The sequence below is a fragment of the Kerstersia similis genome (genome assembly GCF_965139615.1).
In the GTDB taxonomy this organism is placed as follows: domain Bacteria; phylum Pseudomonadota; class Gammaproteobacteria; order Burkholderiales; family Burkholderiaceae_B; genus Kerstersia; species Kerstersia similis.
Genome location: NZ_CBCSIQ010000019.1, coordinates 1 through 57,329, shown reverse-complemented (window position 1 = coordinate 57,329; position 57,329 = coordinate 1). Strand labels below are relative to the sequence as shown.

At 64.3% G+C, this 57,329-nt stretch carries 50 protein-coding genes and 1 other RNA gene (1 of these 51 running past the window's edge); 20 read left to right on the top strand and 31 right to left on the bottom strand.

The features are described from left to right. The 4 genes from ACNA1V_RS12385 to ACNA1V_RS12370 all read left to right on the top strand — a co-directional run. Positions 1–372: the final stretch of an ABC transporter ATP-binding protein gene (locus ACNA1V_RS12385; RefSeq protein ID WP_415833915.1), read on the top strand. The gene continues 387 nt to the left of window position 1, outside the view; only the last 372 of its 759 coding nucleotides appear in the window; its start codon lies beyond the left edge, outside the window; the stop codon is at positions 370–372. Then, entirely contained in the window at positions 369–1,094 is a 726-nt protein-coding gene (locus tag ACNA1V_RS12380; RefSeq protein ID WP_415833914.1) for a type 1 glutamine amidotransferase, read from the top strand. The genes ACNA1V_RS12385 and ACNA1V_RS12380 overlap by 4 nt, the downstream gene beginning before the upstream one ends. A gap of 175 nt (positions 1,095–1,269) precedes the next feature. Next, the gene (locus tag ACNA1V_RS12375) at positions 1,270–1,830 is read left to right on the top strand and encodes a DUF924 family protein (protein ID WP_415833913.1); all 561 of its coding nucleotides are present in this window, start codon (positions 1,270–1,272) and stop codon (positions 1,828–1,830) included. Between the two features lie 224 nt (positions 1,831–2,054). Beyond that, entirely contained in the window at positions 2,055–4,811 is a 2,757-nt protein-coding gene (locus tag ACNA1V_RS12370; RefSeq protein WP_415833912.1) for a DUF3141 domain-containing protein, read from the top strand. A 133-nt stretch (positions 4,812–4,944) separates the two neighbouring features. Here ACNA1V_RS12370 and ACNA1V_RS12365 read toward each other — a convergent pair whose 3' ends face one another. Beyond that, on the bottom strand, positions 4,945–5,604 hold the full coding sequence (locus ACNA1V_RS12365) for a GntR family transcriptional regulator (RefSeq protein ID WP_415833911.1): 660 nt from the start codon (positions 5,602–5,604) through the stop codon (positions 4,945–4,947). A 315-nt stretch (positions 5,605–5,919) separates the two neighbouring features. Between ACNA1V_RS12365 and ACNA1V_RS12360 the strand changes: the two genes are divergently transcribed. Further along, positions 5,920–6,405 (top strand): cupin domain-containing protein, encoded by a 486-nt coding sequence (locus ACNA1V_RS12360; protein WP_415833910.1) that lies wholly within the window; start codon positions 5,920–5,922, stop codon positions 6,403–6,405. A 57-nt stretch (positions 6,406–6,462) separates the two neighbouring features. Continuing rightward, positions 6,463–7,806, top strand: coding sequence for an MFS transporter (locus ACNA1V_RS12355; RefSeq protein WP_415833909.1), 1,344 nt, complete (start codon positions 6,463–6,465; stop codon positions 7,804–7,806). A gap of 77 nt (positions 7,807–7,883) precedes the next feature. Here ACNA1V_RS12355 and ACNA1V_RS12350 read toward each other — a convergent pair whose 3' ends face one another. The 3 genes from ACNA1V_RS12350 to tkt all read right to left on the bottom strand — a co-directional run bounded on the left by ACNA1V_RS12350 (position 7,884) and on the right by tkt (position 12,299). Then, positions 7,884–9,098: a phosphoglycerate kinase gene (locus ACNA1V_RS12350; protein ID WP_415833908.1), complete on the bottom strand. Its 1,215-nt coding sequence runs from the start codon at positions 9,096–9,098 to the stop codon at positions 7,884–7,886. Between the two features lie 126 nt (positions 9,099–9,224). Next, positions 9,225–10,235, bottom strand: coding sequence for a type I glyceraldehyde-3-phosphate dehydrogenase (gene gap / locus ACNA1V_RS12345; protein WP_415833907.1), 1,011 nt, complete (start codon positions 10,233–10,235; stop codon positions 9,225–9,227). Between the two features lie 18 nt (positions 10,236–10,253). Next, entirely contained in the window at positions 10,254–12,299 is a 2,046-nt protein-coding gene (gene tkt / locus ACNA1V_RS12340) for a transketolase (RefSeq protein WP_415833906.1), read from the bottom strand. Positions 12,300–12,569: 270 nt separating this feature from the next. Between tkt and ACNA1V_RS12335 the strand changes: the two genes are divergently transcribed. Then, positions 12,570–13,313, top strand: a complete 744-nt coding sequence (locus ACNA1V_RS12335; RefSeq protein ID WP_415833905.1) for a 16S rRNA (uracil(1498)-N(3))-methyltransferase — start codon at positions 12,570–12,572, stop codon at positions 13,311–13,313. Between the two features lie 190 nt (positions 13,314–13,503). Continuing rightward, positions 13,504–14,244: a metalloprotease LoiP gene (gene loiP / locus ACNA1V_RS12330; RefSeq protein ID WP_462937407.1), complete on the top strand. Its 741-nt coding sequence runs from the start codon at positions 13,504–13,506 to the stop codon at positions 14,242–14,244. Positions 14,245–14,432: 188 nt separating this feature from the next. Here the strand turns inward: loiP and ACNA1V_RS12325 are convergent, their stop codons facing one another. From ACNA1V_RS12325 to ACNA1V_RS12315, 3 genes are all read right to left on the bottom strand, one after another. Continuing rightward, positions 14,433–15,182 carry a hypothetical protein gene (locus tag ACNA1V_RS12325; protein WP_415833904.1) on the bottom strand — a complete coding sequence of 250 codons (750 nt, stop codon included), beginning with the start codon at positions 15,180–15,182 and terminating at the stop codon, positions 14,433–14,435. 165 nt (positions 15,183–15,347) lie between these two features. Beyond that, a complete protein-coding gene (locus tag ACNA1V_RS12320; RefSeq protein ID WP_415833939.1) occupies positions 15,348–16,550 on the bottom strand; it encodes an MFS transporter in 1,203 nt (400 codons plus the stop codon). After that, a complete protein-coding gene (locus ACNA1V_RS12315; RefSeq protein WP_415833903.1) occupies positions 16,550–17,740 on the bottom strand; it encodes a serine hydrolase domain-containing protein in 1,191 nt (396 codons plus the stop codon). The genes ACNA1V_RS12320 and ACNA1V_RS12315 overlap by 1 nt, the downstream gene beginning before the upstream one ends. 118 nt (positions 17,741–17,858) lie before the next feature. Here ACNA1V_RS12315 and ACNA1V_RS12310 point away from each other — a divergent pair, with 118 nt between their 5' ends. Then, positions 17,859–18,791, top strand: coding sequence for a LysR family transcriptional regulator (locus ACNA1V_RS12310; RefSeq protein WP_415833902.1), 933 nt, complete (start codon positions 17,859–17,861; stop codon positions 18,789–18,791). A gap of 34 nt (positions 18,792–18,825) precedes the next feature. Here the strand turns inward: ACNA1V_RS12310 and ACNA1V_RS12305 are convergent, their stop codons facing one another. The 5 genes from ACNA1V_RS12305 to ACNA1V_RS12285 all read right to left on the bottom strand — a co-directional run bounded on the left by ACNA1V_RS12305 (position 18,826) and on the right by ACNA1V_RS12285 (position 24,281). Further along, on the bottom strand, positions 18,826–19,656 hold the full coding sequence (locus tag ACNA1V_RS12305; protein WP_415833901.1) for a sugar phosphate isomerase/epimerase family protein: 831 nt from the start codon (positions 19,654–19,656) through the stop codon (positions 18,826–18,828). 145 nt (positions 19,657–19,801) lie between these two features. Next, the gene (locus ACNA1V_RS12300; RefSeq protein WP_415833900.1) at positions 19,802–20,419 is read right to left on the bottom strand and encodes an NIPSNAP family protein; all 618 of its coding nucleotides are present in this window, start codon (positions 20,417–20,419) and stop codon (positions 19,802–19,804) included. A gap of 86 nt (positions 20,420–20,505) precedes the next feature. Continuing rightward, the gene (locus tag ACNA1V_RS12295; protein ID WP_415833899.1) at positions 20,506–22,230 is read right to left on the bottom strand and encodes an FAD-dependent oxidoreductase; all 1,725 of its coding nucleotides are present in this window, start codon (positions 22,228–22,230) and stop codon (positions 20,506–20,508) included. A 6-nt stretch (positions 22,231–22,236) separates the two neighbouring features. Further along, positions 22,237–23,271 (bottom strand): Gfo/Idh/MocA family protein, encoded by a 1,035-nt coding sequence (locus tag ACNA1V_RS12290; protein ID WP_415833898.1) that lies wholly within the window; start codon positions 23,269–23,271, stop codon positions 22,237–22,239. A 194-nt stretch (positions 23,272–23,465) separates the two neighbouring features. Then, entirely contained in the window at positions 23,466–24,281 is an 816-nt protein-coding gene (locus ACNA1V_RS12285) for a shikimate dehydrogenase family protein (protein WP_415833897.1), read from the bottom strand. 442 nt (positions 24,282–24,723) lie between these two features. Here ACNA1V_RS12285 and ACNA1V_RS12280 point away from each other — a divergent pair, with 442 nt between their 5' ends. Beyond that, the gene (locus ACNA1V_RS12280; protein WP_415833896.1) at positions 24,724–25,533 is read left to right on the top strand and encodes an IclR family transcriptional regulator; all 810 of its coding nucleotides are present in this window, start codon (positions 24,724–24,726) and stop codon (positions 25,531–25,533) included. Between the two features lie 57 nt (positions 25,534–25,590). Here ACNA1V_RS12280 and ACNA1V_RS12275 read toward each other — a convergent pair whose 3' ends face one another. After that, positions 25,591–26,520 carry a helix-turn-helix domain-containing protein gene (locus tag ACNA1V_RS12275; RefSeq protein ID WP_415833895.1) on the bottom strand — a complete coding sequence of 310 codons (930 nt, stop codon included), beginning with the start codon at positions 26,518–26,520 and terminating at the stop codon, positions 25,591–25,593. 257 nt (positions 26,521–26,777) lie between these two features. Here ACNA1V_RS12275 and ACNA1V_RS12270 point away from each other — a divergent pair, with 257 nt between their 5' ends. The 8 genes from ACNA1V_RS12270 to ACNA1V_RS12235 all read left to right on the top strand — a co-directional run bounded on the left by ACNA1V_RS12270 (position 26,778) and on the right by ACNA1V_RS12235 (position 34,312). Next, entirely contained in the window at positions 26,778–27,623 is an 846-nt protein-coding gene (locus tag ACNA1V_RS12270; protein WP_415833894.1) for an SDR family NAD(P)-dependent oxidoreductase, read from the top strand. Positions 27,624–27,689: 66 nt separating this feature from the next. Next, on the top strand, positions 27,690–29,438 hold the full coding sequence (locus ACNA1V_RS12265; protein WP_415833893.1) for an FAD-dependent oxidoreductase: 1,749 nt from the start codon (positions 27,690–27,692) through the stop codon (positions 29,436–29,438). Beyond that, positions 29,420–29,764 (top strand): NIPSNAP family protein, encoded by a 345-nt coding sequence (locus ACNA1V_RS12260; RefSeq protein WP_415833892.1) that lies wholly within the window; start codon positions 29,420–29,422, stop codon positions 29,762–29,764. The genes ACNA1V_RS12265 and ACNA1V_RS12260 overlap by 19 nt, the downstream gene beginning before the upstream one ends. Before the next feature lie 55 nt (positions 29,765–29,819). Then, positions 29,820–30,671 carry a branched-chain amino acid ABC transporter permease gene (locus ACNA1V_RS12255; protein ID WP_415833891.1) on the top strand — a complete coding sequence of 284 codons (852 nt, stop codon included), beginning with the start codon at positions 29,820–29,822 and terminating at the stop codon, positions 30,669–30,671. Continuing rightward, the gene (locus ACNA1V_RS12250) at positions 30,668–31,669 is read left to right on the top strand and encodes a branched-chain amino acid ABC transporter permease (RefSeq protein WP_415833890.1); all 1,002 of its coding nucleotides are present in this window, start codon (positions 30,668–30,670) and stop codon (positions 31,667–31,669) included. Before ACNA1V_RS12255 ends, ACNA1V_RS12250 begins: the two co-directional genes overlap by 4 nt. A 9-nt stretch (positions 31,670–31,678) precedes the next feature. Beyond that, the gene (locus ACNA1V_RS12245; RefSeq protein ID WP_415833889.1) at positions 31,679–32,398 is read left to right on the top strand and encodes an ABC transporter ATP-binding protein; all 720 of its coding nucleotides are present in this window, start codon (positions 31,679–31,681) and stop codon (positions 32,396–32,398) included. Continuing rightward, a complete protein-coding gene (locus ACNA1V_RS12240) occupies positions 32,395–33,093 on the top strand; it encodes an ABC transporter ATP-binding protein (RefSeq protein ID WP_415833888.1) in 699 nt (232 codons plus the stop codon). Before ACNA1V_RS12245 ends, ACNA1V_RS12240 begins: the two co-directional genes overlap by 4 nt. 31 nt (positions 33,094–33,124) lie before the next feature. After that, entirely contained in the window at positions 33,125–34,312 is a 1,188-nt protein-coding gene (locus ACNA1V_RS12235) for an ABC transporter substrate-binding protein (RefSeq protein ID WP_415833887.1), read from the top strand. A 42-nt stretch (positions 34,313–34,354) separates the two neighbouring features. Here ACNA1V_RS12235 and ACNA1V_RS12230 read toward each other — a convergent pair whose 3' ends face one another. Then, positions 34,355–34,699 (bottom strand): zinc ribbon domain-containing protein YjdM, encoded by a 345-nt coding sequence (locus tag ACNA1V_RS12230; protein WP_415833886.1) that lies wholly within the window; start codon positions 34,697–34,699, stop codon positions 34,355–34,357. Between the two features lie 79 nt (positions 34,700–34,778). Then, positions 34,779–35,597, bottom strand: coding sequence for a BUD32 family EKC/KEOPS complex subunit (locus ACNA1V_RS12225; protein ID WP_415833885.1), 819 nt, complete (start codon positions 35,595–35,597; stop codon positions 34,779–34,781). Between the two features lie 195 nt (positions 35,598–35,792). Between ACNA1V_RS12225 and ACNA1V_RS12220 the strand changes: the two genes are divergently transcribed. Next, positions 35,793–36,464, top strand: a complete 672-nt coding sequence (locus tag ACNA1V_RS12220; RefSeq protein ID WP_415833938.1) for a response regulator transcription factor — start codon at positions 35,793–35,795, stop codon at positions 36,462–36,464. Next, complete coding sequence (locus tag ACNA1V_RS12215; protein WP_415833884.1) at positions 36,461–37,759, top strand: sensor histidine kinase; 1,299 nt, start codon at positions 36,461–36,463, stop codon at positions 37,757–37,759. The genes ACNA1V_RS12220 and ACNA1V_RS12215 overlap by 4 nt, the downstream gene beginning before the upstream one ends. 240 nt (positions 37,760–37,999) lie before the next feature. Here ACNA1V_RS12215 and ftsZ read toward each other — a convergent pair whose 3' ends face one another. The 16 genes from ftsZ to ACNA1V_RS12135 all read right to left on the bottom strand — a co-directional run bounded on the left by ftsZ (position 38,000) and on the right by ACNA1V_RS12135 (position 56,763). Beyond that, positions 38,000–39,187: a cell division protein FtsZ gene (ftsZ, locus tag ACNA1V_RS12210; RefSeq protein ID WP_415833883.1), complete on the bottom strand. Its 1,188-nt coding sequence runs from the start codon at positions 39,185–39,187 to the stop codon at positions 38,000–38,002. 126 nt (positions 39,188–39,313) lie between these two features. Continuing rightward, the gene (ftsA, locus tag ACNA1V_RS12205) at positions 39,314–40,540 is read right to left on the bottom strand and encodes a cell division protein FtsA (protein ID WP_415833882.1); all 1,227 of its coding nucleotides are present in this window, start codon (positions 40,538–40,540) and stop codon (positions 39,314–39,316) included. Between the two features lie 4 nt (positions 40,541–40,544). Next, positions 40,545–41,348 (bottom strand): cell division protein FtsQ/DivIB, encoded by an 804-nt coding sequence (locus tag ACNA1V_RS12200; RefSeq protein WP_415833881.1) that lies wholly within the window; start codon positions 41,346–41,348, stop codon positions 40,545–40,547. Positions 41,349–41,371: 23 nt separating this feature from the next. Continuing rightward, positions 41,372–42,319, bottom strand: a complete 948-nt coding sequence (locus ACNA1V_RS12195; protein WP_415833880.1) for a D-alanine--D-alanine ligase — start codon at positions 42,317–42,319, stop codon at positions 41,372–41,374. Beyond that, the gene (gene murC / locus ACNA1V_RS12190; protein ID WP_415833879.1) at positions 42,316–43,725 is read right to left on the bottom strand and encodes a UDP-N-acetylmuramate--L-alanine ligase; all 1,410 of its coding nucleotides are present in this window, start codon (positions 43,723–43,725) and stop codon (positions 42,316–42,318) included. The genes ACNA1V_RS12195 and murC overlap by 4 nt, the downstream gene beginning before the upstream one ends. After that, positions 43,722–44,801, bottom strand: coding sequence for an undecaprenyldiphospho-muramoylpentapeptide beta-N-acetylglucosaminyltransferase (gene murG / locus ACNA1V_RS12185; protein WP_415833878.1), 1,080 nt, complete (start codon positions 44,799–44,801; stop codon positions 43,722–43,724). The genes murC and murG overlap by 4 nt, the downstream gene beginning before the upstream one ends. Continuing rightward, positions 44,798–45,991, bottom strand: a complete 1,194-nt coding sequence (gene ftsW / locus ACNA1V_RS12180) for a putative lipid II flippase FtsW (protein WP_415833877.1) — start codon at positions 45,989–45,991, stop codon at positions 44,798–44,800. Before ftsW ends, murG begins: the two co-directional genes overlap by 4 nt. After that, on the bottom strand, positions 45,988–47,520 hold the full coding sequence (gene murD, locus ACNA1V_RS12175; RefSeq protein ID WP_415833876.1) for a UDP-N-acetylmuramoyl-L-alanine--D-glutamate ligase: 1,533 nt from the start codon (positions 47,518–47,520) through the stop codon (positions 45,988–45,990). The genes ftsW and murD overlap by 4 nt, the downstream gene beginning before the upstream one ends. Beyond that, positions 47,517–48,689: a phospho-N-acetylmuramoyl-pentapeptide-transferase gene (gene mraY / locus ACNA1V_RS12170; protein ID WP_415833875.1), complete on the bottom strand. Its 1,173-nt coding sequence runs from the start codon at positions 48,687–48,689 to the stop codon at positions 47,517–47,519. The genes murD and mraY overlap by 4 nt, the downstream gene beginning before the upstream one ends. After that, positions 48,679–51,543 (bottom strand): bifunctional UDP-N-acetylmuramoyl-L-alanyl-D-glutamate--2,6-diaminopimelate ligase MurE/UDP-N-acetylmuramoyl-tripeptide--D-alanyl-D-alanine ligase MurF, encoded by a 2,865-nt coding sequence (gene murF / locus ACNA1V_RS12165; RefSeq protein WP_415833874.1) that lies wholly within the window; start codon positions 51,541–51,543, stop codon positions 48,679–48,681. The genes mraY and murF overlap by 11 nt, the downstream gene beginning before the upstream one ends. Then, on the bottom strand, positions 51,540–53,264 hold the full coding sequence (locus tag ACNA1V_RS12160; protein ID WP_415833937.1) for a peptidoglycan D,D-transpeptidase FtsI family protein: 1,725 nt from the start codon (positions 53,262–53,264) through the stop codon (positions 51,540–51,542). The genes murF and ACNA1V_RS12160 overlap by 4 nt, the downstream gene beginning before the upstream one ends. Continuing rightward, positions 53,264–53,551 carry a cell division protein FtsL gene (ftsL, locus tag ACNA1V_RS12155; RefSeq protein WP_415833873.1) on the bottom strand — a complete coding sequence of 96 codons (288 nt, stop codon included), beginning with the start codon at positions 53,549–53,551 and terminating at the stop codon, positions 53,264–53,266. Before ftsL ends, ACNA1V_RS12160 begins: the two co-directional genes overlap by 1 nt. Continuing rightward, positions 53,548–54,582 carry a 16S rRNA (cytosine(1402)-N(4))-methyltransferase RsmH gene (gene rsmH, locus ACNA1V_RS12150; RefSeq protein ID WP_415833872.1) on the bottom strand — a complete coding sequence of 345 codons (1,035 nt, stop codon included), beginning with the start codon at positions 54,580–54,582 and terminating at the stop codon, positions 53,548–53,550. Before rsmH ends, ftsL begins: the two co-directional genes overlap by 4 nt. Positions 54,583–54,591: 9 nt before the next feature. Continuing rightward, a complete protein-coding gene (mraZ, locus tag ACNA1V_RS12145) occupies positions 54,592–55,020 on the bottom strand; it encodes a division/cell wall cluster transcriptional repressor MraZ (RefSeq protein WP_415833871.1) in 429 nt (142 codons plus the stop codon). Between the two features lie 421 nt (positions 55,021–55,441). Further along, positions 55,442–55,829: RNase P RNA component class A (rnpB, locus tag ACNA1V_RS12140), an RNA gene on the bottom strand. Between the two features lie 55 nt (positions 55,830–55,884). Then, positions 55,885–56,763, bottom strand: coding sequence for a prohibitin family protein (locus ACNA1V_RS12135; protein ID WP_415833870.1), 879 nt, complete (start codon positions 56,761–56,763; stop codon positions 55,885–55,887). Between the last annotated feature and the right edge of the window lie 566 nt (positions 56,764–57,329).

Here is a 57,329-nt window from a genome sequence, read left to right as displayed (position 1 = left end):
GGCAACCAGCTATCCGGCGGCGAACAGCAAATGCTGGCCATCGGCCGGGCGCTGATGACCAACCCGCGCATGCTGCTGCTGGACGAACCCATGGAAGGCCTGGCGCCCATCATCGTGGAAGAACTGGCGCGCGCCATCATGCAGCTATGCGAAGAGGACGGCCTGCCCTCCATCATCGTAGAGCAACACCCGGTGCTGGCCTTGTCCATGACGCACCAGGCGATCGTGCTGGAACGCGGCGCCGTCTGCCACGCCGGCGCCAGCCGCGAACTGGCCGCTGATACCGCCTTGCTGCAGCGCCTGCTGGGCGTCGGCATGTCCGGCACGGCGCCGCCCGCCTCCCAGCCATCCCCTACCGGAAACCCGGCATGAAACCCGTCGCGATTTTTCAACATACCGAAGTCGGTGCGCCAGGCAGCGTGCCCGCCATCCTGAACGCCCTGGGCATTCCCTACCGCCTGATCCCGATCGTCGATGGCGCCCCGGTGCCTGCCCGTGCCGATGCCTTTTCCGGCCTGATCTTCATGGGCGGCTATATGAGCGTGCATGATCCGCTGCCCTGGCTGGCACAGGAAATGTCCTTGATCCGCCAGGCGGCCGACAGTCGGATTCCGCTCTCGGGCCACTGCCTGGGCAGCCAGATCATGGCCGTCGCACTCGGCGGGGAAGTCAGCCGCAATCCACGGCCGGAAATCGGCTGGCAGCCCATTACCGTAACCGGCGCGCCGGCCGCAGCAGACTGGCTGTCCCGTCCTGCCGGACACGAACTGCTGACCTTCCAATGGCACGGCGATACCTTCCATCGCCTGCCTGAAGGTGCCGAATTGATTGCCACCAGCGCCCATTGCCTGCATCAGGGCTTTGTCCTCGACGGCATCCATATCGCCATGCAATCCCACCTGGAAATGACGCCGGCGCTGGTGCGCCTTTCCGTGGCGCGCAACGGCCAGCAACTGGATCGGGAACTGGCTGCCGGAAACCCCGCCGTCACATCCAGGGCCGACACCCTGGCGGCGCTGGACGCTAAAACGGCCGCGCTGCATGACACGCTGGCCCCCCTGTACGCTCACTGGGCCCGCAACCTGCAGCCATGAACCGCGCCGGCCGCACTGGCCGGCCAGCCATTCGCCAGACGCTATGCCGTGATCACCCTCCTGCGTAGCGGCCCTTGGACAAACCCTGTCAAGGTTCCGCTCCTGCCCCCTGCGGCGGCATCACAATCCGCTATGATGCTAAAGCAAGCGATGCCACTCTCCTGGGGGAGCCTCCATGTTCAACAACGATACGCAGACCAGCGCTACACCTGATCAGGTCATCACCTTCTGGCGCGAAGCCGGGCCTGCCCTATGGTTCGCCAAGAATGCCGACTTCGATCTGCGCTTTCGCCAGGCCTTCATCACCGATCACTTGGCTGCAGCACGGCGTGAACGCGATGCCTGGATGGATACGGCGGAAGGCGCCCTGGCCCTGATCCTGCTGCTGGATCAGTTCCCGCGCAATGCCTTCCGTGGCACGGCCCATATGTTCGCCACCGACCCGCTGGCGCTGTTCTACACGGAACAGGCCCTGGCCTTCGGCCATGATCTGGCCATCGAACCGCCGCTGCGCCCTTTCATGTACCTGCCGCTGGAACATGCGGAAGACCTGGAAGCGCAAATCCGTTGCGTGGCGCTCTGTCGGCCGCTAGGCGGAGAAACCCTGCGCTACGCGGAAATCCATCACGAGATCATCAGCCGCTTCGGCCGCTTCCCCCACCGCAATGATGTGCTGGGGCGCGTCACGACCACAGAAGAAGATGCCTTTCTGCGCGCCGGCGGTTTCAGTGGCTAGCAAGAGGCTGCACCAACGAAAGACATTGTTCCAACGAGCGACTGCCTGGCGCTGCAAACCGAAGCACTCCCGGCCATCCGAAACCTGGCGTAGCGGGTTTACCCAGCCGTTTCAATGTTAATGTTGCATTGCAATATTTTCTGCGATGTAATCGCAGGAGAGGTACGCATGTCCCGCTGCGCCGTAAGCTGACCGGCGCCGTCCTGATCAATACGGAGTACGCCATGCCCACCAGCCAACAAGCCAGCGTCAACACGCAGGCGCCTTCCAACGCGGCCCCTCAGGCCCCGGGCGCCCCCCTGACCTCCCTGTTCTCCCTGACGCCCTGGTCTGCCGCCATGGCCTATGCCGTCGATGCCTGGCAGCGCAGCGTGCTGTATGCCGATGTCATGCGCCAGCGTGGCAACCAGTACCAGGAGCACCTGGCGCAACAAGAACCCAATGTGCTCAGCATGCAGTCGGAAATCATCGCTCGCGGCAATACCTTGCCGCGCCCGGTGAACTACATGCTGTCACGCATCATCCCGCCCGAAGGCGTGATCATCGACCCGCGCAAGCGTCCCTTCGTCGTCGTCGATCCCCGCGCCGGCCATGGCCCCGGCATCGGCGGCTTCAAGCCGGAAAGCGAGCTGGGCGTTGCTATCCGGGCAGGCCACCCCTGCTACTTCGTCGGCTTCCTGCCCGACCCGGAGCCCGGCCAGACCGTCGAAGACGTCATGCGCGCCGAGGCTTCCTTCCTGGAAACCGTCATTGCGCTGCACCCGGAAGCCGAAGGCAAGCCGGTCGTCATCGGCAATTGCCAGGCCGGCTGGCAGGTCATGATGACCGCAGCCATGCGCCCCGAACTGTTCGGCCCCATCATTCTGGCTGGCGCGCCGCTGTCCTATTGGGCGGGCTGGCGCGGCATGAACCCGATGCGCTATCTGGGCGGCCTGCTGGGCGGCTCCTGGATGACCGCCTTGACCAGCGACATGGGCCACGGCAAGTTCGACGGTGCCTGGCTGGTGCGCAACTTTGAGTTCCTCAATCCGGCCAATACGCTGTGGGACAAGCAATACCACCTGTACGCCAATGTTGACACCGAAACCGAGCGCTACCTCGGATTTGAAAAATGGTGGGGCGGCCACGTCTATCTGAATGGCGATGAAATCCAGTACATCGTCGATAACCTGTTCATTGGCAACCGGCTGTCCACTGCGGAGCTCGTCACCACCGACGGTATCCGCCTGGACCTGCGCAATATCCAATCGCCCATCATCGTCTTCTGCTCGCGCGGCGATAACATCACGCCCCCGCCGCAGGCACTGGGCTGGCTCACCGATGTTTACCAGAACGACGAGGAAATCCGTGCCCACGGCCAGACCATCGTCTATGCCGTGCATGAAAGCATCGGCCACCTGGGCATCTTCGTGTCGGGCAGCGTGGCACGCAAGGAACACCAGGAATTCACCAGCAATATCGACCTGATCGACGTGCTGCCCACGGGCATCTACGAAGCCATCATCCGCGACAAGAAAAGCGATACGCCCAACGCCGACCTGACCGATGGCCCGTATATCGCCAGCTTTGAACGCCGCAAGCTGGATCAGGTACGCAAGATCATCGAACCTATCCAGGAAGATGACCGCCGCTTCGCCACCGTCGCGCGCCTGTCGGAAGTCAACCTGGGCCTGTACCGGCGCTTCCTGCAACCCTGGGTGCAACTCTGGGCCACCCCCACCGTCGCGGAAACCCTGCGCGTGCTGCATCCGCTGCGCCTGCAATACGAAGCGTTCAGTGACACCAATCCGCTGGCGGAAAGTACGGCGAAGCTTGCCGAGAAAGTACGTGAAGAACGCGTGCCGGTGGCCGCCGACAATATTTTCCGGGTCTGGCAGGAAATCCTGTCGCGCAGCATTTCGTCCGGCCTGGATATCTGGCGCGTCACGCGCGACGACATCGTCGAGCAGCTGTTCATGACGATCTATGGTTCGCCGCTGGCCCAGACCCTGGCCGGGCTGGGCGCGCACCCCGAAACGCCCGCGCGCAAGCACCCTGGCGTTTCGCCGGAACACCGCGACTTCGTCAAGAACACGCTGGCCAGCCTGCGAGCCCAGGTCAGCCGTGGCGGCCTGCGCGAAGCCTGCATCCGCATGCTGGTGTATGTCGGCCATGGCGAAGGCGCCATCGACGAGCGCAACTTCAACCTGATCCGCCGTCTGCGTGTCGATCACGACAAGAGCATGACGCTGGAGCGCTTCAAGGAAATGGTGCGGGAACAGGCGCTGATGATGATGCTCGATATGCAGGGCGCCATCCAAAGCATGCCCATCCTGCTGTCGCAAGCCTCGGAAACCAGCATCCGGCAAGCGCTGGAGCAGATGATCCGGGTCGTGACGGCCGCAGGCGACAAACTGGGCGATACCAGCCAGGCACGGCTGGAAGAAATGCGCGCCATTTTCGAATCGGCCGCCGACCGCGCGGCACGTTTTCCCATTCTGGGCGCAAACCCCCAGGCTACCGGTGCCGGCTCGCAGAGCCGTGTCGCGCAAGCCACGGAAACGCAACCCATCCCCGGCCTGGAACCCGCCCCCTGGGCGACCGCCAAGGGCAGTGGCAAACCGGTGCCGCAGCCCGACCCCAAGCCTGAGCTGGGTGCCGTGCTGCATGATGCCGCGCCCAGCGTGACGGCGGCAGACGCCGCGGCAGACGCCACCCCGGCGCCGGCCGCACCGGCCACCGCTGCCAGTAGCGCAAGCGCCACCAGCGCCGCCGCCCCGCGCAAGGCCGCTGCCAAGCGTGCGGCCGAAACCGCCGCGCCAGCCGCTGCCGATCCGGTGGCGACAGCCGCCGCGCCTGCCGCCGCCGTGGCGGCTGCCCCTGTCGCCCCGGCTGCCCCGGCTGCGCCCGCAACGACGACCGCACCCGCCACCAAGGCTGCACCGGCCAAACGGACGCCCCGCACCGCGACCGCCCAACGGCGCGGCCCGCGCGGCAAGTAAGCAAATGGCAGCCATCAGGCTGCCGGCTTCCGGCCGGAATATGGCCTAAGGCCTTCTCACAGCGCCGCTTCGATATGAAGCGGCGCTGTTTTTTCATGGGCCCGGCGGATGCTCTGCGCCCTCCAAGCTGCGCCTAAGCCGCGCGCCGCGACATCCAATCCAGCACCAGATCCATCGTTCTGGAAACATGCTCGACTGCCGCGTCCCTGGCCGCGCCAGGGTTGCGTGCACGCAGCGCCGCAATAATGTCTTCGTGCTGCTGGATGTTCTCTTCCATCAAGCGCGACGGCATCTTCGAAGCCAGATTCAGGGTGCTGGTGACGATACCGCTTTGCAGTTCCTTGATCAGCTCATGCAGGCGCTCATTGTGGCTGGCGACCGTGATCACATCATGGAAGCTGCGGTTATGACGCAGCCATTCCGATCCCGCTTCGCCACGCACCCGCGAGCGCAGCGCATCGGCATAGTCGCGCTGATGCTGCGCCAATCGCGCCAAATCCTCGTCTTCGATCCAATCGACGGCCAGTTTTGCCGCCAGCCCCTCCAATTCCGCGCGGATCTGGAAGGCTTCACGAATCGCTTGCGGCGACGGTACCGCCACAAAGGCGCGGCCGCTGGCCGTCAGTGAAATGGCGCGGCGGGCCTCCAGAAAACGCAAGGCTTCGCGGATGGGTGTACGGCTGATCTTGAACTCATCGGCCAGTTCGTACTGGCTCAAGGGATCTCCAGGCAGATACTGCCCGGTTTGAATCCGCCGGAAAATTTCATCGGCGATCTCTGCCGAAGATCTCATGTCTTCCTCCAAACAGGCAGCGCCCGACGCACGACCACAGTCCCTGCGTGGCGCATCTCTGCATTCATTCCTCAAGCCCGCCATCTTACAGGATCCCATAAACAAGTATCGGGACACTGAAAATCCTGCCCCCGCTGCTGCCAGAACATCTCCCTCGCGTCCGTCCTCAAGCTCATATCGCCCCGGCAAGGCCTTCGGAGCGCTTAGGGGTTTTCTCTGATGATGTGCTGCCGCCCTTCCAAATGGGATACTATTTCTACAAATGGGATCCCGTTTAAATAAAAAAGGATCCCGCATTTCAAAAGGAGAGCAAGCATGTTCGGAACCGATGCAGTCACTGGCAAACCCATTCTTCACAAAGACGGTCGCGGCGGCCCGCTGACCGAAGATCATCAATGCATGCAGGCCATGCATGAGGACGATATCGAATGGAAAAACCTGCGCTATGAGGGGCAGCATTCCAAGATGATGTTCCACCCCACGGCCGACGATCCCAGCATCCCCAACGCCGGCATCGTGATGTACGAAAAGGGATCGACCCACCCTTTGCATAACCACTACTTTGCGCAGGTCTGGTACGTGCTGGAAGGCAAGTTCCTGATCGAAGGCAAGGTCTATGGCAAGGGTTCCATGATGTTCCATCCCGATCCGCACTTCGAATATGCGCTGGAAACGCTGGAAGACGGCAAGATTCTCTATGTCCAGTATGTCGGCCCCCATACGAAACAGGGGGCCATCTACGAGGGCCGCTTCAATATGGACAAGCGCAGGAACCTGGAAGACGAAACGACGGCAATCTGAATGCCGCATGGTTCGAGCCGGCCGCCCCGCAGCCGGCTCGCACGCCAAGGAGACAATATGCAATCCACCAAACAAGCCGCTGCAATGGCCCGGCCACAGAAACGCCAACATGTCGTTGCCGGCCTGTCCAGCATGATAGGCACCACTATCGAGTGGTACGACTTTTTCATTTACGGCATCGCCGCCGCACTGGTATTCAACAAGATATTCTTTCCTGCCATCGACCCTGTCACGGGGACGCTGGCCGCTTTCGGCACCTATGCCGTCGGATTCATCGCCCGGCCGCTGGGCGGCATTGTGTTCGGTCACTTCGGCGACCGGGTCGGCCGCAAATCCATGCTCATGATCAGCCTGATGCTCATGGGCGTTCCCACCGTGCTCATCGGCCTGACGCCCAGCTACGAAATCATTGGCTACTGGGGCGCATTGATCCTGGTCTTGCTGCGGTTCTGCCAAGGCCTGGCGGTGGGCGGAGAATGGGGTGGCGCTGTCCTGATGGCCGTCGAACATGCGCCCAGCAAGAAGAAAGGATTCTTTGGCAGCCTGCCCCAGGTTGGTGTCGCGCCCGGCCTGATCCTTTCCTCACTGGCCATGGGTGCCGTGGCGCAGCTGCCTGAAGATCAGATGCTGAGCTGGGGCTGGAGAATTCCCTTTCTTGCCAGCTTCCTGCTGCTGGGGGTGGGCTGGTTCATACGGGCAAAAGTCGCGGAATCTCCGGAATTCGCCGCCGTGCGTGAGCAGCACCGTGCAGCGCCCAAGCCCATGCCTTTACGCATCGTCCTCGCTCAGCACAAATTGCCCACCATGGTCGCCATGCTGGCCTGTATCGCGGAAAAGACCTGGTTCTACACCATCGCGACTTTTTCACTGACCTATGCCGTCAGCGCGCTCGATCTGCCCAGGCAAGTCATTCTCGATGCCGTACTGTGGGGAGCAGTCGCCACGCTGTTCACCATTCCCCTGTTCGGCATCCTCGGGGACTACCTCAACAAACAGGCCATCTTCATTGCCGGCGCAGCTGGAATCGCCTTGTTCAGCGGGCCATTTTTCTCAATGCTGGGCGAAAGGACGGACGGGCATATCAACCTGGCGATGATCATCGGCTTCGGTCTGGTGTACGCCGCCATGTATGCGCAGGAAGCCAGCCTGTTTTCCAGCATGTTCCCGCCTGAAATCCGGTACACGGGCATTTCGCTGGCCGTGCAGATCGGCGGCGCCATCGGTGGCGGCACTGCGCCGCTGGTGGCCACCTATCTGCTGAAGAGCGGCAATGGCGACCCCAGGCTGATCGTGATCTATATGGCGTCGCTGGGCATCATCGCCATGGTGTGCGGGCTGTTCATGAAGCCCTATGCGGAGCCCGCCCCCGCCCCGCAGGCAGCCAGCCCGTCGGCAGGCTGACAACATGGTACTGCGTGGCGGCCTGCCGCGGCGCCGGGATGAGCCGGGCCGCAGGCAGGCCGCCACGTATTGCCAGATCAGGCGCTGGCGCGTTGCTGCAGGATATCCACGGCCGGCAATACCTTGCCTTCCAGGAACTCCAGGAAAGCGCCGCCGCCGGTGGAGATGTAGCTGACATCGTCGGCAATGCCGAACTTCGCAATAGCAGCCAGCGTATCGCCGCCACCAGCAATGGAGAAAGCCGGCGAGGCCGCAATGGCGCGGGCGATGACTTCCGTTCCCTTGGCAAAGGCATCGAATTCGAACACGCCGACCGGGCCGTTCCAGACGATGGTGCCAGCCTGCTTCAGGATGCCGGCCAGTTGCTCGGCGGATTGCGGCCCGATATCCAGGATCAGGTCGTCTGCGGCGACATCATCAACGGATTTCACCGTGGCTGCGGCATCGGCGCCAAAGCTCTTGGCGCACACCACATCCACGGGGATAGGCACTGCGGCACCGCGCTGCTGCATGCGTTCGATGACAGACTTGGCCTGGCCAATCTGCTCGGGTTCCGCCAGCGACTTGCCGATGGGCTTGCCCATGGCCAGCAGGAAGGTGTTGGCGATACCGCCCCCCACCACCAGCTGATCTACCTTGTCAGCCAGGGCTTCCAGGATGGACAGCTTGGTCGAAACCTTGGAACCAGCCACGATGGCCACCAGCGGACGCGCAGGCGCCTGCAGGGCACGGCCCAGGGCTTCCAGTTCGGCGGCCAGCAACGGGCCGGCAGCGGCCACGGGCGCGTAGCGGGCAATGCCGTGGGTGGTGGCTTCGGCGCGGTGCGCGGTGCCGAAGGCATCATTGACGTACACATCGCACAGCGCAGCCATCTTGCGCGACAAGGTCTCGTCGTTTTTCTTCTCGCCTGGGTTCACCCGGCAGTTTTCCAGCAGCACAACGCGGCCGGGCAGCACTTCGACGCCATCCACCCAGTCACGCACCAGCGGCACTTCCACGCCCAACAGTTGCGACAGGCGGCGCGCCACCGGCGCCAGGCTGTCTTCCGGATTCAGTTCGCCTTCCTTGGGACGGCCCAGATGCGACGTCACCATGACAGCGGCGCCGGCATCCAGCGCCAGGCGGATACCGGGCACGGACGCGCGCACGCGGGTGTCTTCGCTGATGTTGCCTTCGTCATCGAAAGGCACGTTCAGGTCGGCACGGATGAACACGCGCTTACCGGCCAGTTGGCCGCTGGCCGCCAGCTTTTCCAGCGTGAGCACGGCGGGCGTGGAGGGAGTCTTGGACATGGATGGCTCCGGATGCAATGGGAAGACATGAAAAAGCCCGCTGCCCCCGCACCCCGCCTGGGGGTTGCGCAAGACAGCGGGCGTAGCGGCGCGCAGGCTCAGGCCGACAAGCGCCCGTGGTTTGCTTTAGGCTGCGTTCATCAGCGCAACGGTGGTGTCCAGCATGCGGTTGCTGAAGCCCCACTCGTTGTCGTACCAGGACGACACCTTCACCAGACGGCCGTTGACCTTGGTCAGCGTGGCGTCGAAGGTGCTGGAAGCCGGGTTGTGGTTGAAGTCGATGGAAACCAGCGGCTCGGTGTTGTAGCCCAGGATGCCCTTGAGCGCGCCTTCCGAAGCTTCCTTCAGGATGGCGTTGACTTCTTCGACCGTGGTGTCGCGCTCGGCGATGAAGGACAGGTCAACCAGCGACACGTTGATGGTCGGCACGCGGATGGCGTAGCCGTCCAGGCGGCCGTTCAGCTCGGGCAGCACCAGGCCGACAGCGGCGGCAGCGCCAGTCTTGGTCGGGATCATGCTTTGCGTGGCGGAACGAGCGCGGCGCAGGTCTTCGTGGTAAACGTCGGTCAGCACCTGGTCGTTGGTGTAGGCGTGCACGGTCGTCATCAGGCCGGTCACCAGACCCAGCTTGGCATGCAGCGGCTGAACCATGGGCGCCAGGCAGTTGGTGGTGCAGGAAGCGTTGGAGATCACCGTGTCGGTGGACTTCAGCACTTGATGGTTGACGCCGTACACGACGGTTGCGTCCACATCCTTGCCGCCAGGCGCAGAGATGATCACCTTCTTGGCGCCGCCCTTCAGGTGGGCGCTGGCCTTTTCCTTGCTGGTGAAGAAGCCGGTGCATTCCAGCACCACGTCCACGCCCAGCTCGCCCCACGGCAGTTCAGCCGGGTTGCGGTTGGCCAGTACACGGATGCGATCACCGTTGACCACCATGCTGTCGCCATCGACCGACACGGTGCCGGGGAAGCGGCCGTGGGCGGTGTCATACTGCGTCAGGTGGGCATTGGTCTTGGGATCACCCAGATCGTTGATGGCCACGATTTCGATATCGTGTTTCTTGCCACCTTCGTAGTGAGCACGCAGAATGTTGCGGCCGATACGGCCGTAGCCATTGATAGCGACGCGAATGGTCATGACAGTAATCTCCTTGATTTACAGAATGCGTTGAACAGCAGCTGCCACATTCTCGGCAGTCAGGCCGAAATGCTTGAAAAGGACACCAGCCGGCGCCGACTCACCATAGGTGTCGATGCCGACGACCGCACCACGGCGGCCGACATATTTGTACCAGAGCGCCGTGCTGCCGGCTTCCACTGCCACGGCGGGCAGGTCGGCAGGCAGGACGGCATCGCGCCAGGCCTGATCCTGGGCATCGAAGACCTCGGTGCAGGGCATGGACACCACGCGCACCGGAATACCGGCTTCGGCCAGCTGCTTCTGCGCTTCCAGCGCCAGCGCCACTTCCGAACCGGTAGCGATGATCGCGGCACGCGCGCCTTCGGCCTCACGCAGCACATAACCGCCACGCGCCACGGCCGCGAGGGTTTCGGCGTCGCGTTCGATGAAGGGCAGGTTCTGGCGTGACAGCAGCAGTGCGCTGGGGCCGCCGGCATGGACATCCATGCCGATGCTGGCGGGACGCGTGACCGCAGCATTCCAGGCCACCACGGTTTCCACCGTGTCGGCCGGACGCCAGACATGCAGGTTGGGAATCAGGCGCAGGCTGGAGGCATGCTCGATGGACTGGTGGGTCGGGCCGTCTTCGCCCAGGCCGATGGAGTCGTGCGTGAAGACATGCACCACGCGCTGCTTCATCAGCGCCGCCATGCGGATCGCATTGCGGGAATAATCGGAGAAGGTCAGGAAGGTGCCGCCAAACGGCAGGTAGCCACCGTGCAGCGCCACGCCATTCATGATGGCGGCCATACCGAACTCGCGCACGCCGTAATTGATGTGACGGCCGCCCTGCACGCCATGCTCGCCCGCACGGACGGCGACAGCGCCCTTCCAGTCGGTGAAATTGGAACCGGTCAGGTCAGCCGACCCCCCCAGCATTTCGGGCAGCAGTTCGACCAGCGCCGTGATGGCCTGTTGCGAGGCCTTGCGCGTGGCAACCGTCTGGGCTTCCGATACGGTACGTTGCAGCAGTTCCTGCAGACGCTGTTCGATGCCTTCGGGCAGCTTGCCGGCCAGGCGGCGCTGCAATTCGGCCGCTTCGGCGGGGAATGCGGCGGCGTAAGCGTCGAACTCCGACTGCCACTGCGCCTGCTGGCTGGCGCCACGGGCACGAGCATCCCAACCGGCATAGACTTCCGCCGGAATTTCAAACGGCGCATGCTCCCAGCCGATGACTGCGCGGGTAGCGGCAATTTCATCGGCGCCCAGCGGGGCGCCGTGGACTTTCTCGGAACCGGCCAGCTTGGGCGAACCCTTGCCGATGATGGTACGGCAGGCAATCAGCGTGGGGCCCTTGCCCTCTGCGGCATTGCGACGAGCCTGCGCCAGCGCGGCATCCACGGCATCGACATCATGGCCGTCAACGGCACGGATGACATTCCAGCCATAGCTCTCGAAACGCTGGGCGGTGTCGTCGGCGAACCAGTACTCGACGTTGCCGTCGATGGAAATGCCGTTGTCGTCATACAGCGCGATCAGCTTGGACAGGCGCAGGGTGCCGGCCAGCGAGCAGACCTCGTGGGAAATCCCTTCCATCAAACAGCCATCGCCCAGGAACACGTAGGTGTTGTGGTCGATGATGGCATGGCCGGGACGGTTGAACTCGGCAGCCAGCAGCGCTTCGGCAAGCGCCAGGCCCACGGCGTTGCCCAGCCCCTGGCCCAGCGGGCCGGTGGTGGTTTCCACGCCCGGCGTAATGCCCACTTCCGGGTGACCCGGCGTGCGCGAATGCAGTTGGCGGAAGTTGCGCAGCTCTTCGATGGGCAGGTCATAGCCCGTCAGGTGCAGCAAAGCGTAGATCAGCATGGAGCCGTGGCCGTTCGACAGCACGAAGCGGTCGCGGCCGGCCCATGCGGGATCGGCCGGATTATGGCGCAGGTGGCGCAGCCACAGGGCTTGCGCAATTTCCGCCATGCCCATGGGGGCACCCGGGTGGCCGGAATTGGCCTGTTGCACGGCATCCATGGCCAACGCGCGCACGGCGGCCGAAAGGACGGACGGGGAAGCTGAAGACTCGGTCATCGACTCACTCTCATGCGGCACGACACCCCTGAAGGCGCGTGGCCAGAAGCCTAAGGAATAACCGTTGATTTTAGCATCGCCCATAGGCTGCTGCCCGCGATTGCGGCCAAGAAACCCGCCAAGTCGCTTTCCATTGCCCGCCAAGGCCCGCTGTCAGCGCGGATCCCGGCCTGCCGGAATTACCAAACCGGTACCCGGCCAGGCGCCGGCGCGGTACGCCTGGCGGCCAAATAACGCTAAGATGGCGCAGCCATTCATTTCGCTGCCGCCATGTCCGCCCCACGTTTTTTCTGCTCCGTCGAAATTCCGCCCCAGAGCCGTTTCCTGTTGCCCGACGCCCCGGCGCACCACGCCCTGCGCGTGCTGCGCCTGCGCCATGGCAGCCCTATCGTGCTGTTCGACGGCACTGGCGGCGAATATCCGGCAACGCTGGAGATCGAGGGCAAACAAGCTTATGCACTGACCGGTGCGCAACTGCCCCGCGAAGCCGAGCTGCCGGGCCGCCTGGTGCTGGTCCAAGGCTTGCCTGCGGGCGACAAAATGGACTGGGTCATCGAAAAAGCCGTCGAGACCGGCATCAGCGCCATCATGCCGGTCGCCGCCCAGCGCAGTGTGCTGCGGCTGGACGGCGACCGCCTGGAAAAACGCCTGGGGCGCTGGCGCGGCATCGTGCAATCGGCCAGCGAACAATGCGGCCGCAATCGCCTGATGGACATCGCCCGGCCACTCTCGCTGGCCCAGGCACTGGCCGCGCTGCCGCCAGGACCGGCGCTGTTTTGCCATCCGGACGCCGAGACGCCCCTGGCCACCCGCCTGCAACAGTCCGGCCTGCGCACCGGAGAATCCCTGACCCTGCTGGTGGGGCCGGAAGGCGGGTGGTCGGACGCCGAGCTGGCGCTGGCCCGCAAGCATGGCGCGCACCCGGTCAGCCTGGGCGCGCGTGTCATGCGCACGGAAACCGCCGGTATCGTCCTGGCTGCCGCCTGCAGCGCACTGCTGGGCTGGCTGGACTGAGCCACCCGACTGCGCTGCGCCTGCAGCATGGCAGCAGGCATGGCGCGATTTTCACAACTCTTCACATTCGGCACCGTTCTGCAACAGGCCGAGGCGCCCCCCTGCTGGTTACACTTGCCGCCGATCCATTCGACAGCTGCCGCCCTGCCTTTTCCGCACCGCGCAGCGCTTACCGCCAGGAGACCTCACTGTGAAATTCCGCTATCCCGCCGCCCTGATCCTTGCCACCGTCCTGACGGGTTGCGCCAATATGGATCCCAATGCCCTGATGTCTGCCGGGTCCAGCGCCTTCACTGCCGTCAGCCTGAGCGACAACGACATCATCGAACTGTCCGATGCCTCCTGCAAGCAAAGTGACGCGCAATCACAGATCGCCCCCGCCTCCAGCCCTTACACCAAGCGCCTGAATCGCGTCATGCAAGGTTTCGGGCCGATGACGCTGAATGGCCAAAGCGTGAACTACAAGGTCTATATGACCAATGATGTGAACGCCTGGGCCATGGGCAACGGTTGCATCCGCGTCTATAAAGGCCTGATGGACATGATGACCGACGACGAGCTGCGTGGCGTGATCGGCCACGAAATGGGCCACGTTGCCCTGGGCCACAGCAAGAAAGCCATGCGCACTGCCTATGCGGTCAATGCCGCCCGCACCGCTGCCGCCGGTTCCGGCAACAGCACGGTCTCCGCGCTGAGCCAATCGGAATTGGGCAACCTGACGGAAGCGCTGATCAATGCGCAGTTCTCCCAAAGCCAGGAATTCGAGGCCGACGACTACTCCTTCGAGTTGCTGGGCCAGAAGGGCATGAACCGCCTGGGCCTGGCCACGGCCTTTGAAAAGCTGGCGGAACTCGACGGCGGCCAAAGCAGCATCATGAGCTCGCACCCGTCCTCCCCCGAACGTGCCCGCCGCGTGCGCGACCGCCTGTAAGCAACACGCCATACAGGGCAAGGCCATCGCGGCGCCCGGTATGACCTCCACGCTGGGCGCAAGCAGGGGCGCCATGAGAAACGGCCTCGCATGACCATGCATGAGGCCGTTTTTTTACGCATGGAGAGGCGTTGACACGCCCTGCCGTCTGCGCAGTTCTTTGTATGTTTTTGTTTCCAGAAAGCGGTTCAGCGCCGTCCTGAAAATGCCGTATCCAGGCGGCGCAGCTGCTCGCGGTGCATCTCGCGCTGTGCCCGGGACCAGCGCGAGATTACTGTCTTCAGTTCGGCATGCAGGGCATCCGCCGTGGCCCAATCGCCCTGGCCTGCCGCCCAGACTGCATATTCCGAACGGCTTTCGAAACTGCCGTGGCGCGCCACCGTCTCCTGGAACTGCGTTCGTGCCTGCGCCACATCGCCTTGCACGGCATAGGCCCGCGCCAGCAGCAGGCTGACGGCATCGGCGCGGAACGATGCGTTCGCCTTGCGGATCGCCAGCAAATGCCGGATGCAGGTTTCCGCCTGCTGCGCAGCGAAGGCTGCCTGCGCCGCCAGCCAGCTGATTTCAAGGTCTCCCGAGAACACGCCGTTCAGGCATGCTTCGTACAGCTCCAGTGCTCGTTGCGGCTGGCCGGCTTCCAGCAAGGCCGTTGCCAGCCGGATCTGGTTTTGCGCCGTCGGCGTGTAATCGTAGGCCTGCTGCGCCGCACGCAATTCACGGCCAGGGTCCAGCGTTTTGACCGCCACTGCCGCGACCTTGCCGGCATGATGCGTCAGGCGTGACTCAGGCAAATAAATGGCCAGGAAATATATGACGCTGCCCAGCAGCGGGAAGGACAGCAAAATGAAAATCCAGAATATCTGCTGGCGCGTACGGACTGCATGCACGGCGAAGAAGATCGCAATCAGCAGATGCAGGCCCAGACCGATGTAAGGCATGACAATTCCTATGGCACGACGGAGGAAAGCGGTTTGGGCAAGGATTTTAAAGCAGGGTTCCCGATCGGCCCGGGCAGGACCGGGCCGCATTGCGTAACAAAAACCCTAGCGGTCCCTGCCGTTCCTCCGTGCCTGGCGCCGGCCGGCGACCAGGACAAGCGCGTTTCAGGAACAGCCCGCCCGGCCCCAGGCCACCGCGACCGGAAACCCGTGGCAACGCGCGCGCCAGACCGCAAACAGTGTCGCGGCCAGCAAAGCCAGCAAGACCGGTGAGAACGCCGCCACACCCAGCTGGCTGAGCAGCATGCCGCCCACGATGCCGCCGCCAGCCGTCGCCATGTTCCAGGCCGTCACCAACATGGCTTGCGCCACATCGGCAGCCGGGCCCGCTGCCCTTGCCAGCGCCGTCTGGAACAGCGTCGCCACCCCGCCAAAGGCAAACCCCCAGACCGCTACGGCGGTGTAAACAGCGGCCGGCCCGCCCCACGACGGGCCAACGGCGCCGAGCACCAGCGCAGAGAATCCGAACAATACCGTGCTGATAATGGTCAGGCGGCGCAAATGCCGGTCGATCAGCACCCCGACGACCCAGATGCCGGGCAAGGAGGCCGTCCCGAACACCAGCAGCACCACATCGGTCTGCCCGGCCATCTCCACGGTCGCCAGGAAAGGCGCGATGTAGGTATAGAGAATGTTATGTGCCAGCACGAACGCCAGGGTCGCGCCAAGCACCGTCCGGACGCCAGGCATGGTGAATACCTGCGCCAGCGGCAGGCGCGCGCCTGCCGCCTGCCCCGGAAAATCCGGCAGCCGGCTGCGCACCCAGCCCATCAGTACCAGCGCCGCCACGCTCATGATCCCGAAACTCATCCGCCATCCGAACTGCTGGCCCAGGAACGTGCCCGCCGGAATGCCTATGGAAAGCGCCACGGGCGTGCCCACCATGGCAATGGCAATGGCCCGGCCCTTCATGTGGTCAGGTACCATGCGCGCGGCGTAGCCTGCCACCAGCGCCCAGAGCAACCCTGCCGCCACACCGGCCAGAAAGCGCGCCGCCATGGTCAGGCCGTAGCTGGTCGAGAATGCCGTTATCGTGTTGGCAACAAAAAAGCCTGCCATGGCCGCCAGCAACAAAGGCCGGCGCCGCATGCCCTGGGTCATGGCCATCAATGGCATGGCGGCCAGCAGGGAACCGATGGCGTAAATCGTGACGGTCTGCCCGACCCAGGCTTCGGAAACCGCCAGCCCCTGCGCCATCTGCGGCAACAGGCCGGCGGGCAGCGCTTCGGTCAGTACGGTAATGAACGCCCCCATGGCCAGAGCAAGCAAGGCGGCAATGGGCATGCGCTCTGCAGTAGGCGGCGCCATCATTCCTGCTCCAGCCCGCGATACACCGCATCGCGCACATCCGTCACAAAACGCCCGGACATCCCTTCATACAAGGTATTGGTGAAGGCCACCACGCTCAAGCCGCGCGCCCGATCCACAAACCATGAATGACCATAGGCGCCGCCCCAGCGCCAGGTTCCCGCTGATTCCGGCGATGCCGCCTGCACCGGGTCGCGCAACACCGAAAACCCCAGGCCGAAACCTGTTCCTGGCGCATCGGGCAAGGCCAGGCCTGGTATCTGATCCCGCCCCATTTCTTCGACCAGAAAGTCAGGCAGCACACCCGCACCGGCTTGCCGCAGGCTTTCCAGCAGACGCAGAAAATCAACGGCGCTGCCCGCCATCCCGCCCCCGCCGGATGGAAACGCCAGGGGATCAAGAATACGCGCCGGGCTGAACCGAATCCCTACCGCCCCTTCGAGATGCGCCGCAAACTCGCCTTCCGCCAGACGGTGCGGCTGCGGCTGGTCATTGACATAGGCCGTGGCGAGCCGCTCCGGCACGCTCACCAGAAAGCCGGTATCCGCCATGCCCAGCGGGCCGGTCACCAGGGCATGTACCGCGGCATCCAACCGTCCGCCCCACACGCGTTCGATCACGGCGCCCAGAACATCGGTGGCCAGGGAATAGCCCCAGGAGGTACCGGGTTCGTAATACAAGGGTACGGCAGCCAGCCGGCGCAGGTTCTCCGCCAGGCTGATGCCTGACGCGTCCATGCCGTCCGACACACCTGCCCGCGCGTACGGCCCTTGGGCATCGGTTTCGAAAAAGCGATAGCCCAAACCCGCCGTATGGCTCAGCAATTGCCTGGGCGTGAGGCGCGCAGGCCGGCCATCGGGCAGGCGTGGCTGGAACTCTGGCAGCCACTGCGCGATGTCCTCGTCCAGCGCCAGTTTGCCCTGGGCCGCCAGAACCAGCGCCGCGACAGAAACGATGGGCTTGCTGACCGATGCCAGGCGGAACACCGTATCGACCGCCATGGGCAGCCCGGCCTCGCGGTCGCGCCAGCCGCTGGCTTGCTGGTGAACCACTTCGCCGGCCTGTGCGACCAGCACGACGGCACCGACCAGCCTCTGCTCATCCAGGGCCTGCTGCACCACCGCCTGAACCTGGGTGGAAAGTTGCGTACTGGCAGCGCCGGCACGCAGGGGAAGTAAGGGGAAAGTCACGGGAAATCCTTTTCTATAGGAATAGCCCCGTCACGATAGAGAACCCCAGATTAAAGAAAAAGTAGGCTACATTTCCATGTTGACAGGACAGTTATGTCCGCAATCAACAGGATAAGCATTGGACAGCCTCAATGGATTCGTCGTGTTCGTACAAGTGGCGGAAACCCGCAGCTTCGTCGCTGCCGGACGCCAGCTGGGGGTATCGGCCTCGGCCATAGGCAAGAGCGTGGCGCGGCTGGAAGAAAAACTGGGCGTGCGCTTGTTTCATCGCAGCACGCGCAGCGTGACGCTGACCGCCGAGGGCATGCTGTTTCTGGAACGCAGCCGGCGCATCCTGGCGGAAATCGAAGCCGCCGAGCAAGAGCTGTCGCAAGCCGCCAGCGCCCCGCGTGGCCGCCTGCGGGTCAGCCTGCCATCGGCCAGCTCCCTGATCCTGCCGGTCATGGGCGAATTCATGCGGCAATATCCGGATATCGAACTGGATCTGGACTTCACCGACCGGCTGGTCAACGTGATCGAAGAAGGATTTGATGCGGTTGTCAGAACCGGCGCCCCTAGCGATTCACGGCTATCGGCGCGCAAGCTGGGGAATTTCAGTGCGCTGCTGGTGGCCTCGCCGGCATACCTGGCCCGTGCAGGCGAGCCCGAACGGCCTGAAGACCTGCTGCAGCACCGCTGTCTGCATTACCGCTATCCCAACAGCGGCAAACTGGAAAAATGGCCCCTGCAGCAAGCGCCGGGAGAGCCGGAACTGCAGTTGCCCAACTCGATGATCTGCAACAACCTGGAAACGCGGCTGTGCTTCGCTTTGCAAGGATTGGGCATTGCCTATCTGCCGGACTTCGCCGTCCATGACTGCCTGGCCGACGGCCGGCTACGGCCAGTGCTGGCCGAACATATGACCTGCACAGGCGTCTTTCATGTGCTCTGGCCGGCCAGCAAACACCCCTCTCCCAAGGTACGGGCATTTGTCGATTTTCTGTGCGCCCGCGTATTTCCGAAATCGGGCGCGACAGCCAAGACCTGCGGCTGGCGGGCGACGGCCCGCTAGCTGCCGCTAGCCTCCGCCCGTCAGCCAGCCCGCGTCAACAGCGGGCCGCTACCACGCGCTTGGCGGCGTCCAGCGTCATGGCGGCCCATTCGACCGGGCTCAGGTGCGCCCGCGACTGCGTGGGCAGCTCCACACTGACGGGCAGGCCTTCGGGCAGGCTGTTCCACAGCCCCTGCACATCAATGCCGCCTTCGCCCGGCAGCAGGCGCTCGATGCGGCCTGCATGGATGTAATCTTCCAGCGTCGGGTGCTCAATGGCTGGCGCGTCGCAGATCTGCGCGTATTGCATCCACTTGCGGGGCAGCGCGCGCACATCTTCAAGCGTGGTGGCGGAACGCCCGAAATGCAGCGCATCAATCAGGATGCCGCCATTTTCCGGCTCCCCGGCCTGCTGCACCATGCGGTAGGCGTCATTGAGGTTCTTCACGGCCGTCCAGGGCATGAACTCTATATTGGGACGCAGGCCATAAGGCAAGGCAGCCTCGCAGAAGCGTGCATAGTTATCGGCGCGGCGCTGTTCGTCCTCATCGTCCACACCGACCAGAATCGCTTTACCGCCCAATTTGGCGCCGGTTTCCAGGAACGCCTGATAGGCACCGGGCTGGAAACCGGCGTTGATACGCACGATTTCCAGGTCGAACACGCCGACGCCGGTATCTTCCATGCGCGCCAGCGTTTCGCGCAGCATGGCGGCATCTTCCATCAGGTTGTAGGCCGGGCCGCCGGGCGCGGCGGGCAACAGGCGCAGGCCGGCAAAGTCATAGCCGGCCTTGGCGGCCACGCTGATCACTGCGGGCGGCGTCTGGGCCAGTACCGTCAGGTGGGCCAGGGAATAAGGGGGAAGCACGGGCGTGTTATCAGTCATGAAATTATCTCCTCCAGAATACGCAGCGCCGCTGACTGCAAGGCGACGGCCGGCACGGAGCCCTCCGCGCCAGGCCTGCCGCCCGCAATGATCCGGCTGCAAAAAGGCGCTCTGCGGCGCCTTGTCCCGGCGTACCGGATACCGCTTATTTCAGCGGCGAAATGGCCATGGGCACAAAGACCTGCGAATACATGTCCGTCGTCAGCCAGTCCGGGCCGCCCTTGGGCGGCCAGATACCTTGCTTGACCGCGTCGGCGCGAGCCTGCGAACGCGCATTCAGATCGGCATACGGCCAGACCTGGGTGAAGCGCGGCTCGCCATCGAGCGCATACATGGCCGCCAGGCAGGGCGACACTTCGGCACGCGCAGGCAAGGCGCCCTCCCAGGCGGCCAGCGTATGCGGCAGGCCACCGGTCTTGAATTTGTAGGTGCGGATTTCATACACGCCGCCATAGGCGCCGGCTTCAGGCGCGGGCAGCCAAGGGAAGCCCTTGTAGCTTTCCCATTCAAGCTTGACCATAAGCTCAGCGGCACCGAAGGGATTGGCGCTTTCCAGTCCGCGCTGGCGCTCGGCCAGCAGCGCTTCTGCCGTCTCGAAACTGCGCAGGATGGCAATCTGGTTCAGCTCGCCGATATCCGAAAACCATACGCCATGCAGCGTGCCTTGCGCACCCTCTGCATTCACATAGGCCTGAATGCCTTCTGCCGCCTTGGCTGCCGTGCCGAAACGCACGGTGATCTTTGCCAGTTCATAGAACATCATTACTCTCCTTGTCACTGCCGGCCCGGTGACGGTACGCCACCCCGCCGGCCGTATTCATTCAATCCGCGCCAGGAAAAAGCGCAGCCTCACACTGCAGCAGGCGCTTTGCCTGCCATATGATGCCCGGCGATATAGCCGAACGTCATCGCCGGCCCCAGCGTAATGCCGCCACTGGGATAACGGCCGCCCATCACGCTGCTCATATCCGCGCCACAGGCATACAGGCCGGCAATCGGCTTGCCCGCCTGATCCAACACTTGCGCATGCTCGTTGGCACGCAAACCGGCGAACGTCCCCAGGCTGCCCGGCACGAGCCGAACCGCATAGAACGGCCCCTGCTCGATGGGCGCCATACAGGGGTTGGGCGCGCATCCAGCGTCGCCTTGCACCCGGTTGTAGGGGGTATCACCCCGGCCAAAGGCCGTATCCACACCTTGCCTGGCATCGTCGTTGTAGCGCGCGGCGGACGCTTCCAGCGCCCCGGCCTCGATGCCGCACTGCCGTGCCAGGTCGGCCAGCGTGCGGCCCTGCTTCAGGTAGCCGGAACGCAGTGCCCAGCGATAAGGCATGGGCGCGGGACGCACTGCGCCCAGCCCGTAGCGCCGCAGGAAGCGGTGATCGCAGACCAGCCACGCATGCGCCGGCTGACCCGGCTGGAAATGCTGGAACAACCCTTCCATGAAGTCATAGTAGGAATCGGCTTCGTTGACAAAACGCTGCCCGGCCTGCGTCACCGCCATGACACCGGGCTTGGCCCGCTCAATCAGGTGCGGATAACTCTTGGATTCGCGCGTTTCGCCCGGCACCAGCGATACCGGCGCCCAGCCTGCCGGGCGGTACAGCCCGGCATCGACATGCGCGCCAACGGACTCGCCCAGTCGCAGGCCGTCGCCGGTATTGGCCGGCGGCGCGGCCGACCAGTGTTCCCGACCGGTCGGCGCATGGGCGAACAAGGCCTGCTTGCGTTCAACATCATGCGGAAACCCGCCACAGGCCAGCACCACGCCCCGGCGCGCGCCGATTTCAGTTTCGCGGCCATCCGCCCCGCGTACCCGAACCCCGGTCACCCGGCCGTCATCAGCGCGCAAGAGGCCCACGACCGGGGTAGCCACGCGAATGTCCACCTTGCGGTCGAAGGCCGACTTGGCCAGCCCGGCCACCAGCGCATTGCCGTTGACCAGATGCATGCCACGGCCTTGTGTCGCACGTTCCCAGAAATGGCGCAGCACGCGGCGCGTGACATGGGCAAAGGAGCGCACTGAGCGCATGGCATTCATGAAATGGCCCAGGTCGGCACCGGACGCGATCCCCATGCGCCAGGGCGCGATCAGTTCCAGCGGCTCGCGCATATCGGCCAGCCTGGCCCCCAAGGCCCGGCCATCGAAAGGTGCTGCGCACACAGAACGCCCGCCAGTCACAGCACCATCCTGCTTGCCGTGGAAGTCCGGAATGGTATTGCCGGCAATGAACTGCAAGGCCGTTTTCTGTTCGAAGAACGACACCATGGCCGGCGCATGGTGCAGAAAGGCCTCGACTCGCGGTTCGTCGTAATACTCGCCCAGCTCATTGCGCAGGTAGCGGCGCGGCCCTTCGATGTCTTCGACAATGCCGGCGCGCACTGCCAGCGGATTACGCGGCACCCACATCCAGCCGCCGGACCAGGCCGTGGTACCGCCAAACTGGTGATGCTTTTCCAGTACCAGGACACGCAAGCCCAGCTCGGCCGCCGTCACTGCCGCCGACAGGCCGCCCGCCCCCGAGCCCACCACCACCACGTCAAATTCCTGCCGCGTCACAGCCGCTCCCGCCATCGTCATCTACTCCAGCTCCACCCGGTCGCCACTGCTGGCAGCCCGGCCAACCGCCAAGGTCACCTGCAAGGTGCGCAAGCCGTCTTCGCCGCTGCATACCGGTATTTCCTGGGCGTCGATCACCGCAGCAAAATGCCGCAACTGTTCGTCATAGGGATGCCCCAAATGGGGCGCAGTCCGCGTCATCGTCAAAGGCTCATGCCAGCCGGGCTGGCCACGGTACTCCCAGAGTTCCAGCAAAGGCAGCGTCAGCGATGCCTGCGTGCCAACCAGATAATGCGAATTCACGTTCTGGCGCGGGTAATGTTCCGCTTCGCCCGCCGCCATGTCCCAACACCAGGGCGATGCCGCCGCATCCGATACCATCAGGGTCGCCAGCGCACCACTGGCAAAGGTCAGCACCACCGCAGCCGTATCCTCAACCGCATGGCCACGCACCTGATTGGCGCTGACCGCCTGCACGCTGGACACCTCGCCTAGCAGGAAACGCAGCAGGTCAATATCGTGAATCATGTTGATGAGGATGGGGCCGCCACCCGGCTCCCGCCGCCAGGCAGCCTCGAAATAGCTATCGGGCTTCATGAAGGCAGCCAGGCCATTGGCCGCCACAATTCTGCCCAGCCTGCCGGAAGCCACGATGTCGCGCGCCTGGCGCAGAATCACGTTGTGGCGGCGCTGGTGGCCGACCAGCAGGGGCAGGCCCAGGCCTTGCGCAGCGTCGCACAGCTGACGCGCTTCTGCCACGCTATCGGCGATAGGCTTTTCCACCAGGACAGCGCTGCCGCGCTCCAGGCAGGAGATACCCAGGCTCACATGCGTATGATTCGGCGTCGCGACGATCACGCCGTCTGGCCGCTGAGAGGCATACATGGCGTCGATATCCGCGTACCACGCGGCATTCACCTTGCCGGCCAGCGCCCGCCCGGCCTCGCTCGGGTCCACGACCGCTGACAAGCGCCACTGCGCGCTGCGCAATGCCGCCTCGATATGAATACGGCCAATGGCGCCCGCGCCGATCACTGCCAGGTCTTTCTTTGCCATGCTTTCTCCTTGCCTGCGCCGCCTGCTCAGCCGCCGTGCAACAACCACGGCAAGACCACAACGGCACCAACCCCAAGGCGCAAACGCCCCCTGCGTGCGCCGCATTGCTGTGGCGCCCGTTCCGCCGAACCGCTGTCCGGCCTGCTTGTTCTGTCGATTTGCATCCGGGCGCCCCCTGGCGCCCGACACCAGGCTCAGCGCAGACGCGCCGCCAGGAAATCCACCATCAGCTTGAGTTCCGAATTGAACATGTCGGCACCCACGCTGGTCTTGCAACCCCGCTCACGGGCCGCCTGAATCCAGGGCGACACCGCTGGCGAGGTGATGGGGCAGGCGGCGAAAGCCGATGAATCCAGCCGGTTCACCTGGATCGGCATGGGATCGCCGGCATTCATGCCCATGGGCGTCGCGTTGACCACGACACCGAAACCACTGGGGTCGTCCGACCCGACGCCAACCTTGTCGCCATAACGTGCCTGCAGGCGCGCGATCAGATCATCGCGGCGGCGTGTATCGGCATCATGAATGGCCAGGTAGCAGGCCCCCTGCACCAACAGCTCCAGCGCGATCGCCGTGCCGGCGCCACCTGCCCCCACCAGCAGGCAGCGCTGGCCTGCCGGGTTGCCGCCATGCGCGCGGATACCGCCGATCATGCCTTCGCCGTCGAACATATCGCCATCCCACGAATCATCATCGTTGCGGCGCAGGGTATTCACGGCCCCCAGGAAATCAGCGCGCTCGGTGACGGTGCTGCAATAGCCGCGCATGGAGAATTTGTGGGGAATGGTCACGATGATGCCATCCAGATTTCGCACGATGGCGGCGGCGCGCATGTACTCGCCCAACTGCTCAGGCTTGACGTGCACCGGCACCACGATGGCGTCGTGGCCTTGCGCCTGCAGCATGCGGGTCACGCCTGCCGGCGATTTGACCTGCGCAATGGGATCACCAATGATTGCAATGACCCGCGTCGCGCCGCTCAAGGAAAAATTCTGGCTGTTCTGGCTCATGGAAATTCTGCGTCTAGGTTATGGGCGGCGCCGGCGGCCGCCAGGCAAAGCACATGAGCGCGGCTTGTCTCCCGCCCGCACCCATGCCTGATCGTCGGAGACCGGGTTGCAGCCGCTGGCCCCGGCCGACATTGCCGGGCCTGGCAGCGGGCAATGGCCAGCCATCCTTCGCTGGAATTATATTCAACAAAAATATTTTTTGGAATCGAATTCCACAAATTACATGTCGATGGCGGAAGTTGCTGATCTGGTGCCGTTTTACAGGTGATTTGCGCTGTCGCGTCCGGATTCTGCAACGGTGCAGCATTCGCGCTTCTGGCGCAGACAAGCTACGATTAGAACTATTCATGCATTCATCCGGATATAACGGTGATGGATCCGTCCATACCGTTGGTTCTGTTGCAATAACTATTCAAACCGCACTGACTACACCTGTTCACCTATGGCCGGCCCAGCTTCCCGCACCCTTCACGTACTCGAATACCTGACCAGCCATCCGGAAGGACTGCCGCTGGCGACCATCGCCGATACCCTGCAGATTCCCCGCAGCGCTGCCCACCGCCTGCTCGCCGAGCTGTCTGATTGCGGTTATGTGCGCCAGGTGCGCGCCCACGGCGATTACGTCCTGACCACCAAGCTGGCCTCGCTGGGCATGAGTTTTCTGTCCAATACCGGCGTCCAGGATATCGCCCAGCCCATTCTCGACCGCCTGGCCGAGCTATCCGGAGAATTCGTGCGCCTGGGCGTCATCGACGGCGAAAACATCGCCTGGCTGGCACGGGCCCAAGGCGCGCGCACCGGCCTGCGCTATGACCCGGAAATGGGCATGGAGGCCCGGCTGTCCTGTTCCGCATCCGGCCACGCCTGGCTGCTGACGCTGCCCGATGAACGCGCCATCGAAATGGTGGCGCGCCAGGGCTTTGGCAAGCGCGAGGATTACGGCCCCAATGCCCCGCAGACCGTGCATGAACTGCTGGCCTGCCTGGATACCGCACGCAAGCGCGGCTTCAGCATGACGACCGACACCTTCATGGCCGGCATGGCTGCCATGGCTGCCCCGATCCGCCGCGCCAACCAGCCCGCTACCGGCACCATCAGCATCGCCGGCCCGGCCTCCCGCATGACGGCCGAGCGCATGCAGGAACTGGGCCCGGCACTGCTGGAAGCCGCCGCGGAAATGGCGGCATCCGGCGGCGTTTCCATGCTGGCCGGCAGCGCCAACCGCCAGGCCGGCCATCCCGTCCTGAACTGAGCCCGGCGTACGCCTTACACATCCTGCGTCCGGCCACCTGCAAGCCGGACGCATCGGTCACGCCTGTCCGGCGCTTGGCGGCAACGCCGCTTCGCGCATCTGGCTCAAGGCCTGCCTTCTGAATGCCGTGGGGCTGCTGCCCGTATGCTTGCGGAAGAAACGCCCGAAATAGGCCTCATCCTGAAAACCCAGCGCGGTGGCGATCTGCTTGACGCTGCCCATGGTATAGACCAGGTTGCGCTTGGCTTCATGCAGCAGCCGCGCCTGGATCACCGCCAGCGCGGACATGCCCAGGGCTTCGCGGCAAATGCGCGTCAGTTGCCCGACCGTCAGCCCCAGTTCATTGGCGTAATCCGCCAATGGCCGATGGCGCTTGAACCAGGTTTCAACCAGCGCCCGGAAACGCTCCAGATGCGCCGCCTTGCGCGGCGAAAACGATTCGGCCGCGGCGACCGGCGCCTGGGTGATGCGCGCGATCTGCACCAGCAATGCCGTCAATAACGACAGGCTGGCCGCACGCTGGCCCAACGCCGGCACACGCCACTCGCGCTGGATCGCCAGAATCAGCGGCATCAGGGCATCCGCATGCGGCGTATCGCGCGGGAAGTTCATCACCAGCGGGGTATGCAGTACCTCGCGCAGCTCCGGCATCAGTATCTGCGCCAGAGACTCCAGCGGCCCTTGCGCAGCGGTAATCACTGCGCCGTCCACCGGCGGCTTCCAGTGGAATCCATGCACGATCCGTGCGGGTGCAACAATCAGGCACGGCGCCTGCGCCTGCCAGCGCTTTTCATCCAGCAGCACCTCCCCGCCGCCGCTAGTCACCAGCAGTATCTGCACACTGCCATCATGCAAATGCGGCTGAATTTCCCAGTTGTACAGGCCGGATCGCTGGGGAATCCATTCAAAATCAAAGAGCGTGTCCCAGACCTCGGGGGCCTGGTCACCATATAGTGCGTAGTTCGGAATGGATCGCTGCAATCCCATGGGTTGACTCCCTGACATGCACGAAATATCCATTTCAGCGCCGGAATCGTCACTAGGTGATATCCCTAGACGCTGCCCAAATGCACGATTCGTCCTGTTCTTTGCAGGAATCGCAACCCCGCTGCCTGGCCACTCCCACCACAATCCGCCTCATCTACCCACGGTGCTGCGACCGCAAGCGCGCCAGCCTCGCCGGCCGATTCTGGCATGCGCCACCGTAGGTACGTCTTTTCCGTCTTTTCCTGCCAGGAGTGCCCATGGTTTCCCCCCATTTCCCTCACGCCGAAGAACACTGGCTGTTGCTGCAAGACCGCGTGGCCGTCGTCACCGGCGCAGCCAGCGGCATCGGCGCCGCCATTGCCGCCAGCCTGGCCCAGGCCGGCGCCCGCGTTGCGCTGCTGGACCGCGACGCCCCGGCCGCCCAGCGCCTGGCCGACAGCCTGAGCCTGCATGGCGCGCATGCCATGGCGGTGGCCTGCGATACCGCCAGCGAAACCGCCACCCGTGATGCGGCGCAGCATGTTCAGGCCAACCTCGGCGCCGCCGACATCCTGGTGAACAACGCCGGCCTGTTGCACTCGGCCGCGCTGGATGAGGTCAGCCTGGATGCCTGGAACCATACCCTCGCCGTCAACCTCACCGGCTACCTGCTTTGCGCACGCGCCTTCGCGCCCCAGCTGCGCAGCCGCAACGAAGGCAGCATCGTCAACATCGCCTCGATTGCGGCGCGTTTCCCCCAAACCCGCAGCGGCGCCTATAGCGCCAGCAAGGCCGGCATTCTGCTGCTGTCGCGCCAACTGGCGGCGGAGTGGGGCCAATCCGGCATCCGCAGCAATGCCATTTGCCCCGGCATGATCCGCACGCCATTGTCCGCCGCCTTCTATGCCCAGCCGGGTGTGGAAGCCGCTCGCGCCGCCATGACCGCCAGCCGCCGCGTGGGCGAACCCGAGGATATCGCCAATGCGGTGCTGTTTCTTGCCAGCCCCCGGTCCGCTTATGTCAACGGCGCGGAACTGATGGTCGATGGCGGAATGTCCTCGATGCTGATGGACATGGTGCCACGCCCCGGCTTCAACCGCGACGCCGCCACACAGGCCGCCTGAGCGCCACTGCCCCCCAATCACGAATGCGTGGCCCCTCAAGGCAGCCGTCACGCCAGGAGAATTTTCATGAATCCAGCCCAACAGGCATCCCGCATCCACTGCGACCTGCTGGTGATAGGCGCAGGCGCGGGCGGCATGTCCACGGCCATCGTTGCCAGCAAGCATGGCCTGAATGTCGTCATCGTGGAAAAAGCACCCGTTTTTGGCGGTACCACGGCTTTCTCCGGCGGCGTGCTCTGGATTCCCGGCAACCGCATTTCGCGCGATGCCGGCGTCCAGGATAGCCGCGCCGCGGCAGAAACCTATATGCGCCACGAAATCGGCCCGCATTTCGATGCGGCCGCCGTGAAGGCCTTTCTCGACAACGGCCCGGACATGGTGGATTTCTTCAGCAGGGAAACGTCGGTGCGTTTTATCCCGACGCTATATCCCGATTACCACCCCACCGCCCCCGGCGGGGTGGATGTGGGCCGCTCCATTCTTGCCGCGCCCTTCGATATCCGTGAACTGGGTCAGGACATGGCACGCCTGCGTCCGCCGCTGGAAACCATCACTTTCATGGGGATGATGTTCAACTCATCGAATGCCGACCTGAAGCATTTCTTCCGTGCCACCAAATCCCTGAGCTCCTTCAGCTATGTCGCGCGCCGGCTGGCCCGCCACATGGCCGAACTGTTGCGTTACCGGCGCGGCATCCAGGTCACCAGCGGCAACGCGCTGGCGGCGCGGCTGGCCAAAAGCGCGCTGGATCAAGGCATTCCGATTCATACCTCCACCCCCGTGCGTGAACTGCTGCGCGATGGCGAACGCATCACCGGCGCGCTCGCCGACGGGCCTGGCGGCCCCTTGCGCATCGAGGCCAGCCTGGGCGTGGTACTCGCCTGCGGCGGTTTTCCGCATGATCAGGAACGGCTCCGGCAAGCCTTTCCGCACGTTCGGCGCGGCGGCACGCATCTTTCGCCCGGACCGCAAGACAATACCGGCGACGGCGGCCGCCTGGCGGAACAGGCGGGCGGCGCCATGGACATCCGTTTCCCGGCCCCGGCGGCCTGGATGCCGGTATCGCGGGTGCCCCTGGGCAAGGGGCGCTACGGCGTGTTCCCGCACCTGCTGGATCGCTACAAACCCGGCATCATCGGCGTGACACGCGCAGGCCAACGCTTCACCAATGAATCCGAGTCCTATCACGATGTTGGCGCTGCCATGCTGGAAGCGTGCCGGGAAAACAGCGAAACCGAGATGTGGCTGGTCTGCGATAAAAACGCCATCGCCAAGTACGGCCTGGGCTATGCCAAACCGGCCCCCTTGCCGCTGGGGCCGCATCTGCGCAACGGCTACCTGGCGAGCGGCAAAACCCTGGCGGAGCTGGCGCGCAATGCCGGCATTGACGCCGCCGGCCTGGAAGCCACGGTACGGGAATACAACCAGGGCGCCATCCACGGCGAAGACCGGCAATTTGGCCGCGGCAGCACCAGCTTCAACCGCTATCTGGCCGATCCCGACCACCACCCCAACCCTTGCGTCGCCCCCATCCAGGACGGCCCCTTCTATGCCCTGCGCATTCTCATGGGGGATCTCGGCACCTTTGATGGCATCCGCACCACCGTCACCGGCGAAGTGCTCCGGCCGGACAACAGCCTCATCCCCGGCCTGTATGCCGTCGGCAACGACCGCGCCAGCATCATGGGCGGCACCTATCCCGGCGCAGGCATCACGCTGGGCCCCATCCTGACCTTCGGCTACATCACGGGCCGCCATATCGCCCAACAGGCCCAAACCCCCACACGGAGCCAGCCATGCACCGCAAACCCCTGATCGACCATCGCATCTACACCATTGCGCCGCGCAAGATGGCGGAATTCCTGGACGTCTTCGACCGCCTTGCCATGCCTGTGCTCAAACGCACGCTGGGCGAGCCCATCGGTTTTTACACCAGCCATGTCGGCCCACTGAACCAGCTCGTGCACCTCTGGGCGTATGACGACCTGACCGACTATGAACGCCGCAGTCTGGCGCGCGACAGCGACCCCGAATTCCCGGCCTACCTGCAGGCGTCCGGCCATCTCATCGTGGCCCAGGAAAACCGGCTGCTGCGCCGCGCCGAACTGCCGTCCTGCCGGACGGCGCACGGCGCCGGCTGAGTCTGTCGCCCCTCCCCCTTCCGCAACCAATACAAACCAAAAGGAGACTTTGCGGATGACAAGCATCAATATTTTCAACGGACTGGTCTATGGCGCTCTGCTGATCGTCATGTCCTCCGGCCTGGCCCTGATCTACGGGCTGAGACGGGTCGTGAACTTCGCCCATGGCTCGCTCTACATGCTGGGCGCCTATCTTGGCTACAGCATCGCCAATCAGGGCGGTTTCTGGGTTGCGCTGGTCGCCGTTCCGCTCATCATGCTGGGCCTGGGCGCACTGCTCGACCGCTATTGCTTCCGCCTGCTGCAAGACCGCAACCCGCTCACCGTCGTCCTGGTGACTTTCGGCCTGCTGCTGATTCTGGAAGACCTGGTGCAGACCATTTGGGGCCGCAGCAATCTCTCGCTGGCTGCCCCTGCACTGCTGAATACCTCGGTCAATCTGTTCGGCACGCCCGTACCGGCCTACCGCATCGCCGTGCTGGCCGTCGGCCTGGCCGTGGCGCTGGGACTGGCAGCCTGGCTACGCTTCTCACGCATCGGCCTTTATGTGCGCGCCGCCAGCACCGACCCGACCACCACCGCCATGCAGGGCGTCAACACCGACCGCCTCAGCGCGCTGGTCGTCGGCCTGGGCACGGCGCTGGCCGGGCTGGCAGGCGTCGTGGCCGCGCCCTTCCTGTCGCTCTCGCCAACGATGAACAGCGATGTCCTGATCGACTCCTTCGTGGTCGTGGTGGTCGGCGGGCTGGGCAGCCTGTCGGGCGCCTTCATTGCCGCCCTGGCGCTGGGGCAGATCCAGGCGCTGGGCGCCATCTACCTGCCCGGGCTGGCCGCCGTGCTGCCCTTCATCCTGATGATTGCCGTACTGCTCTGGAGGCCCGCCGGTTTGGCCGGGAACCGCACATGACAAGCATGACGCCCCCCCCTACCCTCAAACCCCGCTCGCTCACGCCGGCCACGCTGCTGCTGCGCACGGCAGCCGCACTGGCCGCCGGCCTGCTGGTCGCGACCCAGGCCCAGTCCGCGATGCTGCTATCGCTGCTGACGCAGGCCACCATCTTTGCCATCTTCGCGCTCGGCGTCGGCCTGCTGCTGCGCCAGAACGGCATGGTCAGCTTCGGCCATGCCGCCTTCTACGGACTGGCAGGTTACGTCGCCGCCATCCTGATGCAACAGCACGGCCTGTCGGCCGAGGCCGTCCTCTTTCTGACCCTGCTCATCATGGCGCTGTTCTCCTGCCTGATCGGGCTGGTCATCGTGCGCGTGCCCGGCATCGCCTTCGGCATGCTGACACTGGCCGTGGGACAGATGTTCTTCCAGCTGGCATCCACCTCGCGGTCGCTGACCGGCGGCGCGGACGGCATGTACCTGGACTGGCCCGCCCGCCTGTTCGGGGTTCCCATCGGCCTCATCCAGCGCCAGGATGTGCTGTTCGGCATCAGCTGGACCCTGCTGGTGCTGTGCATCGCCGGGCTGGCCGCGCTGCTTTCCACCCGCTTTGGACGCGTGACCGAAGCCATACGCGACAACGAAGAACGGGCGCGTTTCATCGGCATACGCACCCTGATGCCGCGTGTCGCCATCTTCGCGCTATCGGCGCTGGTCACCAGCCTGGCGGGCTTGCTGTCCGTGCTGAACACCGGCTTCATTTCACCGGAAAGCCTGCACTGGAGCGTCTCTGGCGCCGCGCTGATGATGGTCATCATCGGCGGTTTCCGCACGCTTTGGGGGCCGGCGCTGGGCGCCGTCGTGTTCTTCCTGGCGCGCGACCTGATCGGCGATTACGCCCAGCACTGGCTCGCCATTTTCGGCACCGCGCTCATCCTCATCATTGTGTTTTCGCCGGAGGGCATAGGCGGTGCGCTGCAACGCCTGTTCCAACGCCGCCGCCCGCAACGTACCTGAGGTCCCGCCATGCAACAGAACATTCTTGAAGTCCGCGACATCGCCGTGCACTACGGCGGCGTCAAGGCGGTGGACGGCGTGAACTTCGCTGTCACGCGCGGCGAAATACACGGCCTGATCGGCCCGAACGGCGCCGGCAAATCCACGGTCATCGACGCCATGACCGGCAGGCGCCGGCCCACGCGCGGACAAGTCCTGCTCAATGGCCAGGACGTCACTGCGCTGGGCGTCATCGAACGCCGCCAGCTCGGCCTGGCACGCTCGTTCCAGCGCACCAGCATCTTTCCCGAGATGCGCGTTTATGACCAGATCGAACTGGCTGCCTATAAGGTCGGTGCCAGGCATCCCGAAGCCAACACCGCAGAAGTGCTGCACCAGCTGGAACTGAGCCGCATGGCGCATCTCACTGCCGCAGAGCTGGGCTATGGCGAACAGCGCAGGCTGGACCTGGCGCTCGCGCTCGTCGGCCAGCCTTCCTTGCTGCTGCTGGACGAACCCATGGCGGGCCTCTCGGCCCAGGAATCCGAAGACCTGGCGCGCCACCTGCAAACACTCGCGCAGCAATGGTCGGTCTCCGTGCTGCTGGTCGAACACGATATGGACATCGTGTTCGGCATCAGCCATACCGTCACCGTGTTCGAACTTGGCCGGGTCATCGCCAGCGGCGAACCCGCAGCCGTCCGCGCGCACCCCCGCGTGCGCGAAGCCTATCTCGGGAGCGCAGCATGAGTACCGTTTTGCAAGTCAGGGATCTGCAGGCCTACTACGGTGCAGCCCATATCCTGCACGGCCTGTCCCTGGACATCCAGGCAGGCGAACGCGTCGCGCTGATTGGCCGCAACGGCGTGGGTAAAACCACACTGGTCAATGCCCTGCTGGGGCTGGCCAGCGTACGCGGCGGCAGCATGCGCATCGGTGGCAAAACCATCACCAGGCCACGCCCCTACATGGCAACCCGGCAAGGGCTGGCCGTCGTGCCGCAAGGCCGGCGCATCGTCGCCAATCTCAGCGTTGAAGAAAACCTGTTGCTGGGCGCCGCCTGCGGCCGTGCAGGCCACTGGAGCGTGCCGCGCATCTATGAGCTGTTCCCGATTCTGCACGAGCGTGCCCATACGCCAGGGACTGCGCTGTCCGGCGGGCAGCAGCAAATGCTGGCCATCGGCCGGGCGCTGATGGCCAACCCGACCCTGGTGATCCTGGATGAACCCACCGAAGGCCTGGCACCCGTGATCGTCGATCAGCTGGCAGATATTTTCAATCTGGTGGCCAATCAGGGCACTGCCTTGCTGCTCATCGAACAGAACCTCAGCCTGGTGGCGCGCGTGGCCCGCCGCTACTACGCCATGGCCAAAGGCGCCATGACCGGCACCGGGCCGATCGACGACAACAGTTTGCGCGAATTGCGCGAGCACGTAGTGGCCTGATTCCAGGCCGACAATAACCCAGGAGACAAACATGAACCCTCAACGATTCCTGCCGCGCAGCCTGCTCGGCCTGGCCCTGGCCGCCATCCTGCCCCTGGCTGGCGCCGCCGACAAAGACCCCGTGCGCATCGGCACCGTCACCTCCGTGTCCGGCGTATTCTCGCAGCAAGGCGAAGAAGTCCAGCGCGCCGTGCAATTCGCCGTGGAACAGGCCAACCGCAAAGGCGGCATCGACGGACGCACCGTGGAACTGAAAATCGCGGATGACGAAAGCACGCCGGACGCAGGCCGGCGGGCCGCAGAGAAACTGGCACGCGACGGCCACAACCTGCTCGTGGCCCCCATTGCGTCCTCCATCACCCTGGCCGTCGGCCAGGGGCTGGAACGCTGGGATGCCATGCAGGTCGTGCATCTGTCCAAGGCCGACCGCATCACCGGCGACTCATGCAAACCGCGCATGTTCCGCAGCAGCCACTCCGACAGCATGGACCTGGCGATGTTCGATGAATGGCTGAAGGAAGTGCCGGAAAAGAAATTCGCCGTTGTCGGTGCCGACTATGTATGGGGCCGGGACTCCGCCGAACACTTTGAACAATCCGCCGCCAAGCTGGGCAAGGAAGTCGCGCTCAGCGTCTTTCCGCCGGTAGGCACCAAAGACTTCGCCCCCTATATCGCGCAAATCAAGGCGCAACCGGATATCGACGGCATCTGGGTGGCGCTGGTCGGGCGCGACCTGATCGCCTTCGCCAAGCAGGCACACGAATTCGGCCTTACCGACAAACGCATCATCGGCCATGCCTACATCATGAACTTCGTCGTCAACGCCACGGGGGATGCCACCCAGGGCGTCTGGGGCAACATCGGCTACAGCCCTGACATCGACACGGCCAAAAACCACGAATTCGTCAAAGAATTCCAGGAAAAGTACGGCCGCACCCCCACTGACAACGAAGGCCAGGCCTACAACGCCGTGCAGACCATTTTCGAGGGTGTGAAGCTGGCGGGCAGCACCAAACCCGGCGATGTTTCCCAGGCCCTGCGCGGTGCCACCTACGAGACCATCTATGGCCCGGCCACCATGCGTGCCGACGATAACCAGCTGATACTGCCGACCTACATCGGCCAGGTGGAGGTCGTGGACGGCAAGCTGCGACCCGTCGTCAAACAGGCCTTCGGCCCCGGCATCGTGCCGGCACCGACCGGCGAGTGCAAAATGTAAGGCAGACTGCGGCCGGTGCCAGCTCGGCACCGGCCATGGCCATCAGACTTTCTTCACGAATTCCGATTTGAGCTGCATATTGCCGATGCCATCGAGCTTGCAGTCGATATCGTGATCCCCATCGACCAGGCGGATGTTGCGCGCCTTGGTGCCCATCTTCACCACCTGCGATGAGCCTTTGATCTTCAGATCCTTGATCACGCTCACGGTATCGCCATCCTGCAGCACATTGCCGACAGCATCCTTGACGACACGCGCCTGCTCCGCTTCCTGCGCCGGGGATGCGCCCGCCGTCCATTCATGGGCGCACTCCGGGCAGACCAGGAGGGCGCCATCGGCGTACACATATTCGGATTGGCACTGCGGACAGGGCGGCAAAGTTGTCATGATTCCATTTTCCTGTAAAAACGGGCAATTATAGGCAATCATCCCCCATCAAACAGAAAAACGCCAAACAGGCATCTGCTCAATTCAATACTGCCGCCCGCTCCTGGGTACACCACTCTTTGAGCACGGCGGCAAAACGCGCCACGCGCCGTATGTCCCGCTTCTCCCGCAGGCGGGCAGGCAGCACATTGGCCAGGCCGCGCACCGGCGCCAGCAGGCGGTTCAGGCGCAGCAAGGCGTCCTGATCCGCGCCTTGCGCGCCAGCACGCGAAAAATAACGCCGCATCAGGCGCTTGCCGGTGGGCCCGACTTCATCCGGCTCCAGGCGCCAAAGAATGTCCCCCAGCAACAGGAACAGGTCGTAGGCCGCCGCCAGGCCGTGCGACAGCGCGGCACCGAAACGCTCTTCGAAGTCGATACGGTAGAGCCGGCCATCACGCAGGGTCAGGTTGCGCAGTTGCGCCCCGCCATGCCAAAAACCCTGGCGATGAAACCCGGCCAGGTCGTCCACGGCGGCGTCATAGAGCTGGCCTGCCTTTGCCAGCGGCTGGTCACGCACGATTTCATCCAGGCTGCGCCCGACATGCTCCAGCACAATGAAACGCTCTTCATCCAGATACACCTCTGGCACGGCGCATCCGCCATGGGCCAGCGCACGCAGGCGCCCGGCCTCGAAATGGATATCCCCCTGGCGCAGGCGCGAGGGGCGCGCAAACTCACCAAAGGCCAGCAAACAGGCCAGCGCGCCGAATCCGGCACGGAACGACGCGCCAGGCTTGGCGCGCCAGGCTTTCATGACGTAATGGCGATCTGCCAGACGAAATATCTGCAGTTCAGCGGCTGCGCCGCGATAGACAGCCAACGCGGTCTGCCGCAACGCCGGTAATGGTTCAGGCATCCCGGGCCTCCACGGAAACTCCCCTACGACAGGCACCAGACCGATCGCGGCAGCGCCGCCGGCAGCCCGGAGCCCTCCGGTACACTTCCCATTCTGCTTAACGAGACGTCAAGAAAGCGTTAACACCGCCAGCAGGCCATCAGGGCCTCAGGTATAACGATGCTTGCCCCCAACCGCTTTCCGTCGCAGGCCGCCATGCGCATTCTGGTTATCGAAGACACCATTCCCATCCTGACCAATATCGTCGATTACCTGTCTGGCCTGGGCTACATCGTGGATTGCGCCGACGATGGCCAGACCGGCTACGACCGGCTGAGCCGCGATGAATTCGACCTGGTGGTGCTGGACCTGATGCTGCCCCGCATGGACGGCTACGAACTGTGCCGCCGCCTGCGCCATGAGTTGCGCAGCACCATTCCCGTCATCATGGTGACGGCCCGCGATGCGCTGGACGACCGCCTGGCCGGCTTCGACGCCGGGGCCGATGATTACCTCGTCAAGCCGTTCGCCCTGGCCGAACTGGGCGCACGCATCCGCGCGCTGTTGCAGCGCCGCCGCAGCGCCATGCCTGCCGTGCTGCGCGTCGGCGACCTCAGCCTGGATCAGGATACGCTGGCGCTGGAACGCGCCGGCACCGCCCTCAAGCTGCCGCCCGCCCCCCTGACACTGCTGCGCCTGCTGATGCTGCACAGCCCCGCCGTGGTACACCGGACCCGCCTGGAAGAAGCGCTCTGGCATGATTCCCCGCCGGACAGCGACGCGCTGCGCACCCATATCCACCATATCCGCCAGGTCATCGACAAGCCCTTCGATCACGCCCTGCTGCACACCGTGCATGGCATCGGCTACCAATTGCGTGCCCAATGAAAACACCGAAAATCCTGCGCGGGCAGCTGGCCCGCGGTCTGATCCTGCGTTTTCTTGCCCTCACTCTGGCTGTGGCCGGCATTCTGACCCTGCTGTCCGGCTGGGCCTTCAACCGCCTGGAAGCCATGTCGCACCGCATCGACATGGATCTGGCCATCGACCGCCTGCGCGACGACCTGGCCGATGGCGTGGCGCCGGGCTGGCCCAACCACTTCCTGTACGGCGCCCCCGGCAGCGCGACGTTTCCGGATGACCTGCGGCCCCTGCAGCCGGGTTTCCATATGGTCAGCCGCAATGGCCGCAACTGGCTGGTGATGGTTGAGGATATCGAGAACGAACGCTACATCCTGCTGCGCGACTACACCGACTTTCTGCAGTCGCAACGCATTTATGAAATCGCCGGGCTGCTCTGCCTGGCCGCCAGCCTGGTGCTGGCGCTGGCACTGGGCTATCTGGCGACCCGACGGGTCATACGCCCCATCGAGCGCCTGTCGCGCGATGTGCAGCGGCGCAGCGAACTGCCGCCCGGCACCCAATTGGCCACCCGCTACCCGGCCAATGAAATCGGCCAGCTTGCCACGGCCTTCGATGCCGCCTATAACGCCCTGGAGGAAGCCCTGCTGCGGGAACGCCTGTTTACCGCGGATGTCGGCCATGAGCTGCGCACCCCGCTGATGAGCGGCCTGAGCACCTGCGAACTGCTGGCGGCCGACCCGGCCTTGGACGACGCCACACGCACCCGCGTCGCCCGTATCGAAAGCGCCCTGCAGGACATGCAGCAGCGTGTGGACGTTTACCTCATGCTGGCCCGCGGGCGCCAGGATGGCGCCGCCTTCCCCCACGCCCCGCTGCATGAGCTGGCACTGGAGCAATGGCAGGCCTGGCTGCCCCAGGCCGAGCGGCGCGGCATCGAACTGCGCCTGGAAAGCGATGAAACCCCCACGGCAGGAGCACCGGGCTACGCCGTGCCGCTATTGCGCAGCCTCTTGTCCAATCTGATACGCAATGCCTTGCAATATGCCGGTAGCGGCGCCCAGGTGCGCATTGCCTATGGCAAGGACTGGCTGGCCGTCTGCGACGATGGCCCCGGCATTCCTCAGGATCGCCAGGAAGCGCTGTTTTCACCTTTTGTACGCGGCGACACCAGCGATGGCCGCCCCGAAGGCAATCTGGGCCTGGGCCTGTCCATGGTGCAACGCATCTGCCGCCACCAGGGCTGGCAGCTGCGCCCGCATTCCCGGCCGGGCCAAGGCACCCGGTTCGTGATCGAAATGCGGCCAGGCATGCGCGCCTGAATCGGGGCCGCCCTGCGCGAAAACAGGAAAAACTGCTTTTTAACCAATCACATAGCAAAAAAGCGAACACAAAAAGAAAAGGGCGGACGAAGCCCGGCAGACCGGCTCGCGTGGTAGAGGTGCACGCTCGCCGGCCCGCCCATGAAAGGCGCCGTCCGCCCTGCCCCCCGGCCGCCATTCAGGCGGCCAGGAGACGGGTTTACTGTGAGAGAGAGGGTCTAGCGGTCAGTATCTGCCTGCTCAATCCGCCTGCTTGCGCAGGAAGGCCGGAATGTCCAGGTGCTCCATACCGGCAGACTCCATCGCCCGCACCTGGGCAGTTGCCTGGCCACGCGGGTTGCGCATGACGGTCGGTACCTGCAGATCGTTGCCATAGCCGCCCATGGGCATCGCCGCACCGCCGATGAAATAATCATCGGTGCCGGTGCGCAGCGCCTCGGCAGGTTCCGGCACCAGCTGGGGGCCGCTTTGGGCCTGCTTGCCCAGCCCCGTGGCCACCACCGTCACACGCAGATCATCACCCATGGTTTCGTCATAGGCATTACCGAAGATCACGGTCGCGTCCTCGGCGGCGTAGCCGCGGATGATTTCCATGATTTCACGGGTTTCACGCATCTTCAGCGAACGGCTGGCGGTAATGTTCACCAGCACGCCACGAGCACCATGCAGATCCACACCTTCCAGCAGCGGGCAAGCAATGGCTTGCTCGGCGGCGACACGGGCGCGATCCGGGCCGCTGGCGACAGCGGTACCCATCATGGCCTGGCCCTGCTCGCCCATGATCGTTTTGACGTCCTCGAAGTCAACGTTCACGTTACCTTCGACGTTGATGATTTCGGCAATACCGGCGCAAGCATTGTGCAGCACGTCATCCGCGGCGCGGAAGCAGTCGTCCTGAGTGGCATCTTCGTCCATCAGGTCGTACAGGTTCTCGTTGAGCACCACAATCAGCGAATTGACGTGGCGCGACAGTTCGCGAATGCCTTCTTCGGCAGACTTCATACGGCGGCCGCCTTCGAAACCGAAAGGCTTGGTCACCACACCCACCGTCAGGATACCCAGTTCCTTGGCCACTTCCGCAACCACCGGCGCAGCGCCGGTACCGGTGCCACCGCCCATGCCGGCCGTGATGAACACCATGTGCGCGCCGTTGAGCGCAGCACGGATTTCTTCGCGGGCGGTTTCTGCGGCAGCGCGGCCTTGCTCGGGCTTGGCGCCGGCACCCAGGCCAGTACGGCCCAGGCGGATCTGCACCGGAGCCTGGCTCGTCACCAGCGCCTGCGCATCCGTGTTGGCGCTGATGAACTCCACGCCCTGCACATTGGAACGGATCATGTGGGCGATCGCATTGCCGCCCGCGCCCCCGACACCGACGACCTTAATCACGGTCCCGCTGGGGTTGGTATCCACAAGTTCAAAATTGATCATGACAAGACTCCCTCACAAGTCTAAAGAAAATAAGTAACTACCCTCTACAACATATGGATGGCGCGGCAACCGCACTGCGCCACGAACCTTCCGGCCATCCGCCACAACGGCGGCCGGCCCGAATCCTCAATGCATGAACCACTCGCGCATGCGCGCCAGCACCTGCTGGAAACTGCCGCGCTGCTGGGCTACCTTATGGCCGCGCAAGCGTTGCGTGCGTGCTTCGGCCAGCAGTCCCATCACGGTCGAGAAGCGCGGGTTGCGCATCACATCGGCCAGGCTGCCCTGATAATCGGGCACGGCGACGCGCACCGGCTTGAGGAACACATCCTCCGCCAGTTCCACCATGCCCGGCATCAGCGACGAACCGCCGGTCAGCACCACGCCGGACGCCAGCAAATCCTCGTAGCCGGATTCGCGCACCACGCGCTGCACCAGCGAAAACAGCTCTTCCACGCGCGGCTCGATCACGGCGCCCAGCGCCTGACGCTTGACCAGCCGCGAACCGCGATCGCCCAGACCGGGGACTTCCACGGTTTCGTCGGCCTCGGCCAGCACTTGCTTGGCCACGCCATAACGCAGCTTGATTTCTTCCGCATCCGGCGTCGGGGTGCGCAGCATGGCGGCGATATCGTTGGTGATCTGGTCACCTGCCACCGGCACCACTGCCGTGTGACGGATCGCGCCACCGGTGAAAATGGCGATGTCCGTCGTACCGCCGCCGATATCCACCAGCACCACGCCCAACTCCTTCTCATCCGGCGTCAGGCAGGCCAGGCTGGAGGCCAGCGGCTGCAGGATCAGGTCCTGCACTTCCAGGCCGCAGCGGCGCACGCACTTGATGATGTTCTGCGCCGCGCTGACCGCACCGGTGACGATATGCACACGCACTTCCAGGCGCAGACCGCTCATGCCGATCGGTTCGCGAATATCTTCCTGGCCATCGACAATGAACTCCTGCGTCAGCACATGCAGCACCTGCTGGTCGGTCGGAATATTGACGGCCTTGGCCGTTTCGATGACGCGCGCCACATCCGTCGCGGTCACTTCCTTGTCCTTGACCGCCACCATGCCGCTGGAATTGAAGCTGCGGATATGGCTGCCCGCGATGCCGGCGTAGATGTCGCGGATCTTGCAATCCGCCATCAGCTCGGCTTCCTCCAGCGCACGCTGGATGGAATTCACGGTCGTTTCGATATTCACGACCACGCCCTTGCGCATGCCGTGCGATTCGTGCTGCCCCAGGCCGAGCACTTCAAAGCCCCCTTGGGGCAGAATTTCGGCCACTACCGCCACCACTTTGCTGGTGCCGATATCCAGGGCAACGATGAGATCCTTGATGTCTCGGGTCATGGCTTCAATGTGTCTTACGAAGAGATTGATTAGGAAGTTCGGCCAGCGTCAGCGCAAACCCGTTGGGATAACGCAGATCGGCCTCTTTGACGGCACGGCCTTCAAGCCGTCGCACTACGTCAGGCCAGACCTGAACAAACTGCTGAATACGGGCTGCAAACGGCAACGCGCCCGGCAAACCGTGGGGATCGGGCGCATCCGCGCCAGGGTCACGGCCCAGGTTGAGCGTCATGCCATCGGATAGATCGACCATCCAGGCATAGCGCGGGCTCAGTTCGATACGGCGCACTTGCAGCGTCAAAGGCGCGAACCAGCGCGCCAGCTCTGCATAACGCTGCACCACCAGGCTTTCCGTGCCTTCCGGCCCCAGCAGACGCGGCAGTTCCTCGTCATCGGCCAGCTCGCCCAGATTGGCGGTGAACACTTCGCCCCAGGTATTGATCATCTGGTTTTCATTCCAGAAGGCCAAGGGCTGCTGCTCTTCGATGCTGACCTTGATGGTGCTGGGCCAGACGCGCTGCACGCTGGCGCGCCGCACCCATGGCGCCGATTCCAGCACCTGCCTGGCCTCATCCAGATCCAGCGTGAAGAAATTGCCGTGCAAACGCCCTGCAATCGCCGAACGCACGCCTTCCGGCGTCACATAGGCCAGGGGCTCCTCCTGCGATGCGGATTCCAGCTCGATGGCCGTCAGCGCAAACACCGGGCGCTGCACGAGCCACACCACCCCGGCGACCAGCAGCACGACGGCTGCCAGCACGGCCAGCGTGTTGGCGATCACATTGAGGAAACGGGCGTCATTCCACACGGATGGTTTTCCTGTTCAGCGTTTCAGACCTTGCTATGCCCATGCACCTTCAGGGACGCCCCTGCCAGGATGCGGACGCACAGCTCGGCATAATCGACTCCCTCGGCGCGAGCCGCCATGGGAACCAGAGAGTGCCCGGTCATGCCGGGCGAGGTATTGATTTCCAGCAACCAGGGGCGATCCTGGCTATCCAGCATCACATCGACACGCCCCCAGCCTTCGCAGCCCAGCACGCGGAAAGCGCGCTCGGCCAGGCCGCGGATTTCAGCCGTCAGCGCCGTGGGCAGGTCGGCCGGGCAGATGTACTGGGTCTCGTCCGAGTAATACTTGTTCTGGAAGTCGTAGTTGCCCTGGGGCGCACGGATCTCGATGATAGGCAGCGCACGCGCCTGGTCTCCGCTACCCAGCACCGCTACCGTCAGCTCGCGGCCATCGACAAACTTCTCCGCCAGCGCCTTCTCTTCATAGCGCGATGCCAGTTGCACGGCGGCCGGCAGATGCGAGGTGTATTCCACCTTGGTCACGCCCAGCGTCGAACCTTCATGCGGCGGCTTGACGAAAATCGGCAGGCCCAGTTCGGCCACCACGGCATCCAGATCGCTGTCGCCGTCGAGCACCGCATAGGGCGGCGTGGGCAGGCCTTCGTCTATCCAGATCCGCTTGGTCATGACCTTGTCCATGGCCAGTGCCGAAGCCAGCGTACCGCTGCCGGTATAGGGAATGCCCAGCAGTTCCAGCGCGCCCTGCAGCGTGCCGTCTTCGCCATAGCGGCCATGCAGCGCAATGAACACGCGATCGAAACCGGCATTGGCCAATTCCGCCAGTGAATGCTTGCCCGTATCGAACAGATGCGCATTGACGCCACGCGAGCGCAACGCGTCATAAACGCCCTGGCCGGACATCAGCGACACCTCGCGTTCTGCCGAGTGACCGCCGTACAGCACCCCGACCTTGCCGAATTCCATGTTCATGCTTGTTCTCCTATACGTGCGGGCACCCGGCTGATGGACCCCGCACCCATGACGATCACGACATCTCCGTCACGCACAAAATCACGGACGGCCTGGGGCAGATCGTCCACATCCTCCACAAAGACCGGCTCGACCCGTCCGGCCACGCGCAAGCCGCGTGCCAGCGCGCGGCCGTCGGCCGCCACCAGCGGCTCCTCGCCAGCGGCATACACTTCGGTCAGCAGCACGGCATCCGCGTCGCTCAATACTTTGACGAAATCCTCGAAACAGTCCCGCGTGCGGGTATAGCGGTGCGGCTGGAACGCCAGCACGATGCGCCGCTCCGGCCAGGCGCCCCGCGCCGCCGCCAGCGTTGCAGCCATTTCCACCGGGTGATGGCCGTAATCGTCGATCACCGTAAAGCTGCCGCCGCCCTGCGCCTGCGGCACCGCAAAATCGCCGACATGGGTAAAGCGCCGGCCCACGCCATTGAAATCCGCCAGCGCCTGCACCATCACGCTGTCGGCCACGCCCAGCTCCGTCGCCACGGCAATGGCAGCCAGCGCATTGAGGACATTGTGGCGGCCCGGCAGGTTCAGCACGACCTCCATGCGCGGCAGCACAACCCCCTTGCGATCACGCCTCAACACGTCGAAACGCATGCGCACGCCATCGGTACGCATGTTCTCCGCGCGCACCTGGGCATTTTCGTCAAAGCCATAGGTCGTGACCGGACGCGACACAAAGGGCACGATTTCACGCACATTGGCGTCATCTACGCACAGAATGGCGCTGCCGTAGAACGGCAGGCGCTGCGTGAACTCGATGAAGGCATGCTTCAGGCGCGCCAGGTCATGACCATAGGTGTCCATATGGTCAGCGTCGATATTGGTGACGATTGCCATCACCGGCATCAGGTTGAGGAACGAGGCATCCGATTCGTCGGCCTCGGCCACCAGATACTCCCCCTGCCCGAGACGCGCATTGACCCCGGCGGAATTCAGACGGCCGCCAATCACAAAGGTCGGATCCAGGCCGGCCGCTGCCAGTACGCTCGCCACCAGGCTGGTCGTCGTCGTTTTGCCGTGTGTACCGGCCACGGCAATACCACGCTTCAGGCGCATCAGTTCCGCCAGCATCACGGCGCGCGGCACGACGGGAATGCTGGCAGCACGGGCGGCCAGCACTTCGGGATTGTCTCCGGACACGGCGGTAGAAGTCACGATGGCATCGGCCTGGCCGACATTCGTCGCCTCATGGCCGATATGGATGATGGCCCCCTGGGACGCCAGCCGCTCCGTGACCGCCGAACTGCGCAGATCCGAACCGCTCACCGTATAGCCGAGATTGAGCAGCACCTCTGCGATGCCGTTCATGCCCGACCCGCCGATACCGACGAAGTGGATGTGTTGGATACGGTGTTTCATGTTTCTTGCCTTCGGGCTGCCCGCACACAGCGGGCAGCAATTTGTGCCGCCGCATCGGGCAGCGCATAGGTTCTGGCCTTCTCGCCGACTTCCAGCAATTCAGCCCTGTTTCGTTCTGCCAGCCACTTGGCCATGCCCGGCGCGCTCAAGGTGGCCTGCTGCTGCAGCCAGGCTGCACCATGGTCGCTGAGATAGCGGGCATTCATGGTCTGGTGGTCATCCACCGCGTGCGGGAAAGGCACGAATAGCGCCGCCACGCCAGCGGCTGCCACCTCTGCCACCGTCATGGCGCCTGCCCGACAGATGATGAGATCGGCCTGGCCCATGGCGCCAGCCATGTCGTCGATGAAAGCCACGCACTCGGCTTCGATGCCAGCGGCGGCATAGCCAGCCCGCAAATTCTCAATATGCGCGCTGCCCGCCTGATGCACGACCTTGGGCCGTTGCGCCGGCACCATCAGCGCCAGCGCCTGTGGAATCAAATGGTTAAGCGCCGCAGCGCCCAGGCTGCCCCCCACGACCAGCACACGCAACGGGCCTTCGCGCCCGGCGGCGCGCACATCGGGCGCCGGCAGCGCGGCAATGGCCGCTCGCACAGGATTACCGACCGCCTCGGCGCCACGGATGGCGTCCGGAAAGCCCAGCAGCACCGTGCCGGCCATACGTGCCAAGGCCTTATTGCTCATACCTGCCACGGCATTCTGCTCATGCAGCACCAAGGGAACGCGCCTCAGGGCGGCGACCACGCCGCCCGGGAAGGTCACATACCCGCCCATGCCCAGCACGACATCGGGCCGTACCTGGGAGAAAATCCGCCAGGCGCGGCGCAGCGCACCCAGCAACAGGAAAGGCAGCTTCAGCATGGCGCCCACGCCCTTGCCGCGCAAACCGGAAAAGCGCAGCGGCAACAGCTCGATGCCTTGCGGCGGCACCAGACGGCCTTCCATTTTGTCCGGATCACCCAGCCAATACACCTGCCAGCCCTGGCTGCGCAACACTTCCGCCACCGCCAGGCCGGGCATGATATGACCGCCGGTACCGCCAGCCATGACCAGAAGAACGGGAGCGCGGCTCATGTGCGCCCCCCCCGCATCAGAATGCGGTTTTCAATGTCCACGCGGATCATCAGCGCAATGGCGCAGATGTTCATCACCAGACCGGAACCGCCATAGCTCACCAAGGGCAGCGTCAAACCCTTGGTGGGCAACAGGCCCAGGCACACGCCCATATTGATGAAGGCCTGCACACCGAACCACAGCGCCACCCCCAAAGCCACCAGACCGCTGAAGGTACGGTCCATGGCGATGGCCTGCCGGCCGATTTCAAAGCCGCGCTGTATCACGATGACAAAACCTGCGATCAACAGGAATACGCCGACAAACCCCAGCTCTTCACCAATGACGGCGACGATGAAGTCGGTATGCGCTTCAGGCAGGTAATGCAGTTTTTCCACACTGGCGCCCAGCCCGACACCCAGCCATTCGCCGCGCCCGAGCGCAATCAGCGAATGTGACAGCTGATAGGCGCTGCCGTAGGCATTGTCAGGATTCCAGGGATCCAGATAGGCGAACAGGCGCGCCCGGCGCCAAGGCGCCAGCCAGATCAAGGCGAAGAACAGGGACACCATGACGGCAACCAGCGCAGAGAACAACCGGCCGTCAATACCGCCCAGGAACAGGATGCCCACGGCGATTGCCACGACCACGATGAACGCGCCCAGGTCGGGTTCCAGCAGCAACAGCATGCCCACCAGCGCAATCACCAGCGCCATGGGCACAAAGCCGCGCACGATATTCTGCATGTGCTCCTGCTTGCGCACGGTGTAATCCGCGGCAAACAAGACAATGGCGAACTTCATCAACTCCGAGGGCTGGAAATTCAGCGGCCCCAGCGGCAGCCAGCGGTAGGCACCGTTGACCTCTCGCCCGATGCCGGGAATCAGCACGGCAAGCAGCAACAGGATGCTGCCGATGAACAGCGGTATCGACATGCGCTGCCAGGCCTGCATGGTGACTGTCAGCACCAGCGCCCCGGCCACCAGGCCGATCAGCAGGAACATACCGTGGCGGATGACGAAGTAATAGCGTCCGTAACTGGCGTAGCGCGGCCCGTCCGCCAGCGCAATCGAGGCGGAATACACCATCAGCAGGCCGAACAGCAGCAAGGCGACCGACACGACCACCAGCGGCAGATCGTAACCGCGCATGCGCGTACGCCCAGGGCGCACCGCATTGACACTGCTGCTCACGCCATCGAGCACGCTCATGCGACCTCCCCGTTGTCCAGCGCCAGCTCGCGCACAGCCTCGGCAAATGCCTGGCCGCGCTGCGGATAGCCCTTGAACATATCCAGGCTGGCGCAAGCCGGCGACAGCAGCACGGCATCCCCCGTCTGCGCCTGTGCAAACGCCGTCCGTACCGCCTCATCCATGGTGTCGGCATGCAGCGCCTGAACACCCTGCTGACGCAGAGCGGCATCAATGATGGAGGCATCCTGGCCGATCAGCACCACCGCGCGCGCACGGCGCGCAACCAGCTGGGCCAGCTCGGTGAAGTCCTGCCCCTTGCCCTGCCCGCCGGCAATCAGCACAACCGGCTGCGACAGGCCGTCCAGCCCGGCCAACGTAGCACCCACGTTGGTTCCCTTGCTGTCGTTGATGAAATCCACCCCGGCAATGCTGCGCACGAAAGTCATGCGGTGCGGCTCGCCTTCATACAGGCCGGCGGCACGCAACAACGGTGCCCACGGCAAGCCCAGGCTGCGCGCCAGCAGCAATGCGGCCTGGACATTGAGGGCATTGTGCAGCCCGCGCAGACGCAGCGCATCCACCGGCATCAGGCGGCTATCGCGGCCCGGCTGGCGCGGCAGCTCGGGCACTGCGCCCTTGGCGCGGCGCCCGGCCGGCGGCGCCGGCTCATCAAAATCCGTATTCTCGCTGGCGACCAGCCAGACCATATCCTGCACCGACACCAGGCCCATGTCACCGGCCAACGAGGGTTCTCCCCGGCCGAAACTGCGTACGTCCTTGCTGTCGAGCCCGGCAACCATGCCGCACACCCAGGCATCTTCGCGGTTGACGATCTTGATGCGGGCTTGCGCGAACAGGCGCGCCTTGGCGGCTGCATAGGCCTCCATGCTGCCATGCCAGTCCAGATGATCCTGGGTCACGTTGAGCACCACGGCCGCATCGGCCTGCAGACTGCGCGTCGTTTCCAGCTGGAAGCTCGACAGTTCCAGCACCCAGGCCTGCGGCAAGGCATCTGCATCCAGCGCATCCGCCAACGCACCCAGCGCGGCCGGACTGATATTGCCTGCGGCGCGGGCGCTCAGGCCGGCGGCCTCAAGCAAATGGCGCGTCAGCGATGTCACGGTAGTTTTGCCATTGGTGCCGGTCACGGCCAGCACGCTGGGCGCATATGCGCGCTCTTCCCGCAGCGCCGCCAGGGCGCGGGCGAACAATTCGATTTCACCGACGATTTCAACCTGGCGAACCGCCGCCTGGGCCAGCAAATCGCTGACAGGTGCCTGTCCCGGCGCCAAGCCGGGGCTCAACACCAGCTGCTGCACGCCATCGAGCAAGGCCAGCGGCAAACCCTGGCCCAGGTGGTATTCCACATCCGCGCCGTCCAGCGCGGCACGCAGGGCCGCCAGGCCCGGCGGCGCTTCCCGCGTATCGGCAATACGCAGCCGACGGCCCTGGCGGGCCAGCCAGCGCGCGGCTGCCGCACCCGTCTCACCCAGTCCGAGGACCAGGATGCGGGCATCTGCCGAAGAGGAAGCTTGCAGGGTATTCATCGCAGTTTCAGGGTAGAAAGGCCAACCAGGACCAGCATGATGGTGATGATCCAGAAACGCACCACTACCTGCGTTTCCTTCCAGCCACCGACTTCAAAATGGTGGTGCAAGGGGGCCATGCGCAGCAGGCGCCGCCCCTGGCCATACTTGCGTTTGGTGTACTTGAACCAACCCACCTGCAGCACGACCGACAAGGTTTCAACGACAAACACGCCGCCCATGATGAACAGCACGATTTCCTGGCGCACCACCACGGCAATCGTGCCCAGCATGCCGCCCAGCGCCAGCGCGCCGACGTCGCCCATGAATACCTGGGCCGGATACGTGTTGAACCACAGGAAAGCCAGGCCCGCCCCGGCCAGCGCCGCGCAAAGCACCATCAGCTCGCCCGCGCCCGGGATATACGGGAACAGCAGGTACTTGGAGTAATCGACACGACCCACGACATAGGCAAATACGCCCAGCGCGGCGCCGACCATGACCGTCGGCATGATGGCCAGCCCGTCCAGGCCGTCGGTCAGGTTGACGGCATTGCTGGTGCCGACGATGACCAGCCAGGTCAGGATGACGAAACCAAACACGCCCAGCGGATAGCTCACGCTCTTGAAGAACGGCACGATCAGGTCTGCCTGATCGGGCAGCGCCATCGTGAAGCCGCTCATGACCCAGGCCTTGAACAGCGGCCAGAGTTCCACATTGGCCGGAACAGACACCGCAAAAGCCAGATATACCGCCGCCACGGCGCCGATCAGCGCCTGCCAGAAGAATTTCTGGCGCGCCGGCATGCCTTCGGGGTCACGGTGCACGACTTTGCGGTAATCATCCGCCCAGCCGATCCAGCCGTAGCCGAAGGTCACCAGCAGCACGACCCAGACAAAACGGTTGGCCCAATCGGCCCACAACAGCGTGCTCACGCCGATGCCAATCAGGATCAGCACGCCACCCATGGTAGGGGTTCCGGTCTTGACCAGATGGGTTTCCGGGCCGTAGCTGCGCACAGCCTGGCCGATTTTCATTGCCGTCAGCTTGCGGATCACGGCCGGGCCGGCCAGCAGACCGATGAACAATGCCGTGGCCGCGGCCAGCACGGCGCGCAGCGTGATGTACTCGAACACGCCGAACGCGCGGAAATGATGGTCGGACAGCCAGCGTGCCAGTTCAAGCAACATGATGCGCCGCCTCCCCGTTATCCCATTCGGCAACGCAAGCTGCCACGATTTTTTCCATGTGCATGAAACGCGATCCCTTCACCAGCACGACAGCAGGCTGCGCGGCACGCACCGCCGTCATCGCCGCCTCCGTCGAATCCACCCAGACTGCGCCAACGCCAAAAGCGGCGACGGCACGGCGCGATAACTCTCCCATGGCGACCAGTACGTCCACGCCCCGGCTGGCGGCATATGCCCCCACTTCCTCATGCATGGCCGGGCCCTGGTCACCCACTTCACCCATATCCCCCAGCACCAGCACCCTGGGGCCGGGCACGCTGCCCAGCACATCAATGGCGGCGCGCACGGAGTCGGCATTGGCGTTGTAGCTGTCGTCGATCAGCCAGACACCGGCCGCCAGGCGGCGCGCATGCATGCGGCCTGCCACCGGCGCGAACGCAGCCAGGGCATGCAGCGCCGTGGCTGCCGGTACACCGACGGCCAGCGTGCATGCCAAGGCCGCCATGGCATTGCGCAGGTTATGCACGCCAGGAACGGCAGTCGCCAGCGTCAACACCGTGCCGTCCGGCAGGCTGACCGAGGCCGACACACCGGCCGGCGTCACCTGCGGATCCGCCGCCATCAGTTCGGCTGCGCCTGACAGCGCGAAACGGGATTTTCGGCGCGTGCCGGACAGGCCATCCCACACGGCGGCATGCGCGTCGTCTGCCGGATAGACCGCCACGCCGGACGCGGGCAAGGCGGCCAGCACCGCGCCGTTTTCCTCGGCCACGGCCGCCACCGACTTCATGAATTCCTGATGCTCGCGCTGTGCATTGTTGACCAGCGCCACCGTAGGCTGGGCCATGGCCGCCAGCACGGCAATCTCACCGGGATGGTTCATGCCCAGTTCAATGACGGCAGCGCGATGCCCGGCGCGCAAGCGCAACAGCGTCATCGGCACGCCCAGCTCATTGTTCAGGTTGCCCCGCGTGGCCAGACGGGCCGCTTCGCCCACCCAGGCCGCCAGCACGGCCGCAATCATTTCCTTGGTCGTCGTCTTGCCGTTGCTGCCGGTCACGGCAATCACCGGAATATCGAAACGGCGGCGCCAGGCCGTCGCCAGGCGCGCCAGCACGGCGCGGCCATCACCCAGCACGAACTGCGGCAAGGCCACCCCGGCAACCGGATGCGCTACCAGCGCCGCTGCCGCACCCGCTGCTTCGGCCTGCGCCACGTAATCGTGGCCATCGGCGCGCTCACCGGCCAGCGCCACGAACACTTCCCCTGCAACCAACTTGCGGGCGTCGATCGCGGCATCGCGGCCTGCGCCCCACCACAGCGCCAGGCGCGCCCATTCCCTGTCGTCAAAGACATGGCGCTGGCCCTGGATTTCCTGATAGGTTTCATGGCCCTTGCCCGCCAGGAGAATGACGTCGGCGGGCGAACTGCTCCAGATCGCATGCAGAATTGCCTCGGCCCGGTCTGCCATGACCTCCACCTGACGCTCCACCGGCACGCCTGCCAGAATCTGCGCAATGATGGCGTCGGGCGCTTCGCTGCGCGGGTTGTCGCTGGTCACGATCACCCGTTCTGCTGCCAGGGCCGCCTGCGCCATCAAGGGACGCTTGCCTGGGTCGCGATCACCGCCGCAACCGAACAGGCACAGCAAACGGCCGCCACGGCGCTGCGCCAACGGCGCCAGTGCCTGCACCGTGCGCGCCAGGGCATCGGGCGTATGGGCGTAATCCACCACCACCAGCGCCTGCCGGGCGGCATCCTGCCCTGGCGCCACCACCCGTTCCAGGCGGCCCGGCACCGGCCTGAGCTGCGCCAGCTGCGTCGCAGCGGCTGTCAGATCCAGGCCCAGCGCGCGCAGCACGCCAGCCACCAGCAACATATTTTCTATATTGTGCTCACCCAGCAACTGACTGGACACTGCCGCTTGCGCCGGCTCCGGCGCGCGCTCCAGCAAGGCAAAGGCCAGGCCGTCCGCCGCTGGCGGCACGGCCATCTGCGCAGCCAGCCGCGCCGGCGCAGCGCCATCCGCCACGGAACCGGCTACGGCGTAAGTCCAGACATCCAGCCCTGCGGGCAAGCGGCCATGCGCCGCCCGGCCAGCGGCATCATCCTGATTGATGACGACGGACTGCAGGCCCGGAAAGCGGAACAAGGCTTCCTTGGCGGCGGCATAAGCCTCCATGGAGCCGTGGTAATCCAGATGGTCGCGACTGAGGTTGGTCCAGGCCGCCACGCGCAGCTGCACCTGATCCATGCGGCCCTGCTCGATACCGATGGACGACGCCTCCATGGCGACGGCCTGCGCACCCGCAGCGCGCTGCGCAGCCAGGGTGCGATGCACACTGACCACATCGGGCGTCGTCAGATTGCCCGCTTCGCTGCTGCCATCCGGCCAGCGCGTGCCCAGCGTGCCCAGGACGCCGCATGGCATCCCGGCCCCGGCCAGTGCATCCGCAATCCAGTACGCGCAGGATGTCTTGCCATTGGTTCCGGTCACTGCCACCACAGCCAGATGCTGCGAAGGCTGGCCATACCATTCATGCGCGATGCTACCCAGCAAGGCTTTCAGGCCAGGCACCCAGGCCAGGCCGGCATCTGCCTCGCCCTGGTCCACCGGCCATGGCGCGCCGGAAGGCCGGTCTGCCGTATCTGCCAGCACCCACGCACCAGCCGCACGCGCAGCCGCAATATGTTCGCGACCATCGCCGCGTACGCCCGGCACCGCCAGGAACACATCACCGGCACGCAGGCGCCGCGAATCCAGGTGCAGATCCGCCTGCGCCGAAACCTGCTGGCGCAGCCAGCCGAGAACAGAGTCTATGCCGTGCAGCACGAGATTCCTTGCCTGGGTCATAGCGCGCCCCCTGCCGCAGCCACGGCACCGTCGAGCGGCGCATCCGGCCTGACGCCCAGCAGGCGCAGGCAATGCCCCATGATGGTCGAAAACACCGGGGCCGCCACGCGGCCGCCGTAATAGGCGCCAGCACCGGGCTCGTCGATACTGACGGCGACCACCAGGCGCGGGTCGGAGGCCGGCGCAAAGCCGACGAAAGAGCTGCGGTAATGCTTCGTGCTGTACTTGCCATCGACGATCTTGCGAGCGGTACCGCTCTTGCCCGCCACGCGGTAGCCATCCACCCTGGCACGCCGCGCACCGTCTTCGCCAGCGGCCGCTTCCAGCATGCCGCGCACGGTACGCGCCACTTCCGGGGAATAGATATGGGTGCCGGTGACGGCCTCGTCACGCTGCAGCAACGACAGGGGCACGGCATCGCCATCGCGCGCGAACACCGCATAGGCACGCGCCACCTGCATCAGCGACACCGACAGGCCGTAGCCGTAGGACATGGTGGCCTTTTCAATCAGGCGCCAGCGCTCCCAGGGGCGCAGGCTGCCTGCCGCCACGCCGGGAAAACCGATTTTGGGCGCCTGGCCAAAGCCCAGTTCGGTGAACTTGCTCCACATTTCCTGGGCCGACAACTTTTCCGAAATCAGCGTCATGCCGATATTGCTGGAACGGCGCAGGATGTCGCCCGGCGTGATGACACCGTTGCGGCTCACATCGCTGATGGTGCGGCCTTGATAGACCATGCGGCCATTACCGGTATCAAAGGTGCTGTTGACGCCGATGCGTTTGAGATCCAGCGCCAGCGCAACCGTGAACGGCTTCATGATGGAGCCGGGCTCGAAAGTATCCGTGACGGCGCGGTTACGCAGCATATCGCCGCGCAAACCCGTCCGGTCATTGGGGTCGTAGGAAGGCAGATTGACCAGCGCCAGCACCTCGCCCGTGCGCACATCCAGCACCACGGCCGCCGCCCCCTTGGCCTTGTTCTCCTCCATGGCATCCTGCAAGGCCTTATAGACCGCGAACTGCAGGCGCATGTCGATGGAGAGGCGGATATCCTGTCCGTCCACCGGCGGGTGAATGTCGCGCACATCCTCGATCACCCGGCCCAGGCGGTCGCGAATCACGCGACGGCTGCCATCCTTGCCGGACAACATGGACTCAAACGCCAGTTCCACACCTTCCTGGCCCCGGCCATCCAGATTGGTAAAACCCACCAGATGCGCCGCCACATCCCGTTCCGGGTAATAGCGCCGCATTTCCGGCTGCAAGGACACGCCCGGCACCTTCAGCGCCTGTACCTGCTCGGCGATATCCATCGGCACCTGACGTTTCAGGTACACAAAATTGCGGCTGGTATCGCCCAGGCGCGACTGGATCTCCGCCACATTCATTTCCAGCAGGCGAGCCAACTGCGCCAGGCTTTCAGGGGAAGCACCGGCAGCATCTTCCGGGATGGCCCACACGGCCCGCGCCGGCACACTGGAGGCCAGCACTTCGCCATGGCGGTCGGTGATTTTGCCGCGTACCGCCGGCAGCGTCAGCGTACGCTCATAGCGGCGCTCGCCCTGCTGCTGCAGGAACTCGGTCGAAAGCCCCTGCAGAAACAGCGCCCGGCCGGCCAGTACGGCAAAGCCAAGAAACAGGAGGATAAAAACGAGCCGAGCCCGCCACTGGGGCAGGCTGCTCTTGAGTACCGGATTATTGAAAAAGGGAGCACGGCGCATCATGAGCCCCCGGGTTCGGCGGAGGCCGGCGCATTGAAATATAGCGCCCGCTGCGGATCCACCGGCACCATGCGCAGCTCATTGACGGCAACGTCATCCACCCTGGCATTGCGCGCCAGGCCGGCACGCTCCAGCTGCAGGCGGCGCCACTCAAGATCCAGGTCATTGGCCTGGGCGCGCGCGCGCTCCAGTTCAATGAATGCGCGGCGCCCCTGATACTGGCTGGTTACCAGGGAGGCCGCCGAGAGCATGAGCAACAAGCCCAGCACGAACAATAAGCGAATCATCGCCGCTTCCCTCGTCCGCGCGCCGCGCCTGCCCGGCCCGGCTGCGACGCTTGCGGCGGCAAGACGGCATCGGCGCGCCAGGGCGCATCGGTACGTTCGGCCACACGCAACACCGCAGAGCGGGCGCGCGCGTTGGCCGCGACTTCGGCCTCATCCGGCTTGATACGGCCTACGGCACGCATCACCGGACGCGGCAACTCGCTCTCGCGCAAAGGCAAGCGCGCCAAGGCCGGATCCAGTTGCCCGGCGGCGGCGATACTCTGCTTGACCATGCGGTCTTCGAGCGAGTGAAAACTGATCACAGCCAGCCTCCCTCCGGTTGCCAGCAGGCCTACAACTGCCTGGAGGGCGTGCGCGAGCTCTTCGAGCTCCCGATTGATGTGAATCCGTACAGCTTGAAAGGTACGGGTTGCCGGATGCTGGCCTTTTTCACGGGTGCGGACGACGCCGGCGACAAGCTCGGCGAGCTCGCGTGTGCTGAGTATCGGCCGTACTTCGCGGCGCGCTGCAAGCGCTTTTGCAATCTGAAAAGCAAACCGTTCTTCGCCATAGTCTGCTATGACCTCCCGCATCTCATCCACGCTGGCCTCGGCCAGCCACTGCGCGGCGGTCAGGCCGCGCGTCGTGTCCATCCTCATGTCCAGCGGGCCTTCCCGCATGAACGAAAAACCACGTTGCGCGTCGTCGATCTGCGGCGAGGAAACCCCCAGATCCAGCATCACACCATCTACCTGGGCAATACCCAGGTCATGCAATGCATCCGGCATCGTGGCAAAGCCATCATGCACAACCGTCACGCGCGAATCGGCTGCCGCCAACTCGCGTGCCACAGCAATCGCCTGCGGATCCTTGTCGAACACCACCAGCCGGGCATTGCCATCCAGGCGCGACAACAATTCGCGACTGTGGCCACCACGACCGAAAGTGCCATCGACAAACACGCCGCTGCGGCGTGCCTGGCCTGCGCCATCCACCGGCAACAGCGCCTCCACCGTCGGCGTCAGCAAGACGGACCGATGTTCGAACTCCATACCGCCCCGTCAGAAAGAAAACTGGTTCAAAACGTCCGCCATGCCCTGCTGCAGATCCTGCGCCTCCTTGGCGGCGAGCATCTGCGTATCCCACAACTCGAAATGGGTTCCCAGCCCCATCAGCATGACCTCTTTGACCAGTCCGGCCGCTTGCCGCAACTCAGGTGCAATCAGCACACGGCCCGCGCTGTCCAGCTCGACATCCTGGGCATTGCCCAGCAACAGCCGCTGCAACGCTCTGGCATTCATCGGGAATTGCACGATCTGCTCGCGCTTCTTTTCCCACTCCTGGCGGGGGTACACCAACAGGCAACCATCGGGGTGTCGGGTCAGCGTCAGGCGGCCTTCCGCCTGGGCCATCAGGGCGTCACGATGCCGAGCCGGAATTGTCATCCGTCCCTTGGCATCCAGCGTGAGCGCGCTGCTTCCCTGAAACACCCTTTTCCCCCACTAATAAACACAAAATCCTACTTTCCCCCACTTTAAGAGATCGATATAAGGCGGTCAAGTCGGAATCCCGGTTTTTTTCAATCACAACAAGGACTTAGGATTGACATATTTTATTACATAGAAAAATATGCTTCAAAATCAGAAAGTTAACCAGTGATGTAAAAGCCAGGTGTCAACATTGGGTGCCAGAAGCTAGCATCGGCCATCTGTAAGACAATGCAAACGCCGTTCTTCGGGAACGCAAAATGCGCCCTGGCCCCCCTCTTTCTCACGGGGGCTGGCGTACCACCAAATGTGGGTTTTTTCCTGCCGGGCGATGCACCGGCACCACCGGCTGCCGGCGCTGGCGCAACGGCAACGGGCCGTGGCGCGCAGCGCGGCCCGGCCGGAACAAGGTAGAAATGAATTCAGTGCAGGATGAACGATAGGCCGGATTCTGTAGGCCAGCTTGCGCTGGCCGGCAATCATTCCTCTGGACCACGCGTTGCCGCGTGGTTCTAGCCGCCTACCCGCATGCTCGGGCGGGCCGCCCTGCGTGGCCGAAACCACACGCATGCCTATTTGACGTTGCTCCGGATAGAGGTTGCCGCGTTTCACCCTGATGCGCCGCGATCTGTTGCCAGACCGCAGGGTACGGAGTGGCCGTACCCGTGCATGCCAGGCATGCCCCCGCATCAGACTCGTCTCTGTGGCCCTAGTCCTCGGCTTGCGCCGGACGGCCGTTAGCCGCTATCCCGCCCTATGGAGTCCGGACCTTCCTCGACACATTGCTGTGCCGCGATTGCCTGTCCATCCTGCGGCGGCGATTGTAGCTCGATACGAGCGACCCGCCGCAGATTCCTCAGGGATTGTTTACTTGACGCCCAGGAACGGCAGTGCCGAACCCGGCACCTGGGTGGAGGGCAAGGCGCCGTCCCACTTTTCCACGGCAATCAGGTTGACGAGGTTGGAATTGCTGGCCAGCGCCTGGCTGCGAGCCAGGATGGCAGCCGCCTCTGCCTCGCCGCGCATACGGATGCCGTCGGCCTCGGCCTGGAAGCGTTCACGCTGGGCATCCGCTTCGGCGCGTGCCTGCACGACCTGGATATCCGCCTGGATTTCTGCCGTCTGTTTCTGCTGGCGCGTGGTTTCGATCTGTACCTGGGCCAGCATGCGTTGCTCGATGGATTGCTCGTAGGCTTTGGAGAAACCGACTTCTTCAACCTGAACGCCAACGATCTGCACCGGCGCGTCGCGCATCGCGGACGACACCGCCTGCACGGTTTCCACGCCCAGCTTCTCGCGCTCCTGGATCGCCCGCACCGCCGTAAAACGGCCGAACACGTTCTTCACCGCATCCGGCGTGCGGCGCTCGATCACGCGCACCTGCAGATTTTCCAGCGTGCCATATTCGCTATAGAGGTCTGCCACCCGGTCCACCGGCACCCGATACGTGACGGATACCTTCATGTTGGCCGGCTGCTGGTCGAACGAATAGGCTTCCAGCGGCATGGTGACATTATGGTCACGCACCGACACGAAACGCACGGAATCCAGCAACGGCGTCTTGAAACCCAGGCCGGGCTCCGCCACGCTGGATAGCTTGCCGTTGCGCAGCAACACGGCGCGCTCGCCCTGATCCACCTGGAAGAAGGCGCCAAAGGCGACAAGAATGATGATGGCGAACAGCACCAGGAACAACACGCCGAAACGAGCGGCGCTCTTGATGGGGACGGAAGGTTTGCTGGTCATGCCTGGAACTCCATGAATCATTGGCGGCACAGCGCCCGCACCAACGGACGCGCCGGAATTGTTGCTTGAATGGGAAAGGGGAAGGCGCGGTCCAGGCGGCGGCGCCACCTGTGCGCCTGGCGGCTGGGGATGCGCCGCCGCTGCGGATTCACCCCGTGGGGAAGCTTTCAGCGATTTTTCGACAGCCAGGCCCGGATGCCCAGCGCCAGCAGGTAGGCCACCACGGCGGCGCCTATTGCCATCAGTATGTATCGCATGCTGTTTTCCCTTGCGTCTGAAACTCATAACACCCGGCCCTGCCACGGACCGCAAAAAAGCTCTCGTCTCGCGGCGGCGGCCCGCCGGAAACCTTTCTGTCCTGGCTGCCCGCCAGCCATCATCCTGCCCGCTGACCGCCACCACGCCCTTGCCCACCCTATGCAAAGGCGCCCAAGAATACCCCAACATGTTCTGGTCTAATTCAGATGGACACCTCGATAGGGGATGATTCCACCGAGAGCCCAGCAAGATATGACCCGTATTCGTAGAACCTTTGATGCCGCCTTCAAACTCCAGGTGGTACAGAT

What these genes read in the sequence shown, in the direction of transcription:
- ACNA1V_RS12280 (WP_415833896.1), top strand. Translation starts at nt 24,724, where the DNA reads ATGGCCGGCCCAGCTTCCCGCACCCTTCACGTACTCGAATACCTGACC.
- ACNA1V_RS12235 (WP_415833887.1), top strand. Translation starts at nt 33,125, where the DNA reads ATGAACCCTCAACGATTCCTGCCGCGCAGCCTGCTCGGCCTGGCCCTG.
- ACNA1V_RS12195 (WP_415833880.1), bottom strand. Translation starts at nt 42,319, where the DNA reads ATGAACATGGAATTCGGCAAGGTCGGGGTGCTGTACGGCGGTCACTCG.
- gap (WP_415833907.1), bottom strand. Translation starts at nt 10,235, where the DNA reads ATGACCATTCGCGTCGCTATCAATGGCTACGGCCGTATCGGCCGCAAC.
- ftsL (WP_415833873.1), bottom strand. Translation starts at nt 53,551, where the DNA reads ATGATTCGCTTATTGTTCGTGCTGGGCTTGTTGCTCATGCTCTCGGCG.
- ftsA (WP_415833882.1), bottom strand. Translation starts at nt 40,540, where the DNA reads ATGACCCGAGACATCAAGGATCTCATCGTTGCCCTGGATATCGGCACC.
- ACNA1V_RS12295 (WP_415833899.1), bottom strand. Translation starts at nt 22,230, where the DNA reads ATGGCGGGAGCGGCTGTGACGCGGCAGGAATTTGACGTGGTGGTGGTG.
- ACNA1V_RS12290 (WP_415833898.1), bottom strand. Translation starts at nt 23,271, where the DNA reads ATGGCAAAGAAAGACCTGGCAGTGATCGGCGCGGGCGCCATTGGCCGT.
- ACNA1V_RS12230 (WP_415833886.1), bottom strand. Translation starts at nt 34,699, where the DNA reads ATGACAACTTTGCCGCCCTGTCCGCAGTGCCAATCCGAATATGTGTAC.
- ACNA1V_RS12285 (WP_415833897.1), bottom strand. Translation starts at nt 24,281, where the DNA reads ATGAGCCAGAACAGCCAGAATTTTTCCTTGAGCGGCGCGACGCGGGTC.
- ACNA1V_RS12375 (WP_415833913.1), top strand. Translation starts at nt 1,270, where the DNA reads ATGTTCAACAACGATACGCAGACCAGCGCTACACCTGATCAGGTCATC.
- ACNA1V_RS12300 (WP_415833900.1), bottom strand. Translation starts at nt 20,419, where the DNA reads ATGATGTTCTATGAACTGGCAAAGATCACCGTGCGTTTCGGCACGGCA.
- ACNA1V_RS12320 (WP_415833939.1), bottom strand. Translation starts at nt 16,550, where the DNA reads ATGGCGCCGCCTACTGCAGAGCGCATGCCCATTGCCGCCTTGCTTGCT.
- ftsW (WP_415833877.1), bottom strand. Translation starts at nt 45,991, where the DNA reads ATGAGCGTGCTCGATGGCGTGAGCAGCAGTGTCAATGCGGTGCGCCCT.
- ACNA1V_RS12225 (WP_415833885.1), bottom strand. Translation starts at nt 35,597, where the DNA reads ATGCCTGAACCATTACCGGCGTTGCGGCAGACCGCGTTGGCTGTCTAT.
- murF (WP_415833874.1), bottom strand. Translation starts at nt 51,543, where the DNA reads ATGACCCAGGCAAGGAATCTCGTGCTGCACGGCATAGACTCTGTTCTC.
- murC (WP_415833879.1), bottom strand. Translation starts at nt 43,725, where the DNA reads ATGAAACACCGTATCCAACACATCCACTTCGTCGGTATCGGCGGGTCG.
- ACNA1V_RS12360 (WP_415833910.1), top strand. Translation starts at nt 5,920, where the DNA reads ATGTTCGGAACCGATGCAGTCACTGGCAAACCCATTCTTCACAAAGAC.
- ACNA1V_RS12270 (WP_415833894.1), top strand. Translation starts at nt 26,778, where the DNA reads ATGGTTTCCCCCCATTTCCCTCACGCCGAAGAACACTGGCTGTTGCTG.
- ACNA1V_RS12335 (WP_415833905.1), top strand. Translation starts at nt 12,570, where the DNA reads ATGTCCGCCCCACGTTTTTTCTGCTCCGTCGAAATTCCGCCCCAGAGC.
- ACNA1V_RS12250 (WP_415833890.1), top strand. Translation starts at nt 30,668, where the DNA reads ATGACAAGCATGACGCCCCCCCCTACCCTCAAACCCCGCTCGCTCACG.
- ACNA1V_RS12325 (WP_415833904.1), bottom strand. Translation starts at nt 15,182, where the DNA reads ATGCCTTACATCGGTCTGGGCCTGCATCTGCTGATTGCGATCTTCTTC.
- tkt (WP_415833906.1), bottom strand. Translation starts at nt 12,299, where the DNA reads ATGACCGAGTCTTCAGCTTCCCCGTCCGTCCTTTCGGCCGCCGTGCGC.
- murG (WP_415833878.1), bottom strand. Translation starts at nt 44,801, where the DNA reads ATGAGCCGCGCTCCCGTTCTTCTGGTCATGGCTGGCGGTACCGGCGGT.
- murD (WP_415833876.1), bottom strand. Translation starts at nt 47,520, where the DNA reads ATGAATACCCTGCAAGCTTCCTCTTCGGCAGATGCCCGCATCCTGGTC.
- ACNA1V_RS12135 (WP_415833870.1), bottom strand. Translation starts at nt 56,763, where the DNA reads ATGACCAGCAAACCTTCCGTCCCCATCAAGAGCGCCGCTCGTTTCGGC.
- ACNA1V_RS12305 (WP_415833901.1), bottom strand. Translation starts at nt 19,656, where the DNA reads ATGACTGATAACACGCCCGTGCTTCCCCCTTATTCCCTGGCCCACCTG.
- ACNA1V_RS12350 (WP_415833908.1), bottom strand. Translation starts at nt 9,098, where the DNA reads ATGTCCAAGACTCCCTCCACGCCCGCCGTGCTCACGCTGGAAAAGCTG.
- ACNA1V_RS12265 (WP_415833893.1), top strand. Translation starts at nt 27,690, where the DNA reads ATGAATCCAGCCCAACAGGCATCCCGCATCCACTGCGACCTGCTGGTG.
- ACNA1V_RS12160 (WP_415833937.1), bottom strand. Translation starts at nt 53,264, where the DNA reads ATGCGCCGTGCTCCCTTTTTCAATAATCCGGTACTCAAGAGCAGCCTG.
- ACNA1V_RS12260 (WP_415833892.1), top strand. Translation starts at nt 29,420, where the DNA reads ATGCACCGCAAACCCCTGATCGACCATCGCATCTACACCATTGCGCCG.
- ACNA1V_RS12370 (WP_415833912.1), top strand. Translation starts at nt 2,055, where the DNA reads ATGCCCACCAGCCAACAAGCCAGCGTCAACACGCAGGCGCCTTCCAAC.
- ACNA1V_RS12365 (WP_415833911.1), bottom strand. Translation starts at nt 5,604, where the DNA reads ATGAGATCTTCGGCAGAGATCGCCGATGAAATTTTCCGGCGGATTCAA.
- rsmH (WP_415833872.1), bottom strand. Translation starts at nt 54,582, where the DNA reads ATGGAGTTCGAACATCGGTCCGTCTTGCTGACGCCGACGGTGGAGGCG.
- ftsZ (WP_415833883.1), bottom strand. Translation starts at nt 39,187, where the DNA reads ATGATCAATTTTGAACTTGTGGATACCAACCCCAGCGGGACCGTGATT.
- ACNA1V_RS12240 (WP_415833888.1), top strand. Translation starts at nt 32,395, where the DNA reads ATGAGTACCGTTTTGCAAGTCAGGGATCTGCAGGCCTACTACGGTGCA.
- ACNA1V_RS12215 (WP_415833884.1), top strand. Translation starts at nt 36,461, where the DNA reads ATGAAAACACCGAAAATCCTGCGCGGGCAGCTGGCCCGCGGTCTGATC.
- ACNA1V_RS12275 (WP_415833895.1), bottom strand. Translation starts at nt 26,520, where the DNA reads ATGGGATTGCAGCGATCCATTCCGAACTACGCACTATATGGTGACCAG.
- ACNA1V_RS12245 (WP_415833889.1), top strand. Translation starts at nt 31,679, where the DNA reads ATGCAACAGAACATTCTTGAAGTCCGCGACATCGCCGTGCACTACGGC.
- ACNA1V_RS12255 (WP_415833891.1), top strand. Translation starts at nt 29,820, where the DNA reads ATGACAAGCATCAATATTTTCAACGGACTGGTCTATGGCGCTCTGCTG.
- ACNA1V_RS12220 (WP_415833938.1), top strand. Translation starts at nt 35,793, where the DNA reads ATGCGCATTCTGGTTATCGAAGACACCATTCCCATCCTGACCAATATC.
- ACNA1V_RS12380 (WP_415833914.1), top strand. Translation starts at nt 369, where the DNA reads ATGAAACCCGTCGCGATTTTTCAACATACCGAAGTCGGTGCGCCAGGC.
- mraY (WP_415833875.1), bottom strand. Translation starts at nt 48,689, where the DNA reads ATGTTGCTTGAACTGGCACGCTGGCTGTCCGACCATCATTTCCGCGCG.
- ACNA1V_RS12355 (WP_415833909.1), top strand. Translation starts at nt 6,463, where the DNA reads ATGCAATCCACCAAACAAGCCGCTGCAATGGCCCGGCCACAGAAACGC.